The organism is Mycoplasma testudineum (assembly GCF_002245785.1).
Lineage (GTDB): Bacteria > Bacillota_I > Bacilli_A > Mycoplasmatales > Metamycoplasmataceae > Mycoplasmopsis_B > Mycoplasmopsis_B testudinea.
This window is the reverse complement of sequence record NZ_NNCE01000008.1, coordinates 1-42,484: the sequence shown is the minus strand read 5'-3', so window position 1 is coordinate 42,484 and position 42,484 is coordinate 1. Positions and strand designations below refer to the sequence as shown.

At 27.2% G+C, this 42,484-nt stretch carries 29 protein-coding genes; 15 read left to right on the top strand and 14 right to left on the bottom strand.

Going from position 1 to position 42,484, the window contains the following annotated elements; translation table 4 throughout:
* Positions 1-138: 138 nt before the first annotated feature.
* The 11 genes from CG473_RS03690 to CG473_RS03640 all read left to right on the top strand — a co-directional run bounded on the left by CG473_RS03690 (position 139) and on the right by CG473_RS03640 (position 16,800).
* Positions 139-1,587, top strand: a complete 1,449-nt coding sequence (locus CG473_RS03690) for an MSC_0624 family F1-like ATPase-associated membrane protein (RefSeq protein WP_094254966.1) — start codon at positions 139-141, stop codon at positions 1,585-1,587.
* 2 nt (positions 1,588-1,589) lie between these two features.
* Positions 1,590-2,099 carry an MSC_0623 family F1-like ATPase-associated protein gene (locus tag CG473_RS03685; protein ID WP_094254965.1) on the top strand — a complete coding sequence of 170 codons (510 nt, stop codon included), beginning with the start codon at positions 1,590-1,592 and terminating at the stop codon, positions 2,097-2,099.
* Positions 2,086-2,964, top strand: a complete 879-nt coding sequence (locus tag CG473_RS03680) for an MSC_0622 family F1-like ATPase gamma subunit (RefSeq protein ID WP_094254964.1) — start codon at positions 2,086-2,088, stop codon at positions 2,962-2,964. The genes CG473_RS03685 and CG473_RS03680 overlap by 14 nt, the downstream gene beginning before the upstream one ends.
* Positions 2,957-3,388, top strand: a complete 432-nt coding sequence (locus CG473_RS03675) for a hypothetical protein (RefSeq protein WP_094254963.1) — start codon at positions 2,957-2,959, stop codon at positions 3,386-3,388. The genes CG473_RS03680 and CG473_RS03675 overlap by 8 nt, the downstream gene beginning before the upstream one ends.
* Before the next feature lie 9 nt (positions 3,389-3,397).
* Positions 3,398-5,395 (top strand): MSC_0620 family F1-like ATPase-associated subunit, encoded by a 1,998-nt coding sequence (locus tag CG473_RS03670; protein WP_094254962.1) that lies wholly within the window; start codon positions 3,398-3,400, stop codon positions 5,393-5,395.
* Position 5,396: 1 nt separating this feature from the next.
* The gene (locus tag CG473_RS03665) at positions 5,397-6,923 is read left to right on the top strand and encodes an MSC_0619 family F1-like ATPase alpha subunit (RefSeq protein ID WP_094254961.1); all 1,527 of its coding nucleotides are present in this window, start codon (positions 5,397-5,399) and stop codon (positions 6,921-6,923) included.
* Positions 6,913-8,283 (top strand): MSC_0618 family F1-like ATPase beta subunit, encoded by a 1,371-nt coding sequence (locus tag CG473_RS03660; RefSeq protein ID WP_094254960.1) that lies wholly within the window; start codon positions 6,913-6,915, stop codon positions 8,281-8,283. Before CG473_RS03665 ends, CG473_RS03660 begins: the two co-directional genes overlap by 11 nt.
* 97 nt (positions 8,284-8,380) lie before the next feature.
* Positions 8,381-10,867, top strand: a complete 2,487-nt coding sequence (locus CG473_RS04275; RefSeq protein WP_094254959.1) for a hypothetical protein — start codon at positions 8,381-8,383, stop codon at positions 10,865-10,867.
* 13 nt (positions 10,868-10,880) lie between these two features.
* Positions 10,881-12,512 carry a DUF31 family putative serine protease gene (locus tag CG473_RS03650; protein ID WP_094254958.1) on the top strand — a complete coding sequence of 544 codons (1,632 nt, stop codon included), beginning with the start codon at positions 10,881-10,883 and terminating at the stop codon, positions 12,510-12,512.
* A 184-nt stretch (positions 12,513-12,696) separates the two neighbouring features.
* Positions 12,697-15,177, top strand: a complete 2,481-nt coding sequence (locus CG473_RS04190) for an IgG-blocking virulence protein (protein ID WP_133510006.1) — start codon at positions 12,697-12,699, stop codon at positions 15,175-15,177.
* A gap of 12 nt (positions 15,178-15,189) precedes the next feature.
* Entirely contained in the window at positions 15,190-16,800 is a 1,611-nt protein-coding gene (locus CG473_RS03640; protein ID WP_094254957.1) for a DUF31 family putative serine protease, read from the top strand.
* A gap of 110 nt (positions 16,801-16,910) precedes the next feature.
* On the opposite strand, the gene CG473_RS03635 is transcribed toward CG473_RS03640, so the two are convergent.
* Complete coding sequence (locus tag CG473_RS03635; protein WP_094254956.1) at positions 16,911-17,738, bottom strand: hypothetical protein; 828 nt, start codon at positions 17,736-17,738, stop codon at positions 16,911-16,913.
* Complete coding sequence (locus CG473_RS03630; RefSeq protein WP_094254955.1) at positions 17,725-18,180, bottom strand: hypothetical protein; 456 nt, start codon at positions 18,178-18,180, stop codon at positions 17,725-17,727. The genes CG473_RS03635 and CG473_RS03630 overlap by 14 nt, the downstream gene beginning before the upstream one ends.
* Before the next feature lie 246 nt (positions 18,181-18,426).
* On the opposite strand from CG473_RS03630, the gene CG473_RS03625 reads away from it, so the two are divergent.
* The 4 genes from CG473_RS03625 (at position 18,427) to CG473_RS03610 (ending at position 23,729) form a co-directional block, all read left to right on the top strand.
* Entirely contained in the window at positions 18,427-20,907 is a 2,481-nt protein-coding gene (locus tag CG473_RS03625; RefSeq protein ID WP_133510005.1) for an IgG-blocking virulence protein, read from the top strand.
* Positions 20,908-20,919: 12 nt separating this feature from the next.
* Positions 20,920-21,699, top strand: coding sequence for a DUF31 family putative serine protease (locus CG473_RS03620; protein WP_094254953.1), 780 nt, complete (start codon positions 20,920-20,922; stop codon positions 21,697-21,699).
* Positions 21,696-22,553, top strand: a complete 858-nt coding sequence (locus tag CG473_RS03615; RefSeq protein WP_208107026.1) for a DUF31 family putative serine protease — start codon at positions 21,696-21,698, stop codon at positions 22,551-22,553. The genes CG473_RS03620 and CG473_RS03615 overlap by 4 nt, the downstream gene beginning before the upstream one ends.
* A gap of 87 nt (positions 22,554-22,640) precedes the next feature.
* Entirely contained in the window at positions 22,641-23,729 is a 1,089-nt protein-coding gene (locus CG473_RS03610) for a hypothetical protein (protein WP_133510004.1), read from the top strand.
* A 35-nt stretch (positions 23,730-23,764) separates the two neighbouring features.
* Here the strand turns inward: CG473_RS03610 and CG473_RS03605 are convergent, their stop codons facing one another.
* The 12 genes from CG473_RS03605 to CG473_RS03550 form a co-directional block, all read right to left on the bottom strand.
* The gene (locus CG473_RS03605; RefSeq protein ID WP_094254950.1) at positions 23,765-24,253 is read right to left on the bottom strand and encodes a peroxiredoxin; all 489 of its coding nucleotides are present in this window, start codon (positions 24,251-24,253) and stop codon (positions 23,765-23,767) included.
* A gap of 227 nt (positions 24,254-24,480) precedes the next feature.
* A complete protein-coding gene (locus CG473_RS03600; protein WP_094254949.1) occupies positions 24,481-26,028 on the bottom strand; it encodes an MAG5620 family putative phospho-sugar mutase in 1,548 nt (515 codons plus the stop codon).
* Between the two features lie 131 nt (positions 26,029-26,159).
* On the bottom strand, positions 26,160-28,886 hold the full coding sequence (gyrA, locus tag CG473_RS03595; RefSeq protein ID WP_094254948.1) for a DNA gyrase subunit A: 2,727 nt from the start codon (positions 28,884-28,886) through the stop codon (positions 26,160-26,162).
* A 254-nt stretch (positions 28,887-29,140) separates the two neighbouring features.
* Positions 29,141-29,911 carry a hypothetical protein gene (locus CG473_RS03590; RefSeq protein ID WP_094254947.1) on the bottom strand — a complete coding sequence of 257 codons (771 nt, stop codon included), beginning with the start codon at positions 29,909-29,911 and terminating at the stop codon, positions 29,141-29,143.
* Between the two features lie 43 nt (positions 29,912-29,954).
* Positions 29,955-30,743, bottom strand: a complete 789-nt coding sequence (locus CG473_RS03585; protein ID WP_094254946.1) for a hypothetical protein — start codon at positions 30,741-30,743, stop codon at positions 29,955-29,957.
* 91 nt (positions 30,744-30,834) lie between these two features.
* Complete coding sequence (locus tag CG473_RS03580; protein WP_094254945.1) at positions 30,835-31,581, bottom strand: hypothetical protein; 747 nt, start codon at positions 31,579-31,581, stop codon at positions 30,835-30,837.
* 25 nt (positions 31,582-31,606) lie between these two features.
* Positions 31,607-32,365, bottom strand: a complete 759-nt coding sequence (locus CG473_RS03575; RefSeq protein ID WP_094254944.1) for a hypothetical protein — start codon at positions 32,363-32,365, stop codon at positions 31,607-31,609.
* Positions 32,366-32,463: 98 nt separating this feature from the next.
* Positions 32,464-32,811 carry a hypothetical protein gene (locus CG473_RS03570; RefSeq protein ID WP_094254943.1) on the bottom strand — a complete coding sequence of 116 codons (348 nt, stop codon included), beginning with the start codon at positions 32,809-32,811 and terminating at the stop codon, positions 32,464-32,466.
* Between the two features lie 791 nt (positions 32,812-33,602).
* Positions 33,603-34,355: a hypothetical protein gene (locus CG473_RS03565; RefSeq protein ID WP_094254942.1), complete on the bottom strand. Its 753-nt coding sequence runs from the start codon at positions 34,353-34,355 to the stop codon at positions 33,603-33,605.
* A gap of 19 nt (positions 34,356-34,374) precedes the next feature.
* A complete protein-coding gene (locus CG473_RS03560; protein WP_094254941.1) occupies positions 34,375-35,145 on the bottom strand; it encodes a hypothetical protein in 771 nt (256 codons plus the stop codon).
* Positions 35,146-35,258: 113 nt separating this feature from the next.
* Positions 35,259-36,587 (bottom strand): hypothetical protein, encoded by a 1,329-nt coding sequence (locus CG473_RS03555; RefSeq protein WP_094254940.1) that lies wholly within the window; start codon positions 36,585-36,587, stop codon positions 35,259-35,261.
* 49 nt (positions 36,588-36,636) lie between these two features.
* A complete protein-coding gene (locus CG473_RS03550) occupies positions 36,637-42,261 on the bottom strand; it encodes an MGA_1079 family surface serine endopeptidase (protein ID WP_094254939.1) in 5,625 nt (1,874 codons plus the stop codon).
* Between the last annotated feature and the right edge of the window lie 223 nt (positions 42,262-42,484).

Here is a 42,484-nt window from a genome sequence, read left to right as displayed (position 1 = left end):
ATCGACTAATTCGATCAAATTGCTTTCCATTTTTTTCATAATAAAAACGGTCCTTTCTGCTAAGACCGTTAATTTTTTTTAGCTCCCGTTTTAATGCAAAAGTAGTAAAATATGTTAGTAATTTTGAAAGGTTGTTTTATGACATCAAAACTAACAAAAATTAATATCAAAAAAAAATATTATGATTTTTTAAGCGTGAGCTTGCCGAAATCAAAAACTGAATTAGTAAAGAAATTCGTAAGGCTTTTTGTAGGTATAAATTTATTTATTTTTGTGCTTCTTATTAGTATAAATCCTCTAGAGTATTTTTTTAAAAATTCAATTGTAGGCCAGGACAATGTTCTTCTATTTAATTCGATTAATACATATTATGTAAATGTATTGATTATTATTAAGTCAACAATATTACTAGCAGCATTATTTGCAACCAATTTAACACTAATTATTATTCCTAAAAAAATTAATTTTGGCTATGTCAAGACATTGTTTTGAGTAGTGCCATTATTACTGACTTCTTTAGGGATAATGATTTTATTTTTTATTAATATTGAAATTAACTATTTAAATTTATTTTTAATTTCATTATTATTTTTACCATCATTAGGAATCATCTTTTTCTTAAATATTAAAGAAACAATTAGTGCCAGAAAACATATTCCTAAATCGCACTACTTAATTAATTGAGTTTCTAATATATCTAAATTAATTGGGTGAATTTTGTTCTTTGTTTTAATAGGTATATTTACTTTAGAAAATACAAATAATCAAGACTTAGAAAATAACTCATTGTGAAATTTAGTAAGTGGATTATTTGTTCAACCAATTTCAGATATTAGTATTGTAATAATATTTTTTGCAACAATTATTTCACTTGCATTAATAGCTTTAAGTAGCCTGAATAAAATCCTTTATTCAACAGTTAAAAACTATGATCATAGTGATAAAAAATATATTTTAATAACTAGTATCTTTATAGTAATTGCATTATCAATTGGAGTATTGTTAAAAGTATCAAATAATTTTATAAACCCAAATTTTATAAGGATAGTGGAATTTAATTTATTAAAACTGTATATTGCAATCCCATTATTTTTACTGTTTTTAATTGCATATGTATTAACGAATTATTTTCTAAGAAATAAAACACTAATTAAAAAGAAATACATTTTAAATATAAGTTTACTTATCGCTCAATTTGCATTTTTTATTTTAATTATTGTGAGTCCCGAAAATGATTCAGCAAACTTTAAAATTCTTGCCGTAAATATATTGACAGCTTTATTTATGTTATTGATATTTAAATTTACATCAAAGGAAAATTTATCTTTATTAGATTTAGCATCATTATCAATTAAAGTTTTTGGTTTAATCGTGTTGGTGATTGGATTAATTATAAGAACTCAAATATTTGATATTGGTAGATTGCTATCTTCAGAAAATTTATCAATTAATTTGACTGTTCAATTATCAATAGCAAGTTTAACTTTATTCTTTATACCAAGCCTTCGAATTGTTTGAGAAAGAATAAACGTAACAAACAAACGTATGAAGAAAGTAACTTACGCAAGTAAAAATAAAGGAGTTTAAAAATGAAAGAATCTAAAAAAATAACAACTGTAAACGAGAAATTAATGAAGCATAATGACTTCGATAAGATAAAGAAAGAACCAAATTTTGTAAATTTTGAAATGTTATTGGGTTCAACAATGTTGTACACTAATACACCTCCACAGTCGAAAATAATTTCAGAGTTTCGACAAAAAATTGAAGAATCGATTAAATTAAAATCTCAAATTAAATTTGCTTCATTTATCATTACGTGAACAAAAAATTTAAGATTTAGTCTAACTAAACTAATACCAACACTAGATAGTAAGGAATCTTCAAATATTAGTACATTGAATTTATCAACATCATCTACGGAATCACTAAGAAACTTTTTAGTTACACTAAACAAACTAATTACTAAATCAGTAAATGAAAAAAGTGTTGTTGAAGTTGTTCCTGGTATCTCTATACATAAAGATCAAACAGGTTCATTAAAAATTAATTTTGCAAACGAAATTCTAAATACACAGAGCGATAATGCAAAAAAATAAAATAGAATTAAAAATTAAAAACTACATTAAGCTTAAAAAAATACTTGAATTAAAACGAAGTGTTTCATTGATACAAATTAACAATTTACAAAAAAGAATTTCGTACATCATGTATGGCTTAGACAATCATTTGGATATCATTACATTACATTCAAGAAAATTTAGTAATTTAGGTAAATTTTATATAAGCAAAAACGAAGTACTAAACATACCTAATAAAATAGCTGGTAATTACTCTAAAAAGCTTTTTGTCTATTTTACTGATTCACAAAAATATACAGAAAATTATTATAAAAATACAGATAATTTTATTATCGAAAATCACAATGAATCTAATCTTTATATACCAGTTGGAGTTGATGCGCAAAAATTTTTCGAAAAAACTTCATTTAATATTTTATCTTCTTATCAAAATCTAGATGATATAAAACATAAGAGTGAATTAGCTAATAAAATAATTGAATTAATCAAATCTGATCAACTAGAAGAAGTTATATTTGTTGTAAATAGTAATAAATTTCAAAATTTCAATATCAAAGTTTTTCCACTTACCAGTAATTTGTTTGCTAAAAAATACAATCAAAATAACTTAAACAAAATAGATACAACAGATTTTGTTTTAGATAAATTTGATATGGAATCACTTATTTTTTCTTATTTAATAAGTTTTATAAATTTTGCAATATTAGAATCATCATTTTTGAAATGAAAAAATAAACTAATTGATGAAAATTCAAAAATCAAGCAAATAGATGAAAAACAATTGTTAATGAAAATAGCATTGCGGAAACAAATTCAGAATGATCAAATTGAAGAAATTAATTTAATTTCTGAAGGAAACAAGAAAGAAACTAATTATGAATAATCGTTATACTTTGCAAATCATTGGAAATAGTCAAAAAATTGAAATAGAATCTGAAGCCAGCATAAAATATTATTCTGCAGAAGAAGAAAAATTTGTGAATGTAACTGAAAATGCAGTTTTTGATTTTAATAATAAACTTCTTCAAATAAGTACAAAAAGTAAGACTAAATATATTTATGTAAATAGCGGTATCGGAATTTCATCACAAAATTCTTTTCAAATTATTACAAGTGAAAAGTTTATAAATCTAAAAGAAGACAAGGTAGCTTTTGGAAACAATGAATTTGTCAAAAAGTTGGTACATGAAATTGATTTATTAAAACTTAAAATCATTGAATCTAAAGATAATAGTTATCTATCCGAAAAGGAAATTAGGTCTCAATTGCTTTTAAAACAATTGCAATTGAAATATCGACTTATATAAGGAGAAATGATGAAAGCAAAAAAATTATTTATTTTTAGCTCAATGTTAATAGGTGCTGGATTGTTGGCAACTGCAAGCATGTCAACAATTCCTAACACAAGTGTTGTTAATCAAATTCAAAAACAAGAAGAAGTAACTACACCTCCAAAACCAGATCCGATTAATGCTAGAGAAATGGCAAAAAATAAGGAATTTATTGATCGTAACATTCCTATTGCGATTGAAGAAATTGTTGGTAGAATTGTTGCAATTTTAAGTACAGAAATAAACAAAATTGAAAATAATGAAGAACTTGAAGTTGAAAAGAAAATAGCTGGACAATTTTACTATTCTAAGTTACAAGCTTTTTTACAAGATAATTTAACTAATATAAAAAGTGATCCACAAAAATACGGATTCACAATTGTATATCCGTTATTATTTGCCGAAAATCTTCAATTAAATATTGGTGCACTAGATTATAACAATAATAAATTAGAAGGTTTTTCATGAGGTAATACCGAAAATAGTAGTTATGACAAAGTATTGCCAAAAGAAAGCAAAACAGCAAACCTTAATTACTTAAATACTTTAGATGCCGAAAAATATGAAGCGTTATGAAAAAATTACAAATCGGATTTAGATAAAGAAGCATTGCGACTTTTATTTAATGAAGAAGATCAACCTAAATTTGGAACTCAATTTACACTAGAACGAAAAATAGTTGATGGTCAAACTGTGTTCATAGGTTCAGATCCTAAAAATATTGAAGGTATAACTACTTGAGATGATTACATTATTAGCAAAATTAAACCAAGATTTTTAGATTTTGATATTCAACAAAACCTGAAAAATCAAAACCGGGAAGATACACCTCCAATTATTATACCAATTGAAGAAAAAGTAGATTTTACAGCTCCTGATACACCAGGCATTGAAATCACAAGTGATTTTGAAATCAGGGATATCCCGAGTCTTGCTCCATATTCACATCATAGTTATTCAAATTTATCACCAACTGAATTTGTTACAAAATATAATTCATTAGATCAAGTAAATAAAGATTCAGCATTGTTTTTCGATAACCCTATTAATAAAAGGTTTTCTAACAAAGTAAATAGTGTTATTTTAGATGACCAAAATAGAGCTAGTGTAAATATAACTTTAACTGACAATTTATTAAAAAGTAATTCACGCGATTATAGAGCGATTGTCCCTAACCTTTCTAGTATTACACCTGATTTATTAACTGTATATAGATTTAATAGTTATCGAATAATTTTATCTGAGTTCAATAAAATTCAAAATTCCTTTACAGTTAATGATAATTTTGATTTATCAAAAATAGAAGGTTTTTCAACAAAAGGTATTGCAAAAATTTACAATAGTCTATTTGGATTAACAAAGATGATTTTTTCAGAATCATATTTAAAAGCTAAAGAAGACTTAATTGTTAAATATTCTAAACTAGCTTATACAAACGAAAATATTAGATCATTTGGAAACGAATTAAGAACACTGTTTTATAAATATATACAAAATAGTACGATTAATGATGAATCATTTATAGGTTATATATCTTCGATAAACGGAGACAAAATTGACACAGTAAATAACTTTGTTAAAAATTTAAATGAAGAAAGTATTGCAAAAATCCAAGCATTAGGAATTGACTTAAATTCATTGCAACAAGCATTAACATATTTGAATTTGCAAGCAACATTAATTAAAGAAATTACATACTCACCAAATCAAGATCCTGAAGATCCTTTTCAAAAATATCTTCAATATAGTATTAATACAAATGTAGTTTCTAAACCGATATTAGAATTAATTGATTTGTTAAAAAAAGAAAGCACCGATCAAGCTGCAGTAACAAAAATTCAAGATTCATTAGATAAAAATAATGCCGTATTGTCACAAGATACAAATACAGTAGCTATAGCTGCATCTGCAGCAGTAGGAGCTGCAGCATTAACCTTGTTATCAGCAATAGGTTTAGGAATAATTTTAAAGAGAAAGAAATAATATGATAAAGAAATTAGTAGTTGAATCAATTATAGATTACATAGTAAAAATAAGAGGTTCTTATGGTTTTCACGAAGGACAATTCTTCCAGATAAAAGGTAGACCTAATGCAAGTGCATACTTAATAACGGCCCAAAACAATGTAGCTTATTTATTAATTGATCAATCAAAAGAAGAATGAAAAATTGGTGATGAAGTAATTGAAAATAATGCGATGTCAAATGTAATTACATCCAATGAATTTTTTGGAAATGTAATCAACATATTTAATCAAGTTGTATTGCCACAACCAAAAAGTTTTACTACATACATTCCGCAAAAATCTAACATTTATACCAAGCCTAGAAATATGATGCAGCGTACAGGTTTAAATGAACAATTACAAACTGGATTTTTAGGAATCGATTTATTTACACCAATTGGATTAGGTCAAAGACAGTTAATAATCGGAAATAGAAAAACAGGAAAAACCCACATTGCTTTAAATACAATTATTAATCAGCGAGATAAAGACACAAAATGTATTTATGTTTCAGTAGGTCAAAAGCGAGAAAACTTAGCAATGATTTATGAGACATTAAAAATCAACAATGCACTAAAAAATACAATAATTTTAGATGCACCAGCAACAAGTCCATTCCAGCAGTTTTTAGCACCATATATTGCAATGGCACATGCTGAAAACTTAGCAAGTAAACATAATGTTTTAATTGTCTTTGATGATCTTACAACTCACGCAAATATATTTAGAGAAATATCTTTATTAATTGATAAACCTATTGGAAAAGAAGCTTTCCCTGGTGATGTATTTTATCTACATTCAAGATTACTAGAAAAAAGTGGGAAGTTTAAAAATGGTTTTTCAATAACATGTTTACCAATTGTAAAAATTATTAATAATGATTTAACTTCATTAATTGCTTCAAACATAATTTCTATCACTGACGGTCAATTAGTTTTAGATAGTGATTTATTTGCTCAAGGTAAAATGCCAGCTATTAATTTTGATTTATCTGTTTCAAGAACTGGTTCATCAGTTCAAAAACCTTTCATGGTTAACATTTCTGCTGATTTATCTAAAATTTATTTAGCTTACAAAAAACAAACTAAATTAGCTAATTTGGATTATGAATTAAACCCAGAAATTAGTGAATTAATATTTAAAGGTAATGAAATTGAAAAATTATTGATTCAGAAAAATTACGGTTCTTATTCAAATGAATTTTTACTTTTAAGTAGCAAAATTATTAGTTGAGGTATCTTGAAAAGCGGACCTTTATCTGAAAATATTAAAAAACTAATTTCGTTATTTATTAAAAAAGATCCAATGGCTTCAAATATTTTTGAAAGCTATTTAAAAAATATTAATTTTAACGAGGACTTAGCAAGAAATTATTTTGCAAGTGTTGTAAATAGATATTTATTAAGCAAAAATGAAATTGATTTAGTCAAGCAAGATCTTGAATTTATCCCAATGAGTGAAACAGTATTTTCACAATTGTTAAAGGAAGTGGAAAATGGCAAGTAGAGTTATAAACGTTTTAACAAACGTAGTTGAATTGGAATTGGATCTGCAAGACCAGGTTAGTTTGAAAATTGATAATATTTTCAGATCAAAAGTTAATTCAAATATTTTGCAATTGAAAAAAATAATTTCAAATGACCACATTTTAGCTATTGTAATTGATGCAGAAGTTGAAATTAGAATTGGTGATGTATTCGAAAATACTAAAAGAAGTATTTTAGTACCAGTAGGTCAAAATGCTAAAAATAAAGTTTTTGATATTCGTGGTAATGAAATCAATACTGGAAAATTACCTGATTCAAAATTTATCGAAATGAATTCACTAGCAAAAAGACCTAAGTCAGTTAAACCACATAATCAAATTATGGAAACTGGTATTAAAGTTATAGACTTTTTTATCCCAATCATTAAAGGACACAAATTAGGTATTCTTGGTGGTGCCGGAGTTGGTAAAACAGTTTTAATGAAGGAAATAATTTTTAACTCTAATAAAGGTAAAACAAAAACTAGTTCAATTTTTATTGGTTCAGGTGAACGTTCACGTGAAGGTCTAGAATTATATGAAGAATTAAGAGAATCTAACCTTATGAAAAATACAACTATGTTCGTTGCTCAAATGAACGAAAGTCCTGGAGCAAGAATGAATATAGTGCCAATGGGAATTAGTGCTGCTGAATATCTTAGAGATTATGAAAAAGAAGATGTTTTTGTATTTATCGATAACATCTATCGTTTCTTACAAGGAGCAAATGAAATTTCATCTTCATTAGGTAAAAAGCCATCTTTAGGTGGTTACCAATCAACTTTATCTACAGATGTAGCTGAAGTTCAAGATAGATTGCATGCTAGTCAAAATAATGCTATAACTTCATTTCAAACAGTATTTTTACCAATGGATGATTTATCTGATCCTGCTGCCGTTGCTTTATTTGATCACTTAGATGGAACACTAGTTTTATCAAGAGAACAAGTTGCTAAAAACTTATATCCTGCTTTTGATCCACTTTCAAGTAATTCTAATAGCGTTAATCCACAAATTATTGGAGAAAAACATTTCCAAGCTATTTTAGAAGCAAAAGCAATATTACAAAAATATAAAGAACTTGAAGATGTTATTTTGATTTTAGGTATTCAAGAACTTGATAAAGAAAGTCAAATTATTGTTGAAAAAGCACTTCAGTTACAAAACTTTTTCACTCAAAGATTTTTCGTTGCACAAAACTACACTAAACAAGCTGGTGTATACGTAACTTTAGAAGATACTGTAAATTCAGTTATTGAAATTATCAATGGTAAATACTTAGGTGTTCACCCAGAAAAATTCAGTTTTATTGGAACTACAAGAGATTTAGCAACAAAATAGTTACCAAATTACAAAAATGCTGATTTTTTGATTTAAATAAATAAAAATCAATATTTTTCTAAATGTAATATAATACGGGCGAAAAATAGGAGGCCAAATGAGAAGAAAAACAAAATTACTAATTTTGACAGGTTCATTAGTCGTAGCAGGTTCAGGTGCAATTACCGCTGCAACAATTTTAGGAGTCAGACTTTCTAGAAATGATACAGCTGGTGTCGAATACAGCACAATTGCTCCAACAAAAATAATCGAACATGAAAAGCCTCTTACAGATGAAGAGATTCTTGCTAATAAAACTAAAAAAGAAGAAGAAAAACCTAAAGAAGAAGTTCCTACTCCACCAGTTGAAGAAACTCCTGTTGTTGAAGAAGAGCCGGTTGTAGAACCGCCTGCTCCGGAACCCGAACCAGAACCAGAACCACCTGCTCCGGAGCCTGAAAAAGAGCCAGAACCAGAGCCAATACCGGTTCCTGAACCACCTAAAGAACAACCACCTGTAGTTGAAAAAGAACCAGAACCGGCTGCACCTAGTACGCCAATTGGTTCAGGTGCTCAAAACGTTAAACCAACAACAGCTGAATTACTAAAAATGTTAAAAGATAATGGTGAATCAGCAGAATTAGCTAAAGGTTTTACCACAGTAGGTGGGGTTGGTACTAATTCTAGACGTCTAGGTAAAAACTCTTCGGTATCTCAGCCAGATAAATTCGATTACGAATCACTAAGTGCTGGTTCACAAGATTCAGCTGTTGTTTTATCTGCTTTAATTAGAAATGGTGTAACTTTAGATAATTTACCTAAATTAGAAGAAGCTGTAAGCATGAAAGATCTTAACAGTTTAAAAGAAAATTCATTACGTTGAACTGGTAATAAAGTATTAAATTTTGAAGGTAAAGATCTTGAAGAGATGCTTAAAGATTTTAATGATAGTTTAAACGTTCAACTTCCGCAAAACGAAGTTTCTCCAACAAGGTATTCTTTAAATGATGTAGTAGCTCTTGCTAAAAAAGATACTGCAAATCAAGAATTAACTTATATTGAGAAAATAATTAAAGAAAGAATTAATACTTATTTAGAAAAACATAAACCTAATGGTATGACAAAAATTCAAGATGTAAAATTAAAAACTAGTTTTACACCATGAGAATTAAGTGAATTAGAAAAGGGGTTAGTTCCTTCAACAATGAATATTGATGGAACTCTAGGTGCTGTTTGAAGTGCTAGAGCAGCTTTTGTTAATGATGTTCAATTTAGAACAACACAACAAAACATGAATCGTTACTTAAGTATTGAATCAAATTGAGAAAGAACGTTTGATTCAATCATGAATTTAGATTTTGCAGCTTGAAAAGGTGAAGCAACAAATTCTGGTTATTCTAAATCAGAAGCTATAACAATACCGGGTTATGAAGAAATTGCAAAATTATATGAATACAAAAGTCTCCGTGATGCAAATAACCCAAGAGAATATCGTTATATTGTTGAATTAATTCGTTCAGATAAATTAACTAATGGTAAAACAATTAATACATTAATTGGAAAAGTTGAAGAAATTGTTAAAAATAGAAATAGTAGTTGAAGCAGAAACGAAACTGGATTAATGTTAGCTATTAGAAACATAAATCCAAAAACTGTTGATTTTGTTGAAAATGTTGTTCAATACATGCCAAATACTATTAAGTCTTTAACAATGTTCTATAACAGTAATGATCCAAAAGCAATTCATGCTTTAATTAAAAACAATAGTTATGATACAAGAAACAATACATTAAGAGAATTGAATCTTTATACAGATACTGATCGAAATATTGATGATAAAAATACCGCTGTTGAAAGAATTTCATCATTAACTAGAATTGATCCAAGAGTTTACCAAAGAGTTAATCCAGGTGCTTATGATTACAAATATAATTCAATATTTTTAACAATGGCAGTTTCAAAACCAGAATCAAGAAATACTGTTAGCGAAATAATGCGTTATGTATATGTAACTGCAAAAGACAGACGAGAATTCCAAGGGTCAATGGGTGGTTCTGGAGCTTATCCACTAAAATGAGATTTTAGAGATGCTAACATGTGGGAATTTAATAATGTTACAATACCACCAATTAGTAATTTTAGTCAATTTGAAAAAGTTACTTTTTCTGCTATACCATCAGGTAGTAAAACGCTTTTATATGACTTTACAAATTTAAAAATTGATAATTCAGGTAGAGTAAGAGCTGAAGTTGGTAATCCTAATTATGGTATGTTTTATGCAAATACACCTGTAGCAGAAATGGATGATGGTGCTGAATCATGAGAAAAAGATCCAAACGGTATTACATTACAAGTCATTGGCACATCAAGTCGTGGTGTTCAAGCTGATATTACTACAATTAATAATACAGCTAATGCATCATGACAATATATTCGTCATTTAAATTTAGAGCCTGTTAAAGGGAAAAATGGTAGCCCTGATATATCTAATAAATTTACTGAAGAACTTGTCAAATCAACAACATGATCTGTTGTTATAAGAACCATTAAAATAAATGGAAAAGTATTAAAAGCTGGTACAGATTACCAAGTTGCTACAGCTTAGAAAAGAGATTGTAATGAAAATAAATAAAAGAACATTACTTCTAGCATCATTACCAATTGTTGCATCAGCATCTATAATAATAGCTGTATCATGTAGCAACAATTTAACACCGGAAACAATTGAACCAATTGAAACTAGCCCTAATCAGCCAGTTACACCGACACCAACTCCGACACCGGAACCAACTCCAACTAATCCAACACCGTCAAATCCAGATACTGGTAGTCAAAATACAAGTCCGCAACCTGGTCAACCCGGAGCAAATTCAGGTACACCAGGAAATTCTACCGATCCAGATTTTGGAGACAATGATCCATCTGAAAATCCATATGATAGTTTCGTAACCGAAAGAGCTGAACCTACATTTAAATCTGACATTCCAGCAATAAATTCTAGAATCGAAAGATATACAACTCCAAATTACAATGGTAGAGGTATAGTAGAAACAGGTGATGCAGCTAAATTTATCACAATTGATTCTGAAAGTTACAAAGATGTAAAAAATGATCAATATGAAACTTTAAAAGATTATTCATTTAAAGTTGAAATTGATAGAAATGAAAAACAAGCTGAAAGAGATCAATTTAAATATGAATCTGGTACTGCTTGAGTTTTAGATTACATAAAACCTGAAGATGGTTCATATCCATTAACTTGATTCTTTGGAACAAATTTGCACGTAATTATTAATATGGATTTTAGTAAAGGTGGAGAAAATGCCAAAAAACTAGGATTACAATTTAGATTTAGAGATATTGAAAATCCACTTGATACTGCTATTTTATCTAACTATCCAGAATTATTTTTTAGCGCTCATAATTTTTTAGGTGATTCAATTGAACTTAATCCTATGATAGGAAATTATTATTTTGAAGACCAGTTTAATTACAAAGATGTAAAAAATTATGCTAAAGATTTTGCTGTAATAAAAGTGCAATTTAAAGATGAAAATGAAGCAAAACATATAACAAGAGGCTTTGCTACAAAATATCCTAGTCCAAAAATTCAATTTCCAAAAACTAACATTTTAGATAAAACAAGTGAGGAAATTGCCGCTTTCGATCAAGCATATGTACTTGGTTATGCTGGTACTTCAGCAGCACCTACAATTAATAAACGTGTAGGTGATGTAATATCAAATAAAGGTTCAAAATATTCTGATTTAGTGCGTAGTTATATGATTACCAATGCTTACGGCCAAAGAATACCTGGTGTATATGATTCAATTTACATAAATGGAAATGCGATGGCAACATTAGATACTCCTACATCATCTGGCATAAAGTATGCTTTTCCAAATGATTTTTGATTAGCAGGAGATTACTACCACCGTTTTGGAATGGGTATTGGTTTTGAAACCGATAATCTATTTCAAGGAGCTTCAGGTTCATTATCTATTGATAATAACTTTAATGCTTTAGGAATTCAATGAGGTAATGAAGGAACAAGTCAAACTGGACTTTTAGAAACCTTTACATCCAAAGAAGTATTGAATGCCCAAGGAAAAAGAGTATTTTATGATTATGATTTAATAAACGGTGGCGGTAAATTGCAGACTCGCTCTTTCTCAAGTTTATTAAAAGATCAATTCGCCGGAAAAACATCATTTTTATTCGGGAAATTACCAGAAAAGAATAGTGCTTAGGTGCTATTTTTTTGTTTAAATTTTATGATTTAGGAATGTGTTTTGACGTTTGTAATTAGTCACTTTTTCAAAAGTCTAATTGATATCTTTTACCGCATTCCGAATTAGCTAGTTTAAAAATTAGATAATTAAAGGTATTTTTTTAAGATTTGTAATATAATTTGGGCGAAAATCAGGAGATCACATGACAAGAAAAACAAAATTACTTATTTTGACTAGTTCATTAGTAGTAGCAGGTTCAGGTGCAATAACTGCTGCAACAATTTTAGGAGTCAAATTATCAAGAAATGATACAGCTGGTGTTGAATATAGCACAATTGCTCCAACAAAAATAATTGACCATGAAAAGCCTCTTACAGATGAAGAAATTTTAGCTAATAAAACTAAAAAAGAAGAAGAAAAACCAGTTGAAGAAACTCCTGCTCCGCCAGTTGAAGAAACTCCGGTGATTGAAGAAGAACCGGTTGCGCCAGAGCCTGAACCCGAAAAAGAACCTGAGCCTGAGCCGCCTGCTCCTGAACCCGAACCTACTCCGGAACCCGAACCTGTTCCCCCTGTTCCTACACCACCTGTTGAAGAACCTCCTGTAGCTGAAAAAGAACCAGAACCTGCTGCACCAAGCACGCCAATAGGTTCAGGAACTCAAAATGTTAAACCAACAACGGCAGAATTATTAAGAAGATTGAAAGATAATGGTGAATCAGCACAATTATCTAAAGATTTTGTAACTAAAGGTGGAGTTGGTACTAACTCAAGACGTTTAGGTAAAAACTCATCAGTATCTCAGCCAGATAAATTTGATTATGAATCACTAAGTGCTGGTTCACAAGATTCAGCTGTTGTTTTATCAACTTTAATTAGAAATGGTGTAACTTTAGATAATTTACCAACTTTAGATGAAGCTGTAAGTATGAAAGATCTTAATAGTTTAAAAGAAAATTCATTAAGATGAACTGGAAGTAAAGTTTTAAATTTTAATGGTCAAGATTTAAATGACATGCTTAAAGAATTTAATGAAAGTTTAAATGTTCAACTTCCTTTAGATACAGTTTCTCCTACTAGATATTCTTTAACTGATGTAGTTGCTCTTGCTAATAAAGATAAAAACGGTCAAGAACTAACTAATATTGAAAAAATTATTAAAGATAGAATTAACACTTACTTAGCAAAACATAAACCAAATGGAATGACTTCAATTCAAGATGTAAAATTAAAAGAATCTTTTAGTGCTAATGAAATAAGTGATTTAGAAAAAGGACTAGTTCCTTCTTCAATGAATATCGATGCGACTTTAGGTGCTGTTTGAAGTGCTAGATCTGCTTTTGTTAATGATGTTCTATTTAGAACTACACAACAAAATATGAATCGTTATTTAAGTATCGAATCAAATTGAGAACGAACATTTGATTCAATTATGAATCTAGATTTTGCAGCTTGAAAAGGCGAAGCAACAAATTCTGGTTACTCCAAATCAGAAGCAATACCAATTCCAGGATATGAAAACATTGCAAGATTATATGAATATAAAAATTTACGTGATCAAAACAATCCTAGAGAATATCGTTATATTGTTGAATTATTAAGGTCTGATTTATTAAAAGAAGGTAAAACAATTAATACCTTGATGAACGAAGTAGAAAAAATTGTTAGAAGTAAAAATAGCAGTTGAAATAAAAATGAAACTGGATTAATGCTAGCGATAAGAAACATAAATCAATCAACAGTTAAAAACGTAGAAGCTGTTGTTGAATTTATGCCAAATACAATTAAATCATTAACTATGTTTTACAACAGTAATAATCCAAAAGGTATTCACGCTTTAATTAAAAATACTAATTTTGATACTAAAACAAATACTTTAAGAGAACTTAATTTATATACTGACACTGATAGAAATATTGATGATAAAAATACAGCTGTTGAAAGAATTTCAACTTTAACAAGAATTGATCCAAGGGTTTATCAAAGAGTTAATCCAGGAGCATATGATTATAAATATAATTCCATTTTCTTAACAATGGCGATTTCAAAACCTGAACCAAGAAACGTTATTAGTGATACTATGCGTTACGTTTATGTAACTGCTAAAGACAGACGTGAATTTCAAGGTTACTTCGGTGGAGCAGGGGCTTATCCAATTAATTGAGATTTTAGAGACGCAAATATGTTTGAATTTAACAATGTTAACATTCCTTCTATAAGTAACTTTAGTAAATTTGAAAAAGTAACTTTTTCTCAAATAAAAGATAAAACTCTATTTTATGATTTTAGAAATTTAGTAATTGATAATTCAGATAGAGTAAGATATGAAATAGGAATTCCAAGTTACGGAATGTTTTATGCAGATACAGCTGTTGCAGATAGAGATAATCGTTCAGAATGAGCTACTGATCCTAATGGAGTTACACTTAAAGTTGTTGGAACTTCAAAAAGAGGAGTTGCTGCTGATATTAGAACAATAAATAATACTGCAAATGCTTCATGGCAATATATTCGTCATTTAGATTTTACACCGACTGTTAACAAATCAACAGGCGAAACAATTACAAATGATTTTACAGAAGATATTGTAAGAAGAACAACATGAGCACCGCTTATTACAACCATTAAAATTAACGGTAAAACTTTAGTTGCTGGTACTGACTTTTCAGTTTCAGCTTCTTAGAAAGGTATTATTATGAAAATACGAAAACGATTACTTTTAGCAGCTTTACCGATTGTTTCAGCAGCATCAATATTTATAGCTATGTCATGTGATAACAATTTAGGAAACATAAGTACACCACCAACTGAATCGAATCCAAACCCAGTTGTTCCTAGTCCTGAACCTAGTCCTACTACACCAAAACCTGAAAATCCAGGTACTGGAGCTAATAATACACCTACTCCTGGAAATCCAGGAACAAATCCTAATCCACCAAGCAATACAATAGAGCCTGATTTTGGAGATAACGATCCAAACATTAATCCGTATAATAATTTTGTTACAGAAAGAAGTAAGCCTTCATTTGAATCTAATATAAAAGCTATTAGTTCTAGAATTGAAAGTTACACAACACCAAATTACAATGGTATGGGTATAGTCGAAACTGGTGATGCAGCTAAATTTATTACAGTTGATTCTGAAGGTTACAATGATGTAAAAAATGAGCAATATGAAACTTTAAAAGATTATTCATTTAAAGTTGAAATTGATAGAAATCAGAAGCAAAAAGATAGAAATGAATTTCAATATGAAGCCGGTACAGCTTGAGTATTGGATTATATAAAACCTGATGATGGAACATATCCATTAACATGATTTTTCGGAACAAATTTGCACGTAATTATTAATATGGATTTTAGCGAGGGCGCAAAATATGCTAAAGAACATGGTTTGCAATTTAGATTTAGAGATTTAAATGACAGATACGATAGTGTATCTTTAACTAATTATCCAGAACTGTTTTTTAGTGCTCATAATTTTTTAGGTGAATCAATTCAGCTTAATCCTATGATAGGTTCATATGCATTTAGTGATACTTTTGATTACCAAAATGTAAAAAATTATGCTAAAGATTTTGCGGTTATAAAAATTCAATTTAAAGATGAAGAAGAAGCAAAACTTGTTACTAGAAATTTTGCCACTAAGTATGAAAATCCTAAAATTAAATTTCCAACAACAAATGTTTTAGATAAAACAAGTGAAGAAATCGCTTCTTTTGATCAAGCATATGTCTTAGGTTATGACGGTCATTCTGCAACTCCAACAATTAACAAAAGAGTAGGAGATGTAATTTCTGACAAAGGTACAAAATATTCTGATTTAGTGCGCAGTTACATGGTAACTAATGCTTACGGTCAAAGAATACCTGGTGTGTTTGATTCAATTTATATAAATGGAAATGCATTAGTGACATTGGATGAATCAACTAGATCTGGAATTAAGTACGCTTTTGCAAATGATTTTTGATTTGCAGGCGATTACTATCACCGTTTTGGAGTGGGTATTGGTTTTGAAGCGTCTAATTTATTCAAAGGAGCTTCTGGGTCTTTATCAATAGATAATAATTTTAATGCCTTAGGAATTCAATGAGGTGGTGAAAATACAAGTCAAACAGGGCTTTTAGAAACATTTACTTCAAAAGAAGTATTTAACGCACAAGGAAAAAGAGTTTTCTACGAATATGATTTAATAAATGGTGGAGGTAAAACTCAGACTAGATCATTTTCAAGTTTATTAAAAGATCAATTTGCTGGAAAAACATCATTTTTATTTGGTAAATTACCACAAAAGAATAGTGCTTAGGCACTTTTTTTTACTTGAATTTTAAATAAAAAATTTAACTAAATTTAAATAATAGAAGCTGGTAAAAATTAATTTAATTAAAGATTATTATTGTGAAATAAAGCATTTCGTTAGTTTGAACCATCAATCTTATAACGATTTACAACTACACTTTTCTTAGCTTGAGTTAGTGATATAAATCCGTTTATTAAATCTTTTAGTTGGACATTATTTTCTTTTTGATAATAGTCATTTAGTTTGTTCATTCAACCTGAAGCAGAGATGTCGACATTTATATATCCAAAATAAAGTGTATATCCTGAGTAGGCACTTTGATATCTAAAAAAATCATATTTATATTTGTTTATTCTAAATTTTTTGTCGAAACTAAATTGAGTTAAAATCAAATTATTCTCACTAAAAAAATCCTCATCATATTTTCAAATAAGAAGATTTAACAATCTTATATTGTTTTGCTTTGTGAAAAGATCATTTCAGTTAATTTTTTGATCTTGTTCAGTATTTGTTTTTTTGATTGAATAATCAAATAAATTTTCATTTTTAATTTGATCTGAAAAATTACTTTCGGTGTTGTAAATTGCTATTTGTTTTTCAACAAATTGCCTTAATTCTTCATAATTCGAAATAATTATGTCTTTTGATTGATATAATTTTCCGAATTCAGTTGAATGTTCTATATCAGTATAGTCTAAGCCATAAATATTATCAAAAATGGTTTCAACTGATTCCTTGTTACGTGAAAAATTATGTGGATATCCATAATTAGCAATAGTGTATTCTTCATTAAGATATACTTTTTTTTCTTGTTCTTGTGAATAAGCTCATCATTTTTGAAAATTCTCTCAGTCATTGTACCCGAAATTACAAGACACCATTGAAAGTAAAGGGATCGAAATTGTTGATATAATAATGTATTTTAATTTTTTAATAAATTTCATCAGTTCCTAATTCTCTAACTAAATATGTGAAAGCAACTTCATGATTATTTCTAAACAAATTAAAATCTTCTACTTTTCGGTTATAAATTTGATCTCTTCGAACAACAAACCTATATCTACCTCCCGAATATGTATGATGGGTTATTTTATCTACGTTACTATATTTCGAAGATGTATATGCAACTGTCTTTCAAATGAGTTCATCTTGGTCATAATCTATTGACAATTTTTTCAAATAGATATTAAAATTAGATTCAACCGAATTTACACCAATTGAATTAGGTATAAAAACTTTTTTATTTAAAATATTGCTTTTTACCAATTCATTTAAAAAATCTACAATTTTTGGAAAAACTGTAACAATTATTCCAACATTTGAAGGCAAAATTAAAAGATCTAATAACCTAAAAGTTGTGTGTTTTTTAAAAATTATTTTTGCCATGTCCATATTATATATTTTTAGTTTTTAAGTTTATTGAATGATTATAAAATCTAAAACTTTTGAAATTTATTGTTAGAGTTCGGACCACCAATGGGGGCTTAAAATTTGCAATGCATTTCCTTTAATTTCGCCCGTTTTCATGCACAATAATCAAATACTTCTTCGTCATGTTAAAATATAATTAGATATTTATAAAAGAGTCAATTGATGCAATTGTAGTATCATATGGACAAAATTGGAGGTCATGTGACAAGAAAAACAAAATTACTTATTTTAACCGGTTCATTAGTAGTTGCAGCTTCAGGTGCAATAACTGCTGCAACCATTATGGGTGTTAAACTTTCAAGAAATGATGTAACCGGAGTTGAATATAGTACGATTGCTCCAACAAAAATAATGGACCACGAAAAATTTCTTACTGATGAAGAAATTATGGCTAATAAAACTAAAAAAGAAGAAGAAAAACCTAAAGAAGAAGTTCCGACACCTCCTGAAGAAGAAGTTCCGCCGGTAGAAGAACCTCCAGTAAAAGAACCGCCTGCTCCGGAGCCAGAACCTGAACCTGAGCCCGAACCGGAACCGCCTGCTCCGGAACCTGAAAAAGAACCAGAACCCGAGCCTGTACCGGTTCCGCCAACACCTCCGGTTGAACAACCGCCTGTTGCTGAAAAAGAACCAGAACCGGCTGCACCTAGTACGCCAATAGGTTCAGGAACTCAAAATGTAAAGCCAACAACAGCTGAGTTATTAAAAAGACTTAAAGATAATGGTGAATCAGCTGATTTAGTCAAGGATTTTCAAACAAGTGGTGGAGTTGGTACAAATTCAAGACGTTTAGGTAAAAACTTAAATGTAGCTCAGCAAGATAGATTTGATTATGAAGCTTTAAGTGCAGGTTCTCAAGATTCAGCTGTTGTTTTATCTACTTTAATTAGAAATGGTGTTACTTTAGAAAATTTACCAACTCTAGATGAAGCAGTAAGCATGAAAGATCTTAATAGTTTAAAAGAAAATTCATTACGCTATACAGGAAATAAAGTTTTAAATTTCAACGGCCAAGACATAAAAGAGATGCTTGAAGATTTTAATGAAAACTTAAATGTTCAATTACCACATGCCGTAGTACCACCAACTAGAAATTCATTAAATGATATTATCAAACTCGCTGCTAAAGAAACAAGAGGTGAAACTTTAACAACTACGGAAATCCAAGTTAGAGACAGAATTAATGCTTATTTAGCAGAGCACAAGCCTAATGGTATGACAAAAATTCAAGATGTTAAAGCAAAAGTTGAATTCACACCTAAAGAATTAGAAGAGTTAGGTAAAGGACAAGTTCCAAATACTATGAACATTGATGCGACTTTAGGTAGTGCATGAAGTCTTAGAGCTGCTTTTGTTAATGAAGTTCAATTTAATGTAACTAAAAGAAATATGAATCGATATTTAAGTATTGAATCTAATTGAGAAAGAACATTTGATTCAATCATGAATTTAGATTTTGCTGCTTGACCAGGAGAAGCAACCGGTTCTGGTTATTCTAAATCTACAGCTATAGAAATTCCTGAATACGAAAAAATTGCAAAGTTATTTGAATATAAAAACCTTAGAAATGCAGATAACCCAAGAGAACACCGTTATATAGTTGAATTATTTAGATCTGATTTGTTAAAAGATGGCAAGACTATTAATACCTTAATGTCAACAGTTACATCAATTATTAAGAAAAGAAATACAAGTTGAGACGAAAGAGAAACAGGTTTAATGTTAGCTATTAGAGACATTAATAAATCAACAATTGATAAACTTGAAAACGTTGTTGAAAATATGCCTAATACGGTTAAATCATTAACAATGTTTTATAACTATAATGACCCTAAAGCAATTCATGCTTTAATTAAAAATAGCAATTACGATACTAAAACAAATACTTTAAAAGAACTTAATTTATACACTGATACTAACAGAGCAATTGATGATAAAAACACAAGTGTTGAAAGAATTTCTACATTAACAAGAATTGACCCAAGAGTATACCAAAGAGTTAATCCAGGTGCTTATGATTATAAATATAATTCTATTTTCTTAACAATGGCGGTTTCAAAACCTGAATCAAGAAATACTGTTAGTGACATAATGCGTTATGTATATGTAACTGCTAAAGATAGAAGAGAATTCCAAGGGTCATTTGGAGGTTCTGGCGGATACCCAGTAAATTGGGATTTTAGAGATGCCAATATGTGAGAGTTTAACAATGTTAGAATTCCGCAAATTAGCAATTTTAGACAGTTTGAAAAAGTTACTTTTTCAAAAGTTGAAGATGGTGTATTGTATTATGATTTCACGAATTTAGAAATTGATAATTCCGATAAAGTTAGGTATGAATTTGGTATTCCAAGTTATGGTATGTTTTATGCAGATACAGCAGTAGCTGAAGATGAAAATACTAGTGGTAAAACCGGAATTACATTAAAAGTTGTGGGAACTTCAAAAAGAGGTGTTAGTGCAGATATTCAAACTATAAATAATACAGCTAATGCTTCTTGACAATATATAAGACATTTAGATTTCACGCCAACTGTTCACAAAAGAACAAAAGAAATAATTACAAATCAATTTACTGAAGAAATTGTAAAAAATACAACTTGGGGGCCTTTAATTAGAACAATTAAAATTGGTGACAAGACATTAGTTGCCGGGACAGATTTCAAAGTTTCTGCAGGCTAGAAAGATATAACAATGAAAATTAGAAAACGAACAATACTATTTGCAGCATTGCCGATTGTTTCTGGGATGTCAATTTTGGCAGCGATTTCATGTGGCAACAATCTTGGAGAAGTGAATCCTCCAGCTGAAACAAATCCGAATCCTGTTACTCCTACTCCTGAAACACCTGCACCGACACCAGAACCTAATCCTCAAAATCCTACTCCAGGAAATCCAGGAAATACTACACCACCAAATCAACCTGGTGGACCTGGGACAAACTCAGGAACACCTCCTAGTGAAACAAATCCTAGTTTTGGTGATAACGATCCAGGTTTTAATCCTTACGATGGCTTTGTTACCCCAAAAACTGAACCAACTTTTAATTCAGATGTTACTGCTATTAGTTCTAGAATTGAAAATTTTACTACTCCGAATTACAATGGTATGGGTATAGTAGAAACCGGAGATGCAGCTAAATTTATTACAGTTAATTCTGAACAATATCAAAATGTAAAAAACGATCAATATGAAACATTGAAAGATTATTATTTTAAAGTTGAAATTGACAGAAACGAAAAACAAGACGGTAGAGAAGAATTGAAATTTGAAGCTGGTACTGCTTGAGTTTTAGACTATATAAAACCAAGCGATGATACCTATCCATTAACATGATTTTTTGGAACAAATTTGCACGTAATTATCAATATGGATTTTAGTGAAAATGCTACATATGCAAAAGCTAATAAATTAGAATTTAGATTTAGAGATCTTACCGGAAATACTGACGATAAAAAAATACTGTTGTTTTAAGTAATTATCCAGAATTATTTTTTAGTGCTCATAATTTTTTAGGTGATTCAATTGAACTTAATCCTATGGTTGGAAAATATTATCACGATGACCAATTTGATTACAAAAATGTAAAAAATTATGCTAAAGATTTTGCAGTTATAAAAGTTCAATTTAAAGATGAAGAAGAAGCAAAACATGTAACTAGAAATTTTGCTACAAAATATAAAGAACCTAAAATTAAATTTCCTAAAACAAATGTTTTAGATAAAACAAGTGAAGAAATTGCAAAGTTCGATCAAGCATATGTGTTAGGTTACGATGGAAACTCCTCATCTCCAACAATCAACAAAAGAGAAGGCGATGTACTTCCAAATAAAGGATCGAAATATTCTGATTTAGTAAGAGCTTATATGATTACAAATGCTTACGGGCAAAGAATTCCAGGAATATATGATTCAATTCATATAAATGGAAATGTTATATCTAAGCTAAGCGCTCCAACTAAATCTGGTATTAAATACCGGTTTCCAAATGATTTTTGATTAGCCGGGGATTACTATCATAGATTTGGTATGGGAATTGGTTTTGAAACTGATAATTTATATAAAGGAGCTTCAGGATCATTATCAATTGACAACAATTTTAATGCTTTGGGAATTCAATGAGGAAACGAAGGAACTAGTCAAACCGGATTATTAGAAACATTTACTTCTAAAGAAGTGTTAAATGCTGAAGGTAAAAAAGTTTTCTACGAATATGATTTAATAAATGGGGGCGGTAAAACTCAAACTAGATCGTTCTTCAGTTTATTAAAAGAAAAATTTTCAGGACAAAATTCATTTTTATTTGGAAATTTAAAAAACGAGAAATAGTGCACTGCACTATTTTTTTGTTTTGTGTATGCATTGAATTTACCTATAGTATTATTAAAGTTTGCTATTTTGTTTTATAATAATTTAATGTTAAAAAAATTTAGTGCCGAACTAAAAAAGCAATTTGTAGAACAGCATAGAAAAAATGTTGCTGAAAAATTAAGAAACTATATCACTAGTAAAAAGATGGAAATTAATTTATGTATTAGATTTTTTTTGTCTAAATATTATTTAATATTTTGAATAATATCCATGGTATTTGGATTGGTTCTTTTTATCGTTTGAACAAGATTATTCGATGATAATGATGAAATTTTAAATCCTGATTTAACAATTATTTTAACTGTTTCATTAGGACTTACAATTGTTTCGTTTTTTAGTTTAATAATCATTAATCCAATTAGAAAAAAAGCAAGTTCTATTCTTAATAAAAAAATAGATCACAATGAGTTTTTCAGATTAATTTTTGAAGATTTAGGTGAGTTTAAATTTCACAATAGTAAAGATAAATTATTACCTTCACTAGTTAGATATAGACGAGTTGGTTTTCCAGAAATAGGAAAAGATGCAACTATATTTAAATATTCTCCATTATTCAGTTTTGAATTTAATGATTATTTTGCGCGATTTCAAACACAAGCATGAACTTGGGAGCATATTTTAAATAGAAAAAAAACTAACATTTATGCTAATGTGGGAATGTTAGAATTGGAATTAAATCATGAAACAAGTAAAGAATTTAATGAGTTTCAATTTAGCTTAATTCAAGACTTAACTAAAAATAGTTTATTACATGATTTTTATACATCTAATAGTGAATTTGACGAACGCTTTAAATTAAGAACAAACAATGACCAAATAAGTTCTTTAATTTTTAATGAAGATGTTCAAAATGGAATGCTTAAAATTGCTAATTCAATTGACTTACTTCATTTTCAAATTCAAAAAATTGAAAATTCAATTTTGATTAAATTTTTACCATCTTCACCAAGAGTATTAAAACTTAATTTTCACTATGCTGATAATTTTAAAAAAGAAGTTGATTATTGAACTATTAATACATTAAATGAAATATATCAAGTTTTTGCTTTAATGTCATTAGTTATTAGACCTAATTATGAAGTTTCTTGTTTACAAGAACAATGTGTATTAAAGCAAGAAAAAATCCTTGACTAATAGAATTACCTATTAAATGTCAAGGATTTTTTTAATTATAGTTTTGCGATAAATTCATCTACTTTAGCAAAATTAATTTGGTTGTGAACATTTTCTAAAGCTTCAACATAAAGTACTTTTGAATCTTTATCAACAACGATAATTCCTCTATTAAGCAACATAATATCATTAATTAAGAAACCACTATTTTTACCAAAATCATGGAATCTATAATCTGATAAAGTATTAACATTATCAACACCGTTAGCTCCACATCATTCTGCTAGTGTAAAAGGCAAGTCCATAGAAATTGAAACTACATCAATTTTATCTTTATATTTATTTGCTAATTCACTTAATCCGTGTGTCTGTTCATCACATGTTTTTGTAGAAATAGCCGGAAATGGGCTAACTACTGTTAATCTTTTAGGTTTAAATTCTTCAACATCAAATGAAGTATTAATACCTTTAAATTTTAAAGTTTTTCCTAGTGCAATTGGGTCACTAAATAGTTTGTATTTTATTTTTTTAAATTCTGTTGTCATGTTTATCTCCTATATAAACATTATAATCAAAATGTAAATATAAGTTAAATTAAAATAGCGTTTTTTATCCTAATAAATTAAATTAATATAACTTTTTGATTTATTTGCCTAGTCTAGAATCAAATAGATTTTAATTTTAAAATGGTAAACTAGCTAATTTTTTTATCAATTTTTACTATCTGATAGTGAATTATAAATAAGTGTTAAATTGAAAAATAAATAATTAATTAACCTTTATTTGCATTTTTAATTCATGTATTAATTTGGCTATGAATTTTATTTACAATGTCAATTTGTTTTTTTCCTGTAAGGTCAAATATTTGAAAATACAAAAAATTAGTAAAAGGCTTAAATTCAAGTCTAATTAAAAAATCATTTTCTGGATTAATAATCATAAAATAAGTTTCATTAGCGTAAATATTAACTTGGTTTACAATTTCTTTAAATAAACCATTAGCAATTTCGCTTATTAAGCGCTGTGCGTTTTCTTCGTTCGTAATAAATCTGTCTTTAATTTGATATATTTGCTTATATAAACTCAAAGTATGATTTAAAACATTAGCCAAAGCACCTCTTTGAGTTTTGTAATAATTCATCAATTCACTAAAAATTACTATAAATTGCAACTGATCATAATAATTTACGCTTGGACTATTAAATTTAAATAAATTATCTCTATTCATTGAAAAAAGTAAATATGTTTTATCTAATTTTTTATTATCAAATTTTTCAATTGGGTATGCTTTTATTTGATATTTAATAATTATTTCTTGCAATAAAATAATTAAATAATTAGGAATCACAATATAGTTTTTATCTGATAATAACCTTTTGGTTTTTAAATCTAATAAATATAAATCTAAAAATAAAATTAATAATTCTACTTCTTCTAAAAATTTAAACTTGTTTCCTATGGATATTGCTACACCTAATTTTGTTCCGGATGTATCTGTAATATAAAGTAAATCACTACCTGTTTTAGTAGCGTCTCTTAAATATCAATTCAAAGGTCTGAATGCAAATAAATTAGGTATTTTATGTTTGGAAATGTTGTATTCAAAATCTAAAGATCCTAATATTTTCCCAGCTAAATGCGTAAATGATTTAGATGCATTAGCTAAATATACTGATATCTTTTTTTCATCATTATTTCTTTTTGCTAAAGAAATAATTTTATTTTTATATTGAGCAAATATTTCTTGCTCTTTTAAATAGATTGGAGCTTTTCTTATTTTACGTACATCAGTATTTGGATTCATGTGTAAAATCATGTTGGCTATTTGTTCATATACATTTAAATTTACTGATACACCTTGACCGTCAAAAATTGTTAGTCGATATTTATTTTGTTCACTTTGGTAATTAAAATAAAATGCAGCGTCAAAAGATATATTGTTGTATGCTTCATTAACAACAGAAGGAAGTATTTGTGTATTTTCGAATCTAAAAACTTTGAAGTTTTTTTGAGAAAGAATTTGATGCGTTAAATCTGCATAATGATCTAAATCATCATTATTGTTATATGCAACTAAAATATTTAGATCCTCTACATCTGAAACTAAATTTACAAACGCTTGAACAACTAATGAAATAATAAATTCATTAAAACCATGATTGCCTAATTTTTCAAAAAAAATAAAACCTCTTTCGTTATAAAATGGTTTGTCAAAAAAGTCTCGATTTTGCTCTAGATTTGAGTCTATTTTTTTTAATACTCTTAATGCTTTATTATCATTTTTATAAAACTCAAATCATTGATTTAGTCTGGATATCATTATTTTATTTTAACTAAAAAAGTTGGCATTAAATTTTTTATTTCAGAATTTGAGATAAAGTTTTTTAAACAAAATTATTTAAAATAAAAAATAGGACAATTTAATTCCTATTTCATATAAAACATAATTTTTTAAATATCGTCTTCATCAACTAATGCAGCTGGATTTGCATCATTAACAATTCCTAAATCAAGTTCTTGAGTTTTTAGAATTTCTTCTTCAACTTTTTCTACATTTAAAATTGCTACAGATTTAATTGATTCTTTATCTTTAAGCGAAATTACTTTAACACCTTTTGTAGCTCTATTAACAGTTTCAGAAACCTGTGCTAGGCTTGTTCTAATTGTAATACCACTTGAATTAATAACTAAAATTTCTTCATTACCAGTTACAAAACCAGAAAATACTAAATCTCCTGCTTTTTCAACTTTAAGAGTCATAACACCTTTAGCACCACGTTTAGTTTTTCTATAATTTTCTGCAGAAGTTTTTTTACCAAATCCATTATCACCTAATGAAAAAATTAAATTACCTTCATTTGAAGAAGAAGCTGCCACAACTTTTTTACCTTCAGCTAATGTCATACCCTTAACTCCAGCAGCAGTACGGCCCATAGATCTAATTTCTGAAACATCAAAACGAGCTATTTTACCTTCGTTGCTTCCTAGGATAATTTCTTCATCTTCAGATACAATCATTGCTCTAATTAATTTATCGCCATCTTTAAGGCTTAAAGCTATTTTTCCATTTACGTTAATTCTTTGGAAGTGTGATAATAATGAACGTTTGACAATTCCATCCTGTGTTACGGTTAATAAATATGTATCATCAAGATAGTCATTAGTTGCTAATCAAGAAACAACTTTTTCATCTTTTTCAATTTGCAATAGATTTATAAATGGTGTTCCCTTGGCAGTTTTAGATACTTCCGGTATTTCATGTGCTCTTAGTCTATACACTTTACCATAATTGGTAAAAATCAATAAATCGGTGTGAGTTGTAGTAACTAGAATGTCACTAACATCATCATCTTCATATGTTTTAGCAGTTCTAACACCAATACCACCACGATTTTGTGATTTATATTCTTCAAGATTAATTCGCTTTACATATCCTTTAACTGAGCGAGTCAAAACTATATTTGAAACCGGTATTAAGTCTTCATCGCTAATAGAAGCATAACCATGTACATTTATTTCTGTTTTACGAGCATCACCGTATTTTTCTTTAATTTCTTCTAAATTAGAAATTATTAAAGCTAGTAGTTTTGCTTCATCAGCTAAAATTTCTTGAGTCTTATTAACAAATGTTGTAACTTCTTCGATTTCAGACATTGTTTTATCAATTGATAAACCGGTTAGTCTTCCTAATCTCATATCAATGATTGCTTTAGTTTGAATTTCACTTAAATCAAACTGTTTAGATAGTTGTTCACGGGCCGCATTATCATCACGAGATTGGCGAATAATTTTTATAACTGCTTCGATATTATCAGTTGCAATCTTGAATCCTTCTAGTATATGCAATCTTGCTAATGTTTTTTCTAGATCAAATTCTAATTCTCTTCTTGTTGTAACTTTTTGATGTTCAATGTAAACTTCAAGTGCATCTTTTAATGTTAATGTTCTCGGAACTCCATTTACTAAAGCTACCATATTTACGTTGAAATTAATTTGCAAGTTTGTAGTTTTGAAAAGTTGATTAAGTACAACTTCAGGAACGAAGTTTTTCTTAATTTCAATTACAATTCTAATTCCCTTGCTGCTTGTTTCATCTCGTAAATCTGAAATACCTTCAATTATTTTATCTTTTACTAACTGAGCTATTTTTTCAACAATAGAAGTTTTTTGAACACCATAAGGAATTTCGGTAACAACAATTCTACTTTTTCCGCTTTCAAATTGAGTTATTTCTGTTTTAGAACGTAGTGGTATTGAACCTTTACCAGTTTCAAATGCATCTTTTATTCCTTTTTGACCAAGAATAATTCCACCAGTTGGAAAATCAGGGCCGCTAATATGTTGCATTAACTCTACTAGTTCAATATTGGGATTTTTAGCAACAGCAATAGCAGCATTAATTGATTCTGTAAGATTATGTGGTGCTATAGTTGTTGCCATACCAACTGCAATACCTTGACCACCACTAACTAGTAAATTAGGAAATCTAGAAGGTAAAACTAATGGTTCTGTTTCACTTGAATCATAGTTAGGACCAAAATCAACTGCATTTTTTTTGATTCCATCAAGCATGTGCATTGATATTTTAGCCAGCCTTGCTTCTGTATAACGCATAGCAGCAGGACTGTCACCATCAATTGAACCAAAATTTCCGTGACCATCAACTAAAGGATAACGCATAGAAAAATCTTGCGCCATTCTAACCATAGCTTCATAAACGGAACTATCACCGTGCGGGTGATATTTCCCTAATACATCCCCGACGATTCGGGCTGATTTTTTATGAGCACTTGAATTAGTTACTCCAATTTCGTGCATTCCATATAAGATTCTTCTATGTACAGGTTTTAAACCGTCTCTTGCATCAGGCAAAGCTCTTGAAACAATAACGCTCATAGCATATTCTAAAAATGAATTTTGCATTTCATTTGAAATATACATTGGTTTTAATCCCATTTGTTCTTCTTCAAGAATCTGCGAACTTACTTGATACTCTTCACGTTCTGTAGGATTTTTTTCATCATTAGATTCTACTTCAGTTATTTTTGGTTTTTTAACTTTTTTATTTTCATCAAAAAGAACCTTTAGTTCATCATCTTTAACTAAAAACTCATCTGTTTTATCAATTTTTTCTTCTTTTTCTAATTCGTTATCGTTTTTTTTGTCATCAAAAGCCATTTATAACCTCCAAATAGAATTAAATTACTATTTTTTAATTATACTTTATAATGCATTTTTTAAAGCCTAAAACATGGAGTTAAAATGAAAAAATACAGTTTATAAGTTTGAAAATTATAAACTTTTGAACGTCTGTTTTAGATATATTAAATTGTATAAATAGATGAGTTAAAAAATTAATAGATGAGAAATTAGACTTGTAGAAAGGTTAAAACAAATAGTTATTTAACCACATCATTTAACGCTATCAATATTTAATTATTAGTAATTTTATTTGCAATATTGTCAAATTTTTGAGAAATTAACTCTATCGCTTTTAAACATCTTTCAATTAAATTTGATTTTGTTTCTCAGGTTTCAACTACATCGTATTTTTCGATTCGGTCAGGAAGAATTGTCCGCGTTAACACATCATGCTCAAACCGAGAATATTTAACAATAATTTTTAAGCCTGATTCATCTTTAATTAGCATTATTCTTTCTTTTTCGTTGTCAAAAAATAAAGATGATATTTCTGTAGATAACTTTTTATCAAATATGCTTTCAAAAGTGTTTAAATCATTTGTTAAAAAATTTTGAAAATAATCATTAGTGTAATTATTCATGTTAGAAACAAAATTTAGATTAGCAAATAATTTGAAGTTAAATTCTGAATTTAGTTTCATATTTTTAGAAACTGCTCCAATTAAGCAATAAGGGAAAAATTGAGGTATAAAATAAGCAAGCAAATAAATTATTTCTTCAAAATAAATTTTCAAATTATTTTTTGTAGCAAATACTACATTATCTATTTCAATTTTTAAAATATTAAGGAACCCTCTAGGAACAAAAGAATATTTATTATTTCTCAAGTTTGTAATTGCAAAAAAATCTAAAAAATGTTTCATTCTAAATTCTGAATGAATTTCCTTATATTCTAACGAATCAAAAAGTCAGGTTATTAATTGCTCTCTAATTTCGTGTTTTTCAACTTTTTCTTCAATTAATTTTCTTACAATTTCGTTTTGATTTTTACTTAATATCACTATTATAATCCTATGTTTAGTTTAAAATATTTCATGTTCTAAATTAATTACCAATAATATTCAAAATATAAATTGCGGCATCTAAAGTTCTTTCAAGTAAATTACTTCTATTTATAAATAAATTTTTAGACATTGAATAGTTATAATCCCATTCGAATGCTCTTAATTCATTAAAAACATTTTCCCTTTGATCTTTTGAATATTTTATTAAAAAATAAAGATAGCCATTTTCAACAATTAAAGACATGTTTTTTTTATCTTTGTAATTAAAATAAGATGCTATTTTTTCGACAGCTTCTTGAATAAATAATTGCTTGAATCTCTTTTTATTATTTGTAGTAACGTTTCCCAATGATTTACGATAAATTTTTATATTTTGACCAAATTTAGTAATATTTTGAAAAAAATTGAATTTAAAATTGAAATCTTTTGCACTTACGTGATATTTAATTTTTAAAAAAGCGAATCCTGATGTATATGCAACATGTAGTCTGTAAGAATAATAATCATTTGCGTATATAATATCATCAAAAGTTAAAAGATATTTAGAGTTTTGAGCATAAATTGTTCTGTCAATTTCTAATTTAAAGGGATAACTTCAGCTCGGCAAATTAAACTGCATATAAAAAAATGAAAAAGAGTAATGTCTAAATTTTCTTGAGTAAAGGTCAACAAAATTATCCATAATGTGCTGCCTATTTAGTTTTAACGCTGTGACCTTGAATTTTCTAGATTCTAATAATTGACAAAAATCACTTTCCCTTACTTCGGACTGTGATTTAGATATTTTTGTTAAATGTTCAAAATTTATTTTATTATTTGTTTCATTCAAAGTTGCCTCTTGTGTTTTTTTATAACTAGCTATTCATAACTTTAGAATTATAATTACTTATATGGTCAAAAAAATGAATAATTTTATATGTTTACCATATTGTGTTAAATTTATCATTTATTAGATCTATAGCTTTAATAATCCTTTGAAACAAACTTGATTTTGTTTCCCATGTTCTCACAACATGGTAAACATTAATATTATTTGTTAATATCATTTTTCTAAAAGAATCGTCTTCTTTTTTCAAAAAACTAATAACAATAATTAGGTCTTGTCCTTTTTTTAAAAACATAATTCTCTTTTTTTCATTTTTAGAAAATAACGAAGAAATTTTTGTAGATAGATCTTCATCAAAAACATTGCTAAATAATTCAAAATTGTTTGTGTAAAAATTGTTGAGAATGTTGTTTTTGTAATTGCTTTTAGAATATTTGAAATCTGAAAAAAATCTAAATTCAAAATCTGAATTTAAAGATTTGTTAATCACTTGAGATAATATCAAGCCAAAAGGTAGTGTAGATGACTTACCATAACTCATCTTTATGTATAAAATTTCTTCAAAACAAAAATTAACACCTTTTCTTTTTGCAAAAAAAGTATCATATGTTTCAAATTTTAATATGTTTGAAAATGACAATCATGAAAAAGGGGATCTGTGTTCAATATATGGCATAGCAAATTTGTCAAGCAAGTGTACGTTACTAAATTGATTATTAATATCTCAAAAATCAGTATCTTTCAAAAACATACGCATAAGGTGCTGGCGCAATATATATTCTTTAGTATAGTTTTTTTCCATTGATTCAATTTCTAATAATTCGCTTTTTTTAATTGACATATATAACCTTTTATATTTTAAATAATTATGCTTCGAAAAGTTTAACTAAAATTTTTAATGAGTTTGTAATTCTAGAAACTAATGTAAGTCAATTATGAAAATACTCTTTAGTCATTGGAAAATCATAAATTCAAGGCATTTTTGCAAGATTACTTAATGTCAAATCTCGTTGATGAAGAGAATATTGTATTAATATATTTATTTCGCCATTTTCAACAATTATAGAAATCTGATTTTTGATATTGTCATTGAAAATTTCGTTTAAAACATCCATTTTTTCATCGGTAAAAATGGAATTGAATTTTTCTTTGTTATTTGTACTTAGATTAATATTTGACTTTGAAAAATGTGATACTTTTTTATTTTCTGGAAATAAAGTTAAATAAAGACAACAAAAAAAATCTGCATTAATTTTATGATAAACGGGTTTAATTTTAAAAAAACCAAATGCAATACTGAAAGGCGAGCCATATCTTGAATTTAAAAAACTACTCGCATACATGACATCTTCAAACTGTATTGAATAATTATCTAATTCAGCATATATAGAATTATCAAATTCCAATTTAAATGGTGAATTTCAAAAGAAGCTAATGTATGGTTTTTGATATTTTAGAAACCTTTCGACATACTTATCCATAACGTGGTCACGGGTTAATTCAATTTTGATATTTTTAAAATTTTGAGAAACAAGTAATTGTGATAATGCATTAGTTCTAATTTGAGATTGAGAACTTACAGTTTGTCTTTTAGTAATTAGTTTTTTGCTTGTAAAATTATTCATAAATTTCTTTCTGTAATTGATTTAGTTCAATTTAGTTAAATACAAAATTTTTAAGTTATAAATTTCACATGATTCAAAACAATTGCTAACATAAAACTCTAAGAATAAATAACATTCTCAGCATTTAATATATCTACATAAGGAAACATTAACCTTATAAACACCATTTTATCGTGTGGTTCTTCAACTGTATTAAATAATAAAGTTTTTCAATCATCTAAAGCATTAAAAAATTTATTAGAAACAGAAATGTTATTTTTATAATCTAACAAGAATGTTTTAAATTTATCAATTTCATCGATCGCTGTTTGTTTATACAATTCTCAGTTTTCCATTTTATCGGTAAAATCATTCAAATCTCAAACATGTTGAGAATTTAGAGTTATTGATTTTAATTTAAAAAAATTTCTCTCAAAAAGGGTTTCGGCAGCTTGTTTGGCAGCCACTCTTTCTGCTTGCTCTCTTGTTGTAAATACATTGCAAGAAATAACTGCAATAGAAAAAAAATGGCAAAAAGCATATTGATGACAATAATTTTATTTTTTCATTACTTCCTTATGCTAAAGTTTAAATTTGTAATAAGCCATTTGGCAATGATTAAAACAAAAATAAATTTTTAACGAATATATATTAAAATTTATTACCTATAAATTTTAATATATAAATACATCCTCTAATTAAAAGAAGAAAGAAATTTTCTTAGGATTGAGTACTAATTAAATTTATAAATAACAGATAAATTTGTTTACAAAATTATTGCTATTTGCCAATCAGAAAATTGTAATATAATCTTATTAATTTTTATCGCAATAACTAGCTCCCAAATAATAGTGCGGTTTTTGCAATCAAAAAAGCGTTTAAATTTTACAACCAAAAAAATTATCGAATTTCAAGGATAACAAAACTAAAATTTATTTAAATTAGTGAAATTAATAAATATTTAAAATAAATGAAGCAAGAAATTTCACTTTAATCTTGGTAAGACATTAGATTTGTTAAATGATTTACAATTAAAGTCTTTACATATCAATCGGAAATTGGTTAAATGTAATATTTAATATCAAATAAAATATGTAATTAAATTTTGATTTAGTAATTATAAATTATTTTAAATTTATTAAATTTTATCTACTTCTATTGAAACACCGACTTATAATAATTTTTTTATGATTAGCTCTTTTTAGGGCAACATATTAAATATTACTAAAAAATTATGTTTAAAAAATTCAGGTAAATTTTATAAAAATTCTTCAAATCTATCGCTTAATAATTCTAAAACATGAATACATCTAAGTATTAGGTCAGATTTTAAATTCCATTTTTTTAAGACATCGTACTCATGAATGTACGCAATTTTGAGATTTAAAATTATTGCATCAGTTTCAGTTCTGGAATAATTGATTATGGCTTTAATTCCTTTTTCATCTTTTAAAATTGTAATTAATTTCTTTTCTTCTGATGAAAAAATAGAGCTGATTTTCTTAAAAAAATTATCATCAAATATAATTTTGCAAATTTGCTCATTATTAGTTGAAAAGTTTTCAAAATACTTATTTTTATAATTTTTAAGAGTATCAAAACTTGAAATATTAAAAAATAATCTAAATTTAAATTCTGGATACAATTTTATTTTATTAGAATTAATTCCAATTAATCCATATGAAACAAATTTGGGGATAAAAAATGTTTGCATATAAATTATTTCTTCAATAAATAAATTAATATTTTTTTTAGTTGCAATTAGAACGTCATTAATTTCAACCTTGAAAGTCTCAATACGTGGGAATGAAGCTGATTTAGATAAATTATATTCCAAATGTTTTAATGCTAAATTATCTAAAACATGTCTCATCCTAAATTCTACCTTTATGTGATTATATTCAGCATATTTTAGTAATCAATACATTAATACAGAATTTAAATTATAATTTTCAACTCCTTTTTCTTTTAATGAGTTAATTTTATTTAATTGTGAATCTGATAATTTCATTTTTATAATTTTGTTAACCTTATTTTGATGCTTCTAAACTTTCGGCTATTAAAATTGTTGCATCTAAAATTCTATTTAGTAAATCTGCTCGATTATGAAAATATGTTTTTGACATTGAATAATTGTAATTTCAATCCGATTCTCTTAAAAAAGAATATATGTTATCTTTCTGATTTCAAACATAATTTACTATCACATATATATAGCCATTTTCAATTAAAATAGATATGTTTTGTTTGTCTTTTTTAGTAAAATGTGATTCAATTTTTTTTATTAAAGCAAAATCAAATATTTTGTTAAATTTATTAATATCATTTGTGCTTATTTTACCCAATAATTTTTTATATTTTCGATTTTTAAATTTAAATGAATGAATTTTATTAAAAAAATTGCAAGCAAAATTATCAATGTTTTTTCTATAATTAACTCGGAAAAATGAAAAACCAATACTCCACATATTCATTCTGGGGAAAGGATATGACGTATTTGAATATAAAACTTCATCAAAAATCAAATTAAATTTATTATTATTTGCGTAAATTGTTCGATCAATTTCTAGTTTAAACGGATAATATCACACTAATTTTTCAGGTGATTTAAATTTATACAAATTATATAAATAATTGACTATATATTCATCCATTAAGTGTTGGCGACTCAATTTTAATTTTGTAACAATAAATTTTTTTGAATGTAAAAGGGCTACCATTAATCTTTCTCTAGCTTCAGATTGAGATTTTGATATCAATATAAATTTCTCTAAATTGTCATTTAAAACGTTCGTTTTCAAGGGGCTCCTTTCAATTTCATGTAGTAATTCATGATGGCTGACTTTTTATAAAAATCAATAGGAAACTGTATAAAAATTTCATGCCTTATAATCATAAAATTAAAATTTAAAAACTATTTTTTTCTTTCTTTAACTTTTTGGTCTCAATTGAAACCAAAAAGTTCTACATCATTTTCTCCGTGTTTTTGTGCTCTTATAAATAATCTAGGTAATGTAAATCAACCATCTGAAACTTTTCATTGTATTCCATATTTAAAATTTTCACTTCAATTCTTTTGTATTAGAACCATATTTTCTGTGTTATTAATTCATTGATTTCTAAAATCATTAAGACCATGATCATGCATATTTTCAATAATTGAAAAGCCATTTGGAGTTTTTATATTTAACAAAGCATTAATGAGATCAAAAGTTAATGATGCGACATTTAAGGCAAGGGAAATCAATTTAGTTTTCGGGGTTTTCACTAATCCAAACACGGAACTAGCAGCACTTGTAGCAAATGAACCAACTCGCAATGCATTATTAATTGCTTTAGAAAATTGATTTATTTCTAAATCTGCAGAATTCATGAATCTAATTAACTTCTTATTTTCAATTCCAGAAATTTTACTCAATTTTTCAAATTCATTTTTCGCTCTTCTAGATTCATGGTATGCAGAATTTAATGCAGAAACAGCTGACATTGTAGTTGAGCCAGCATTCAGATAAATTGACGATGCAGTACTAAGATTAGGTATATAAGAAAAAGCAGAAAATGATGACCCTAATTTTGTTGCAGCCAAACTTAAAACTTCTACAATGCCGTTATGTCTTTCTATTGAAGCATTGTATTTTTTTAAACTTTCTGCCATTTTATAAAGAAATACCATTTCCACATCCTGATATACATCCTCGTTGCTTTTTCTAAATCAGGATTCATCATCAGCAAAGAAGTAATCATGTATATCTCAATTTGTGTATGAATCACCACTTAGTAGTACATTCTTACCATCTATTTCTATGATATTTCCATTTGAATCTTTTATATACCTGTCAAAAACTTGAGCAAATGATTTATTTATTTCAATTTCATTTTTTTTAGAATGTTTTTCTCTTTTTAATATTGTTGAAACAAGTAATTCAAATTTTTCATCAAGATTTCTGTTCATAAATTTCTTAAGATCCAAACTAACATTCAAGTTGTAAAGCTTATTTTTGATAGTTTTCATTGATTGAGTATCAAAATTTATACTTTTTATCCAATTAGAAATTTCAACATTTTTTTGTGCTAATATGGATAAATTATTGTACTGTTCTTCAGAAAAAGGAGATGTAATTTTTAATAATTCATTGATTTCATCAACATCTTTTTCTTCATTGATTTTGATAGCTAAAACTCCTGGAGTCACAATGGCTGCGACTGCCATCATGCCCAACCCTATTCTTAATTTAATTTTCATGTATATATTTTACTTCACTCTTTTTACTATTTAAAGTTTACGCATCAATTTATTTGTTTTTGTTTTTATTGTTTGTAAAAATTTTAAATGAACTATCAAATGCATTAAATCTAAGTAATTGTGCTACAAAACTATTAACATTTTCTTTATCTAAAGTAGAAATATTTTCTTCATCTCCACCTCAATAATCATAATCTTTACTTATTAATTTTCAAGCTACTAAAGATGAAAGAGGAGCTCCACTATTTATGGCAGCAATATAATTTCCTTCATTATCTAAAACGCCAGTTCCACTATTACCTGCATTGTGAAAGACTGGATGAAGATTTTCACCTCTAAATGAAATATTTTCATTACCATCTCCAACACGGCGATATAAATAACTAGCTAATTTCCCATATGGAAATCCGCTAAATGAATAATCATAAGTCAAACTCTTTGAAATTGGGCTTATAGTCTCTGTCGCTGTATAAGAAAGGCTTAATGGTTTTAAATTAATTCAATTTTCTAATCATGTTGCCATTTCAAATCTACCTTCCTTTTTTGCTTCTAAAATCATTGGAGCAACATTTAAAACTGTAATTGTATAATCAACATTTCGGTTTTTTACACTTCCACCTCTAGAAATTTGATTATTACCATCTCAAAAATAACGGTTATCGTTTGCGGCAGCTACATAATTACCACTTCAATAACTAAAACCTTTTTGATAAATATTTTCAAAATTATTGGCATGCTTAGTTAATCTGAATGGTTTATTTAAACCTAATTGACTGCCACCTGGATTATCAGTGGAATTAATAACGTGATTGTTTGTAACGATATAGTATCTTAAATCAAATGGATCATCATTTACTTTAGATAGCATTGTCATTGAACCATTTGAACCAGCAAATGTTCTTGCTTTTATTTCATTAATTGCTTCGTAATTGTAATCATCATATGCATATTCCATATTTGATTTGTAACCATAATTTCATTTAAATTTAACATTTTGGTTAGGGTTATATTTGAATGGGTCGGTTTTATTATTTTCATTATAAATAATCATTGGTTCATTTAATTGAGTAAAGTGAACATTGTCATAGTTAAACGTATTTGTTTCATGTTCATCAAAGACTTCTATAAATTTATCATTAAAATAGGTGATTTCGAAACTAGTTGCATATTTATCAAAATATACTTCTTTACGTCCAGGAGTAAATTCTCCGACTTTAGCTGACTGAGACCCTAGTTGCGCAAAAGTTCAAAAAGCATCTTTATAAAAGTCAAGTGAAATTTTGTAATTATTTGGTGTTTTAAATTCAAAATGAATACCTGAATCTACTTTTGTAATTGTTAAAAAATATGAAACTAAATTTGTGTGCTTATTACTAATTACACCTGGGTTAATAAAACCATTTTTATCTATTTTTTTATTTTCAAGTAATTCATTATAACTAAATTCAACACTGAACCCTCTTTCATTAATGAACTTGATTGCTTGATCCATTGTATTATTTACTACTGTTTTAAAATTAACTTTGATTATACTATTGTCTAAATTTGTAGCACCGTTTGTAGGCTTTAATACTTGTTCAAAATATTTATTTTTTAAAGTGAAAGAAACCATATTTTTTTCTTCATCTAAGCTTCAAGCAGCATCTTTTTTAGCTAGTTCTATTTTTCTGTTTCTTCCAATTTTTGTAGAATCAAAAACCACTTGTGTTAAGTTACTATTTGTATTCAATTCATTCATTAAATTTAGATCAGATTTTAAACTAGTTGCTCCAGAAATTGATTTTGCACCTGTAACTAAAATTCATGTATTGGCCACTTCTACAATTTCTTTAGTTGTTGATTTATTAACAAACTCAAATCTAACTCACATTGAACCTTTATTTGCATCTGCTACTTTAACTTCATGAACTCTAAAATAATATTTATCTGATTCATGATATTTTTTGAATTTAAATGCTGGATTTCTTAAATTTACAGAAACTAATTGCTGATTAAAATAAGATTGTTCTTTTTTAGAATTAAATTCAAAAACCCATTCTTCTGAAGTTTTTTGAGAAATATCGAAACTGATATTAAGTGAATTATTGCTATTATCAATTAAATTTAGATCCTGAGCAGGGTAAACAATTTCATCTAAATCATTTTTTAAATTACTTAAAGTAATTGTATTTGAAAAAGCTTTGACATCTGGATTAGTTTTACTTATAAATCCAATTTTAAAAGAAATTGCACTGCCCTTTATATTTTTTACATCATAATAAGTAAATCAGTAATTTTGTCTCAAGTTACCAATTTGAATATTTGTTTCTGGATCATTAGAAATTGAGCCACCTGCAACTTTAGTAGGTACATTAGTTGGATTATCTTCTGAAACACCATTTTGCAAAGTAAAATTACCTTCACTTGTTGTTGACTGACTTGCTCCAGTAAAATTTAAAAAGTATTTTAGATTCTTGGAAGTAGCAAAATTTGGGTCTAGATAAGAATAATTATTATTAACTGAGCGGATTAACTTAAAATCACTTCCGTTTATTTGCTTCACCTGTGTATTAAAATTAATTCAATTTTGTGTTTTTTGAACTTCAGAAGAACTTGTAAAATCAGTATCTCTCATTGTTCCGTTCTCATCCACGAAATCATTTAATGGCTTAAAGTTCGAAAGAGTAACTGATCTTGGAGTCAAGTTGCTAAATCTATTTCGGAACGGTTTTTTTGCAAGATTACCATTTTCGTCTTTTCTATAAGCGTCAATATAAAAACTGATTGAGTTAGTAGCAATATCTTTTTTATCAATTCTAAATTTTAATTGATAGTTTTGATATTTAGGAAGTTGAAATAATTGACTAAGGTCGGCATTTTCAATTGTAACTTGAGAATGATTCATACCGTGTATTGGTTTAAGTGGCGATAAATCTTGAGTAAAATCTTGATAAAATGAAGCCAAATATTCTCGAATTTCAAGTTCTACATCATTACTATCGCCTGGTTCATCAAATAAGGAAGTATTGATTGTTTTTATTTTTTTAATACCTAAATTATTTTTTAATTTTAAGGTAAATAGCAAATTGTTTCTATTTGGTGTAAAGGAAATCATTTGTGATGCGTAAAGAAAATAACGGTCTCTTAAATCACTTTCAAGATTAATTGAACTTGAATCATCATTTAATTCAGATGAGTCCAAGCTTCATCCTTCAGCAATATTAAAATTAATTAATTTCAAAATTGTCTGAAACATTATTTGTCTATATTGAGTTAAGGTAATCTTTTTTCATTGGTCAGATTTTATATAATTGCTAAAATAAGTTTCTGGATTTGAATTCTCCATATTTTTGTCAGAATAAGGAACGCTAACTAAGAAGAATAAATTAATATAATCATTAGACCAATTTTTTTCCTTGAGTGTCCCTCAATTAGCTTTAAAATTGTCATTTAATATTAATTCTTCGGTAAATCCATGTTCTTTTGCTACTTCTAAAAATGTTTTATAAATTGAAAACTCCAATGGAGAAAAGTCTTGATTTTCTTTTACTTTGTATATTCCGTTATCATCAAATATTTTTTCAATACTTAATAATGAATTCAATTTTTCTGTTTTAGTAATAGAAATCAATTTATCAAGATTCGGAATTTTCCAACTGCTTGTTTCAACTTCAAATGATTTTATAATTTGATCATTAAACATTAAATTTATACTTATTCTTCCACCAGTTTCGCTTTCATTAATAGAAATTACTTTATTAAATGAAAATTTAAAAAATCTTTTAGTTTTACTAAAAAAATAATTTGAAAAATTTTCTTTATTAAATATTTCATTGAAACTGAATTTACTAATTATAGATGGATCAAAGTTGAATGCATCTGACAAACTATTAATAGAAATTTCATTAATTATTGGGTTTAAATCTAATTCTGAAGATACTTCTCTAAGCATATCCACTGATTTAGATTTATTTTCATTTCAAAGTTTAAATTTAATTAATGCAGTATTAATGTTATTTGGTTTCAAATTAATACTTTCTAGCTCATATAAATATTTTCCTTGATCACTAAAATTAATATATTTATCTCAATTATCTTCATTAATGCTTGCAGAATAAAGTCCAATATTAAATTTTTTAATTTGTTCGGTTTTTAAACTAACTTGATAATTATTTTTGGCAGCAAATTCCATTGCCTCAATTTCAGGATCGATAAATGGACCAATTAAAATTTTTGCATTTTTTGATAAATTACTATTTGCATAATTAATATTTACATTTAATTCAACTTTGTCATTTATCAATTTTGAATAAGAAAAAATTAATTTCAAATCTGATAAATCATTATTAGCTAGATTTATATTAAGTAAATTCAAAATTTGATCACTGGTTTGTGATTCGGTAAAAATTGTACTCGGATCTTTTTTGTAATCATTTGTATTTTTTAAGTCAACTGTATTATTTGAAAAATAGCTTATACCAACGGAAATTTTTGAATTAATATAATTTAGTCCAAATCCATTTATTGTAAATATTTTTTCTTTTTTGTATGTAATTTTTTGATTTGATAATTCAATTTTGAATGTTGCACTAAATTGATTTACTTCTACTATTGAATATTTAACTTCAACATTTCCTGAAGTTTGTATTTCTGGGATAATTAAAGAATTAAGTATAGTATTTGAATCTAGACTTAAATTAAAATGATTGGTAGCTAAATCATTTTTTCAATTTTGATTTTTTAATTCAAAATCAAAATTCACAATTTTTGAATACACTGTATCTATTTCTCTAGTTGCATCATTTAATGATATGTTAGCAAGATTAAAACCTATTATTGTATATTCAAAGCTTTTGATTAATTCTGGAAAATTATTATGACTAAGCTTGATAAGAATTGTTACTTCTGTTTCACTACTTGAAACAAAAGAATACGTAACATTAATATTTCCAAATAAATTATTTTCCAAATTAATTTTACTTTTTATAAAATCGCTACTTGATTCATTACTAAATATACTATTTGCAGCAAGCTGGTAATCTGATTCATTTGTTAGACTAATTTTTTGTGATTTATATGTATCAAAAGCATCATTTAATTCTAAATTTGCAATTATTAAATTTGATTCTTGATTTGATAAAAATCCAGAAATAATGAAACTTATTTCTTCTTGTAAATTTTCAAATTTACTATTTATTAAAATATTTATTTGTGCACTTTTGTCTAAATTAACCAATTTAAATACATAATTATATTTTTCTTTATTTAATTGAAAATTATCAAATGATAATGATGATTCAACCTTTTCTGAACTTGGATTTACACCAAAAAATTGTTCTACTGTTTTACCATTATGAGTTTCTTTTGTAGATATGTTTTTTGTTTTAAATTCTTTTAAGTAATTTTTAAATTCAATTTCATAATCACTTGGTGAAGAATCTTCATTACCTTCTTTTGGCTCTGCCGGTGTTGTAGTACCATTACCAGGTTTTTCCGGAGAAGGGGTTGCAGGTTTAGGATCCTGTGGTTTAGGAGTTTCTGGTGTTGGTTGTTCAGGTGTAGGATCTACAGGTTTTGGTTGTTCCTGAATAGGAGTATTGCCATCTATTGGATTAGTACATGAAACAGCAGCTACTGTTGCCATTGTAATCATGGGAATTATTTTTAATAATAGTAGTCAACTTCTTTTTTTCATTTTTACCTCAAATCATAATTATGTGTATTTAAATTTGCTTTTTAATTTATACATAATACTTTAAAACGAAAATAATCATTACTTAAAATTAAATAATTTAGATTGATAATTAAGTAGTTTTAAATAAATGATAGTTTTAAAATTTGGGGAGCTAACAAAAATTAACGGTCTTAGCAGAAAGGACCGTTTTTATTATGAAAAAAATGGAAAGCAATTTGATCGA